Genomic DNA, 57,671 nt, shown 5'->3' on the forward strand with positions numbered 1-57,671 from the left:
CTTCGTCTCAAGACGCGGGAAAGTAGGACACTGCCAGGAAGTTTTTTATGATGGTCCCAGGCTTCGGCCTCCCCGGATTCACTCCGGGTGAGGCCAAAACCTGGGACCGATTTTTACCGAAGGACTCCCATGTCGCGGGATGGAGCAGTCAGGTAGCTCGTCGGGCTCATAACCCGAAGGCCGGAGGTTCAAATCCTTCTCCCGCAACCAAGAAAACCCGGCTCTTCACGAGTGCGGGTTTTTTTTTGGTCTGATTTTCCGAATGGATGCGGAAAAATCCGACCGCCTGCCACGCGCTTGGAGTCGAGCATGCTTGAACCAACGCCCCATTTCGTCCTCCATACCCCCTTGTTGCCCCCGTTCCCGGAAGCGTGTGAACTGGCCCTGTTCGGTCTGGGCTGTTTCTGGGGCGCGGAGCGTCTGTTCTGGAAACAGCCCGGCGTTCATGTCACGGCTGTCGGTTACGCGGGAGGCCATCTGCCCAACCCGGACTATCGGCAGGTCTGCACCGGCCTGACCGGGCACAACGAGGTGGTGCGGGTGGTGTTCGATCCGCAGCGCCTCGATTATGACCGGTTGCTGACGCTTTTTTGGCAAGGGCACGACCCCACCCAATGGATGCGCCAGGGCAACGATGTCGGTCCCCAGTATCGTTCCGGGATCTACACCCACTCCGAATCCCAGCTTCACAAGGCTCTGGCCTCCCGTGATCACTATCAATCCCGCCTGACCCAGGCCGGTTTGGGGCCGATCGTCACCGAAATTCTCCCGGCACCGGAATTTTTTTACGCCGAAGCCTACCATCAACAATATCTGGCCAAAAATCCCCGTGGCTATTGCGGATTGGGTGGCACGGGAGTGACCTGGGCATGAGCGCCACCGAGTCCATGGGTCGCCGGGTCTTGGCCTATCACGAACACAGCAAACATCACCCCCAACGTTTCGCCCCGGGTCCGGGCCATCTGGACTGGGCCAATCAGCCGGATCCTTTCCGCACCTACGCAGGAGCGCCCCAGGTCCGTTTGCCCCTGGTCGCCGACCGGTTGACCGTGGCCTTCGAGGATCTGTATCGACCACCGGCGGGGGAGGGTGACGCCGCAGTCCCCTTGAATCTGGAATCCGTGGCGGCGTTGTTGGAGTTGTCGTTGGGGTTGTCGGCCTGGAAGGTCCACGGGGATTCCCGCTGGGCGTTGCGCTGCAATCCTTCCAGCGGCAATCTGCATCCCACGGAAGGCTATCTGGTGGTGCCCGCGCTGCCGGCCAACGGAGCGGGTCCGGGGCTGGATGGGGGGGTGTATCACTATGTGAGCCGGGATCATCTCCTGGAGCAGCGGCGGGGAATGGATCCGGGAGAGGCGCCGGCGTGGAACCGGCTTTTTCCGGCGGGACAGTTTTTGATCGGCCTGACTTCGATCCATTGGCGGGAGGCGTGGAAATACGGGGATCGGGCCTATCGTTACTGCCAACTGGACATCGGCCATGGGGTGGCGGCGTTGCGGTACGCGGCGGCGGCGCTGGGGTGGCAGGCGCGGCTGTTGACCGCTCCGGCGACCCGGGATGTGGCCCGTCTGTTGGGTGTCGAGAGTGGGGGGGTGCGTTTCGGCGTGAACGACGCCGAGCCGGAGCATGCGGATCTGCTGCTTCAGATCGCGCCCATGGGGGAGCCTTGGGTGGCGATGAGTCCCAAGGTGGCCTCCCTGGTGGAACTGGCCGGGCAGGGACCGTGGATGGGTCGGGCCAATCGGTTGAGTCGGCGCCACGGCATGGAATGGCCCTTGGTGGATGAGATGGCGGAAACCACCCGTCAGCCCTGGCAGGTGGAGTCCCGGGCGTCGCTTGCGGCCCCCTTGCCCCGGTTGGCGGCGATTCGGGGCGACAGGGTGGGGGCGGCCACGTTGATCCGTCAGCGGCGCAGCGCCCAGCAGTTCGACCCCGGGGCCACACTGGATCGGGAGGATCTGTGGCGCCTGCTGGATGCCACCCTGCCCCGTTCGGATCAGGCCCCCTGGGATGCGCTCCCCTGGTCGCCCCGGGTGTTTCCGGTGGTGGTGATTCATCGGGTGCCGGGGGTGGAGGCGGGCTTGTATGTGTTGGTCCGGGATCCGGAGCGGGTCGAAGCGTTGCGGGCCGCCCTGGACGGCTCTTTTTTGTGGAGCCGGGTGGAGGGCGCTCCGGAGCATCTGCCGTTTTTCCGGTTGCGGGCCGGGGATTTTCAGGAAAGCGCCTATTGGATTTCCTGTCGGCAGGAGATCGCTTCGGACAGCGCCTTGACGATGGGGATGTTGACCACCTTTCCCCCGGAGCTTGCCAACGCTCCCTGGATCTATCGGCAGCTTTATTGGGAAGCGGGCATGGTGGGGCAGACCCTCTACCTGGAGGCGGAAGCCGTCGGTCAGCGGGGTACGGGGATCGGCTGTTTTCTGGATGACGGGTTTCACCAGTTGATCGGATTGCGTTCCGAGGGTTTTCAAAGCCTGTATCATTTCACCCTGGGCCGACCTGTGATCGATTCCCGATTGTCTACCGATCCCCCCTATCCGGCTCCAGGATTTTGATGATTGCGGATCCAGGGTGTCACCACTCTGGTGGGGTGTGGGTCGCCATGAAAGAACGCTCCATTGCATTATTAAATATCCGCTGTTATCCTTTTTCCGGGGCATTCACATGTTTTAATCACAGAGGATAACCCGCAATCATGAGCCAAGTCGGAGAGATCCTGATCATCGAGGACGAATCCGGGGTGCGTCAGGTGTTGGCCCGTCACCTCGGAGAGGCGGGCCATCGGGTGCAGACGGCCTCCAATCTCCCCCAGGGGTTGGAGTTGTTGGGGCGGCACCCTTTCGATCTGGTCTATTGCGACATCCGCCTGCCGGGTCATTCCGGTCTGGAACTCCTGCAACACACCGATTCCTTTGTATCTATACCTTTTATCATCATGATGACCGGTTATCCCTCTCTGGAAACCGCCCAGCAGGCGTTGCGTCAAGGAGCTTTCGACTATCTGGTCAAACCGGTGCTGTCCGAGGCGTTGTTGCGCAGCGCGACCCTTGCCCTCAACGCCAAGGGGATGCAGGACGAGAAAAAAAGAGTGCATCTGCATCTGGAAGCGGTGTTCGACAGTGTGGACAACGGTTTGATCACCGCGGATCCGGCGTTGAATCTGGTGGCGGCCAATCGGGCGGCCAGCGGGATTTGCGGGTTTGATGCCAGGGACGCGGGCCATCCCCTGAAGGAACTGGCCAGAGGGTGTGGTGGCCAGTGTTTGGCGGTTTTGCGTCAGGCCATGGAGCAGGGCCAGCGGGTGACGCTCAAGCGTCTGGTCTGCGGCCAGGAGCAGCGGATCGAACAGGTGGTGAGCGTGACCGCCACTCCGATGCGGACCCGTCAGGGGGAGTTGCTGGGCGGGGTGATGGCGGTACACGACGAAACCCCTCTGGTGACGCTGGAAAAACGTTTGGCCCGTCAGAGTCGGTTTCATCGGCTCATCGGGGGGAGCGTGGCCATGCGGGAGATTTATCAACTGGTGGATAATCTCGCCGACCTGGAAACCACGGTGTTGATCCTCGGGGAGTCGGGCACCGGCAAGGAGTTGGTGGCCGAGGCCATCCACACCCAGGGGCGACGCCGGGAGCGGCCTTTGGTCAAGGTCAACTGTGTGGCGCTGTCGGAAACGTTGCTGGAAAGTGAACTGTTCGGCCATGTGCGGGGTTCGTTCACCGGCGCGCTGAAGGATCGGGTGGGTCGTTTTCAGGAGGCGGATGGGGGGACCTTGTTTCTGGACGAAATCGGCGACATCTCCCAGGCCATGCAGTTGCGCCTGCTGCGGGTTTTGCAGCACAAGCAGATCGAACGGGTGGGGGACAACCGTACCATTCCCGTGGATGTGCGCATCGTGGCGGCCACCAATCAGGATCTGTGGGGCAAGGTGGCGGAGGGCACCTTTCGGGAGGATCTGTACTATCGGCTGAAGGTGGTGGAGATCGAGGTGCCTCCCCTGCGGGCCCGCACCGAAGACATTCCTTTGCTGGTCAACCATTTTGTGGCTCAGTTCAACACCCGTTTCGACCGGAAGATTTCGGGGGTCTCTCCCGAGGCCATGACCGCGTTGATGGATCATCTTTGGCCGGGCAACATACGGGAGTTGGAGCACGCGGTGGAGCATGCCTTTGTGGTGTGTCGGGGGGAGACCATCGCCCCGGAACATCTGCCCAGGGAGTTGCGATCTGTTTCCGGAGTGGGGAAATCCTTGCCGTCCAAGGTTTCCACCCGTCAGCTCCCGGAGTCGGAACAGACGGTGATCCGCGCTGCCCTGGTGGCGTGCAACTGGCGTCGGGAGGTGGCGGCGAAACGGTTGGGCATGAGTCGCAGCACCTTGTTTCGCAAGATGCGTCAATGGGGCATCGCGGACCAGCGGGGTTGATGCAAGCGCAAGCGTCCGTGAATGCGGCAATCCATGCTTGCGTCTGTTCCTGGCTCATGGGAAATCCGGGTTGATGTGTGGTTTGATGTGATTCGAGTCGAGGAGTTGTCCGATGACGTTGTTCACGACCCCCCGCGCCCGTTTCTGGCTGCTCATGATTCTCATGGTCACTCTGGCGGTGGCGGTGGCGGGGGTGAGCCTGAAAACCATGCAGGATGCCGCCACCATCAGCGAAAGCGAACGCCTGTCCGCTTTGGCCAAAAGCCAGGTGCGGCTGGTGGTGACTTTTCGCCAATGGGAGCGGGAAGACCACCGCCCGGAAACGGAAATTGGCGACCGGTTGAACCGTTTTCTCGCCGCCACCCACGAAGGGTGGTACGAGGGGTTGGGAAAAAGCGGCGAAATCGTTTTCGCCCAGCGTCGGGGGGAGGAGATCGTTTTTTTGTACCGTCAACGCCACGGGGATTCCCGACTGCCCCAGCCGGTCCCCTGGTCGAACCACGAGATCGCTCAACCCATGCGGTTGGCTTTGCAGGGGCAATCCGGCGTGGTGATCGGCACGGATTACCGGGGGGTGGAGGTGCATGCCGCCTACGAAGCGATTCCGGCGTTGAACATGGGACTGGTGGTGAAGGTGGACATGGCGGAGTTGCGTACGCCCATGTATCAGGCCATCGGGCATACCGCGTGGGTTTCCGGATTGCTGATTCTGTTGAGCAGCCTGTTTTTCACCCGTATCGGCGAAGGGGTGATCCGTCGGATCCAGGAGACCGAGGAGAATCTGTCCATCACCCTGGACGCCATCGGGGACGGGGTGATCGTGACCGATGGGGGCGGACGGATCGTGCGCATGAATCCGGTGGCCGTGGAGCTGACCGGATGGTCCACGGATGAGGCCCGGGGACAGCCTTTGGATACGGTGTTCCGGATCGTCAATCATCAGACCCGGCAGGCGGTTTCCAATCCGGCGCAAATCGTCATCGAGACCGGTCAGGTGGTGGGTCTGGCCAATCATACGGTGTTGATCGCCCGGGATGGCAGCCAACGTCACATCGCCGACAGCGGTTCTCCGGTCCGAGATGCCCAGGGCATGCTGTTCGGGGTGGTGCTGGTTTTCCGGGACGTGACCCAGGAGTACCGCATGCTCACCTCCTTGCGCAAAGGCGAGGAGCGCATCCGCCAATTGTTGGAACTCCAGCAGGAGGCCCATCTCCTGGAAGAGATGGAGCTGTGCGACCGGGCTTTGGGAATCGCGGTGCAACTCACCGACAGCCGGATGGGATATTTGTGCCGGGTCCACGAAGACCAGCAGCGGGTCACGTTGATGACCTGGAATCCGACCCCTCCGGAACCGGTGGGAACCGGGTATGATCCCCAGGTTTCCCTGGATGAGGCGGGGGTCTGGGCCGACAGCGTCCGACGCAAGGAACCGGTGGTTCACAATGCTTTTGTCGCGCCAGGGGAGTGGAAAGGGTTGCCGGTGGGACCGGAGGCGCTGAGGCGTCACGCGGGTGTGCCGGTGGTGGAAGGGGAGCTGGTGAGTCTGGTCATGGGGGTGGGGAACAAGAGCGCTCCTTATGATCAAGGGGATGTGCAACAACTGCAACTCATCGCCGAAGGGGTGCAGAAAATTTTTTCCCGTCATCGGACCCTGGCCCATCTGCGACAAAGCCGGCTCTCCCTGAACGAAGCTCAGGCCATCGCCCGTCTGGGAAGCTGGATGTGGCGCCTGACCGAAAGCGCCTGGGAGGTCTCGGAGGGTTTGTGTCGCATTCTGGGTCTACCCCCGGTTACCCCGAAGCTGGAGTTCGAGGATTGGATCGTCTATCTCCATCCCGAGGAGCGGGAACGGTTCCGGGGGTTCATCGACGGGGTGCTGAAGGGTCGGGACTCCGGGGTCGGCGAGTTTGGGATCCGGCGCGCAGACGGGGAGGAGTTGACGGTTCTGGCCCGGTGCGTGTACGGGGATTCCGGGTCGGAAGGGGCGACCGGGAGCGGAAACGAAACCTCCCCCCATCTGTTGGGAACCATCCAGGACATCACCGCCAGCAAACGGAAAGAAAAAGAGTTTCTGCGTATGAACCGCGCCCTCAAGGCGTTGAGCATCGCCAGTCAGGCCTTGCTGGAGGCGGTGGACGAAGAGCGGTTTGTCTCCCGGTTGTGTCAATTGGTGGTGGAACAGGCGGGATACCGGTTGGCCTGGGTGGGGATGGCTCTGGATGATCCGGAAAAAAGTGTTCAGCCAGTGGCCCAGTTCGGCTATGAACAGGGCTATCTGGAAACCCTCAAGCTCACCTGGAGCGATGATTCGGAACGGGGACGGGGACCGGTCGGAAACGCCATCCGCACCGGTCGTCCGGCTTTGGCGGGAAACATTCTCGCAGATCCCGCCTTTCGGCCCTGGCGGCGACAGGCTTTGGCCAGGGGGTTTGCCTCCTGTCTGTCGTTGCCACTGTTTTTGAACCAGAAGACCATCGGTTCCCTCAACATCTACGCCAGCGAGTCCGACGCCTTCGACGAAAATGAGATCGGTTTTTTGTTCGATCTGGCCAACAACGTCTCTTTGGGGATCGGCTCGTTGCGTCAGAGCATGAACGCCAAACGGCTGATGGCCGCCGTGGAGCAGGTCGAAGAGATGGTCCTGATCAGCGACAGGCAGGGAACCATCCAGTATGTGAACCGCGCCTTTCTCAAAGTCACCGGTTATGAGGAAGAAGAGGTCATCAACCGGAATGTCACCCTGCTGCGCTCCAACCAAACCCCCCAGACGGTCATCCATGACATGTGGGAGACTCTGGAACTCGGCAAAACCTGGCAGGGACACTTCGACAACCGCAAGAAGGATGGCAGCCTCTTCAGAGTGTTGGCGAGCATCTCCCCGGTGAAGGATCCGGATGGGGTCATTCAACATTATGTGGCCGTCTACCGGGATGTGACCCATCAGGCCCAGTTGGAGTCCCAATTGCGCCAGTCCCAGAAAATGGAGGCCATCGGCACCCTGGCGGGGGGAATCGCCCATGATTTCAACAATATTTTAGGGGTGATCATCGGTTATACGGAGCTGGTGCTGAAAAAACTCACCCTGGAGGATCAACGGTACCGGGATTTGCAGGAGGTGCTCACCGCCAGCCTGCGGGCCCGGGATCTGATCGCGCAACTGCTGGCTTTCAGCCGTCAGACCGACCTTCAGGAGGGCAGCATCGCTTTGGTTCCCCTGGTGAAAGAGGCGATGCGCTTCATGCGGGCGGTGATTCCCGCCAATGTCAAGCTGATCACCGTGTTGCCGGATGGGGATCTTGCCGTGGTGGGCAATCCCACCCAGATTCATCAGATCCTCATGAACCTGTGTACCAACGCTGTCCAGGCCATGCCCCGCCGTCAGGGGGGGGAGTTGACCGTCAGTCTCGAAGCGGTGCGCATCGAGGCGGATTGCGATCAGGGGTTGATGTTCCCTGTGGGGCAGTATGCCCTGATCCGGATTCGGGACAACGGTTCCGGCATTCCCCAGGAGATTCTGCCCCGCATTTTCGATCCGTTTTTCACCACCAAGGGGGTGGGGGAAGGGACCGGTCTGGGACTGTCGGTGGTGCATGGCCATGTCACGGCCATGCGGGGCCGGGTGCTGGTGGAAAGCAAAATCGGTTTGGGTACCACCTTCCGGATCTATCTGCCGCTGGAGCAACCCGCCGACGTTCACAATCCCGGAGACCGTGACGCGGATCATCCGGGCAGTGATGGCCTGCGGGTGCTGGTGGTGGACGATGAACCCCAATTGGTACGCATTCTCGCCGAACATTTGAAGAGTCTGGGTTGTCAAACCGCCATCGCCGGCAGCGCCACCGAGGCGGTGAAACTGGTACGCAAGGATCCGGGACGTTTCGATCTGGTGATCACCGACCAGACCATGCCCGATGCCACGGGCGAGCAGTTGTTGCGCGCCTTGAGAGGCTACGCGCCGGATCTGCCGGTGGTGCTGACCTCCGGTTATCAGATCCCGTGTTCCCCCCAGGAGTTGCTCGCCAGCGGATTTTTGGAGTTCCTGCCCAAACCGGTCCTGACCGAGGATCTCAAAAAATTGTTGAGCCGTCTGCCGCTCCCGTCCTGAAAAAAAACCTACCACCCATTGTCCCCGCTGTCCCCGCTGTCCCCGCTGTCCCCGTTGTCCCCGTTGTCCGACTTCTGCCATCGTGTCTCATGGCGTGTCGTGTTTGTTGCATCGGATGCAACACCGTGTGCCACGCCCAGGCCACATCAACCACCCTTCGATGCCATTGTTGGCCATTATGCTGATTTTGCAAGATTAAAAAAACCTTCCAATCCGCCCTTCCATGGCATGGGGATTGATTGATCTTCCTCATGGAAAGGCCTTCGAGAATCCGATGTTGGGTTGACCGGGGGACGATATTGCCTTGGGAGGAGCCGGACGATGAAAACGATTCTGTGCGTGGAAGACGATGCCCAACTGTTGGGGCTTTACAGCCGGATGTTGCAGGATCAAGGCTTTGCCGTGCTGACCGCTCACAGCGGCGAATCCGGACTGGAGGTGCTCCAGATCGCCCAGGTGGATTTGCTGATTACCGACATTCTCATGCCCGACATGGATGGGGTGGAGCTGATTTTTCATGTGCTCAGCCTGCATCCGGATTTGCCGATTGTGGCCATCAGCGGGGGAGGCCAGTATCTTTCCGGCAGCAGCCTGCTCAAAACCGTGAGCCTGATGGGGGTGCAAGGCACCCTGCTCAAGCCCTTTTCCCAGGAAACCTTGATCGCCACGGTGTTTGGTGTGCTGGGGGGGTGATTCGGCCAAACGGGTTGGCGGGTGGTGGCTGATCGCGATTGGCTGGGATTTGTGCGTGTGTCGACCATCTTTTTTGTACATCCAGCCTTTATTCCTGTTTCTTGGTTGTGGTTGAATGGCCCTGACTTTTGAGTCACCGGCGGCAATCCGGGGCCTGCGGACTTTGGCCCCATCGCTCCCGGATGGATACTCCATTCAGCCACGACGGGATCCCTCCTTTGATGAGACCTGACCTTTCTCACGCGACCTCCGAAGCATCCCCCCTGCCTTGTCTGGTCTGTCACGGGACAATCGGCGCGAGCAGATTGCCTGGCCTGCTGCACTGTCACCAATGTGGCTTCATCACCACGGATCTGACCCTCTCCCACGCGGAGCTGGCAGCCATGTATGGTCGTGACTACTTTGAAGGCCACATCTACTCCAGCTACCTGGGGGAAGAGGCCGGATTGAGAAAGAACTTCCAGAAGCGCTTGGCGGATCTGAAAACCCTCCTGCCCGATCCGACGCGTTGCTCACTTTTTGAGGTGGGATGTGCCTATGGCTTTTTTCTGGCCGATGCCCAATCCCTGTTTGCCAGGGTGGCGGGAATGGACATCTCCGCGCATGCGATTCAGATGGCCATTCAACGGTTTCATCTGGATGTCCGCTGCGGGGATTTTTTGCAGATGCCGGAAACCTCCCGCTACGACATCTTGTGCCTGTGGGACACCGTCGAACACCTGGCCAGACCAGACCTGTTCATCCAAAAAGCGGCCCAAGTGTTGCAGCCGAATGGATGGCTCGCTCTTACCACCGGCGACATCGGCAGCTTGAATGCCCGCCTGAGAGGAGCCAAATGGCGCCTGATTCATCCTCCGTACCACATCCACTATTTTTCCAAAAAGACCATGACCGCCTTGCTGGAACGGTGCGGATTTGAAGTCGTTCAGGTAAGCCATCCGGCAGTCTACCGCTCCTTGCGCATGATGCTGTATCTGAGCTGCAACCTGCGCAAGGAGCAGAACTCGCGTTTGCTGTCCCTGCTGGACCGCTGGTCCTTCCTCGACCGGGAGGTGCCATTCAACCTGTTTGATCTGATGTTCGTCGTGGCGCGCAAAAAAGAAAGGCCCACTCCGGATTCCGGGGCGTGATCAGTTCGGTTGAATTGTAAAATTTAAGTTATGCATTCTGCCAGCGGCTATCAAGGCTGCCTTTGACCTGCTTTGTTGATCTGAATGGCTTCAGCCTTATGATTCCCGCCGGACGGCGGTAGCGTCTGGGGGTGGGTTCGTGTTATGCTGGCGCATGCATGAACCAAGATCCGTGGACACAATCGATGACTGACCGGCCCGCATGATGCACGCGATGGAGATGATGGAAATCTGGCAAACGGCCCTGGCCGTGGTCAAGGAACAGGTCGCACCGCGGGTGTTCGACATGTGGATCAAGCCCCTGCGCCTCGGTCGGGAAAAGGAACGGGGACGGGTGGAAATCCTGGCCGGCAACGACTTTTCCGCCGATTACGTCCGGGATCACTATGGCGCCTTGCTGGAGTCGGCCCTGTCCGCCGCCGCCGGACGGGCCGTGTTGCCGCTGTTCGCGGTGGATCCCAATCCCCCGGAACCCACCCCCACCGCCGAACCCGCCCCCCGGCCCGTGGCCCCCTCCCGCGCCGGCGTGGATGGACGCTACACCTTCGAGAGCTTCGTGGTGGGCAGCTGCAATCAATTCGCCCACGCGGCTGCGGCAAGGGTGGCGGATGCCCCGGCAACCGCCTATAATCCCCTCTATATCCAAGGGGGTGTGGGACTCGGCAAGACCCATCTGCTCCACGCCATCGGCAATGCCCTGCTCCGTTCGCGTCCGGATGGTAAGACGCTTTATATCACCTCGGAAAAATTCATGACCCAGCTCGTGGATTCCTTGCGTTTCAGGCAGGTACACAATTTCAAGGAGAATTTCCGCTCCGTCGATGTCTTGTTGGTGGACGACATCCAGTTCATCGCCGGCAAAAAAGCCACCCAGGAGGAGTTTTTCCACACCTTCAACGCCCTCCAGGAGGCCAACAAACAGATCGTTATCTCTTCGGACAGCTTTCCCGGGGAGATCGAACACCTGGAAGAGCGTTTGCGTTCCCGTTTTTCCCAGGGGCTGGTGGTGGACATCCACCCTCCGGACCTGGAAACCCGCATGGCCATCCTGAAAAAAAAGGCCGCCCAGGAAGGCATGGATCTGCAAGACGATGTGGCTTTTTTCCTGGCCGAGGCGATCCAGACCAATGTCCGGGAGCTGGAAGGGGCGTTGATTCGGGTTTTCCTGCTCGCCTCCCTGGAAAAAGAACCCATCACCTTGTCTTTGGTCAAGGAGTCCCTGCGGGGCACGGTCCGGCGCAATGAGCCGAGACTGGTCTCCATGGAAAAAATCATCGAAACCGTGGCCGCCTACTACAAGATCCGCCCCCTGGATATCCGCTCCGAAAAGCGGGCCAGACGCTACAGCCATCCCCGTCAGGTGGCCATGTTCTTGTGCAAGCAGTTGACCAAATACTCCTATCCGGATATCGCCTTCGAGTTTGGCGGTCGCAATCATACCACGGTGCTGTATGCCGTGGACAAAGTCGCGTCCCAGCAGCAGGTGGATACCGATCTGGAGCAGACCATCAGCACGCTGGTGGCCATGCTGCGCAAGTGACAACCCCGTGACCGGGATGTTCCCATTCCCGAAAAAACGTCAACCAAGGCATCGAAAACATGGAATTCTTCATTGACCGTGACCCTTTTCTGAAAGTTCTGGCCCGCATTCAGACCGTGGTGGAACGGCGCAACACCATGCCGGTTCTGGGCAATGCCCTGTTGGAAGTCGTGGATGGCCTGCTTACGGTGTCGGCCACGGATCTGGAGGTGTCGGTGCGGACCGTCACCCCGGTGGAAGGGGTGGTGGATGGCGCCTTGACCGTCGGCGCCCGGGTGCTGTTCGACGTGGTCAAGGAGTTGCCGGCCCGGGCCATCCGTCTGCGCAAAGAGGGCGAACGACTGCTCCTGACCTGTGATCGGGCCCGCTTCGACCTGGCCACGCTGCCCGCCTCCCAGTTTCCGAACATTCCCGGAGCCGATGGGGAGTTCCATCTGGTCATTCCCCGGGAACAGCTCGCCATCATGCTGGAAAAGACCCAGTTCGCCATGTCCACGGACGAAACCCGTTACGTCCTCAACGGCATTTTCGTGCAGGTGACCGCCGCCGAGGATCCTCAAGCCCCGGGTCGCATCCGCATGGTGGCCACCGATACCCACCGCATGGCCATGATGGAACAGTCCCTGGAGTTCCCGGTTCCGGAAAGTCGGGAGGTGATCCTGCCGAAAAAAACCGTCTTCGAGATCCGCAAACTCCTGGAAGAAGATGACAACGATCCGGAACTGATTCTGGGTGCCGGTCATGTGCAGTTGATCAAGCCTGGAATCACCCTGGTTTCCAAGGTGGTGCAGGGCCGCTTTCCCGATTGGCGACGGGTGGTGCCCACAGGCAACACGGTCCTTCTGACCACCACCCGGGAGGCGTTCCATCAGGTGGTGAAACGCATCTCCACCCTTTCCCACGAAAAAACCCTCGGGGTGCGTCTGCTGATCGAGTCCAACCGCATGCGGATCGTCTCGGTCAATCCGGATCAAGAAGAGGCGGAAGAGGAAATGGCGGTCTCCTTCGAGGGTGCGGATCCCATGACCATCGGTTTCAATGCCCGTTATCTCCGGGAAATCCTGACCGCCCTGACCGGCGAAACCGCCCAGTTCGCCTTCAAGGACGATGAATCCCCGGTGCTGGTGTACGATCCGGAACACAGCAACGCTTTGTTCGTTCTGATGCCCATGCGGGTGTGACGCCTGCAACGGCGCGGTTCGGGGTGTTGGCCCATCATGCTGCTGGAATGGCTCCGATTGCAAAACTTTCGCAACATCTCCGAGGGATCGTTGCGGTTCGGACCCGGACTCAACCTGATCACCGGCGCCAACGGTCAAGGCAAGAGCAACCTCTTGGAAGCGGTGGGACTGCTGGCCACGGGGCGTTCGTTTCGACGGGTCCACTCCGGGATCCTGCGCCGCTGGGAGCAACCCTGGTTCCGGGTGAGCGGCGCCGCCCGGGTGGCGGGCATGACCCGTACCCTGGATGTGGTGGGAGAACCGGGACGCCAGGTGTTCAAGCTGGACGGCAAACCCATGGAGTCGGTCTCCCGCATGGAACGGGCCTTGGTGGCGGTGATCATCACCCCGGAAACCCCTCTGCTGGTACGGGGTGGACCCGGCGAGCGGCGGGCCTTTCTGGATTGGGTGATCTTTTGCGCGGACCGGCGTCACGGGGTGGAGTCCAGAGGGTATCAACTGGCCTTGCGGGCGCGGCAGAAACTGCTGCAAATCCCGGGTCGGGATCGGCGGGAACTCGATGCCTGGGAGGCCCAATTGGGACTTTTGGGAGCCCGCATCGGGGATCGGCGTCACCGGGCGGTCGGTCATCTGGGACGGGTGCTGCCTCCTTTTCTGGAACTGCTGGGATTGGCCCCGGAAACCTGCGACATGGCCCTTTCCGGAGACCTGGAGCCGCTGTTTTCCCAGGGCCTCGGCCTGGAGGCGGTCACCGCCTGGTTGCGGGAGGCGCTGATGCAAAAACGGGAACGGGATCGAACCTCCGGCACCACCGGTGTCGGTCCGCAACGGGATGATCTGGTTTTGCGGCTGTCGGGTCATCCGGTGGCCCGCTACGGCTCCCGCGGTCAACAAAAGCGGTTCGCCTTCGCCTTGAAACTGGCGGAGGCGGGTTGGCTGGAAGAGATTCTGGGGGAACCCCCGGTGATGGTGTTGGACGATCCGGTGGCGGAACTGGATCGGGAAGGAGCGCAAGGGTTGATGCAACTCATGTCCGGTCAGGGTCGGCAGGTGTTCGTGGCCGCCCGGGAAGCCGGAGAGATCCCATGGCCGGGTGGCGCGTCGGTGGAGCACACGGTGGTCGCGGGGGTATTTCAAGTCAGCACGGAGCCTAGGAATTCATGACCATATCGGAAGAAAACGCCCTGGCCGCCAACGCGGCTGGCGAGTACGGCGCAGACAGCATCAAGGTCCTCAAAGGGTTGGAGGCGGTTCGCAAACGTCCAGGCATGTACATCGGCGATACCGATGACGGCACCGGATTGCATCACATGGTGTTCGAGGTGGTGGACAACGCCATCGACGAAACCCTGGCCGGCTATTGCGACCGGATCGATGTGGTGTTGCGCAGCGATGGCGCCGTGACCGTGCGGGACAACGGACGGGGTATTCCCACCGAAATCCATCAGGAGGAGGGCCGGTCCGCAGCCGAGGTGATCATGACCGTGCTGCACGCGGGAGGCAAGTTCGATCAGAACTCCTACAAGGTGTCGGGAGGTCTGCACGGGGTGGGGGTGTCGGTGGTCAACGCCCTCTCCGCACACCTGGAACTCACCATCCGTCGCAACGGCGAAGTGTGGCATCAGGAGTATCGGGAAGGGGATCCGGTGGCCCCGATCCGGCGCATCGGCGAAACCAAGGGAACCGGTACCGAAGTGACCTTCCGGCCCAGTCTCCAGGTTTTCACCGATGTGACTTTTTCCTTCGACATCCTCTCCCAGCGTCTGCGGGAGCTGTCGTTTCTCAACTCCGGGGTGAACATCCGGATCCGGGAAGAGGCCACGGAAAAAGAGCATCATTTCCATTACGAAGGGGGCATCCGCTCCTTTGTCGAGCATCTCAACCGGGCCCGTACCCCGTTGATGACCCCGCCGATCTATTTTTCCGAATTGCGCGGTATCATTCAGGTCGATGCCGCATTGCAGTGGAACGACTCCTATCAGGAAAATGTCTACTGTTTCACCAACAACATTCCCCAGCGGGACGGAGGCACCCATCTGATCGGGTTTCGTTCCGCCCTGACGCGGATTCTCAATCAATACGCCTTGTCCATGGGCCTGCTCAAAAAGGACAAGGGGGCGACTTTGGCGGGTGAGGATTGTCGCGAAGGGTTGACGGCGGTGTTGTCGATCAAGGTGCCGGATCCCAAATTCTCGTCCCAGACCAAGGAAAAATTGGTCTCTTCCGAGGTGCGCACCGCGGTCGAAGGGGTGATGGCCGAGCATCTGGCCACCTATTTCGAGGAGCATCCCCAGGAGGCCAGACGGATTCTGGCCAAGACGGTGGAAGCGGCCACGGCCCGTGAGGCGGCCCGCAAGGCCCGGGAGTTGACCCGTCGCAAGAGCGCTTTGGAAATCTCCTCGCTGCCCGGCAAGCTGGCGGACTGTCAGGAGAAGGATCCGGCCTTGAGCGAACTGTATCTGGTGGAGGGGGACTCCGCAGGCGGTTCGGCCAAACAGGCCCGGGATCGGAAATTCCAGGCCATTTTGCCGCTGAAAGGCAAGATCCTCAACGTGGAGAAGGCCCGTTTCGACAAGATGCTTTCGTCGGCGGAGGTGGGTACCCTGATCACCGCCTTGGGAACCGGCATCGGCGCCGAGGAGTACAACCTCGCCAAATTGCGTTATCATCGCATCATCATCATGACCGACGCGGACGTGGACGGTTCTCACATCCGCACGTTGTTGTTGACCTTTTTCTTCCGGCAGTTCCCGGACATCATCGAGCATGGATATCTGTACATCGCCCAGCCGCCTTTGTATCGTCTGGCCCGGGGCAAGACGGTCCGTTATCTCAAGGACGAAGAGGCGCTGGTGGAAGTGTTGATGGAAGGGGGACTGGAGGGGTTGGAACTCCTCACCGATGAGGGAGTGATGCCCGCCGGGGAGTTGGAAGGGGTGATCCGGGAGGCGCGACGTTATCAGGTATTGCTGGATCGGCTCTCCCGTCGTTTCGACCGTCGGGTGGTGGCCGCGGCGGTGGAACGGGCCAAGGTGACTCCGGAGAATCTCACCGGTCTGGAGACCGCCCAGGAGACCGCCGGACGGTTGCGGGAGGCCTTGGAGAAGGAGGATGGGGCGGGTCGTCTGACGGTGCTGGTGGAACCGGATGCGGAACTGGAGAATGCCCACGTTCTGGTGATCCGACGGACTGTACACGGGGTATCGGTGGAGATGCGTCTGGATGGGGAACTGGTCCGTTCGCCGGAGTATCGGGAGATGTCCCAGTTGTCCGGGCGGATCGGATCGCGTTTGGGAGAACGGGCCCGGTTGCGCAAGGGGAGCCAGGAGACGCTTGTAACCGGGTTGGAATCCTTGTTGAGCCAGGTGATGGCCGAGGGGCGCAAGGGATTGTCGATCCAGCGTTACAAAGGCTTGGGTGAAATGAATCCCGAGCAGCTCTGGGAGACCACCATGGATCCCAAGATTCGTATTTTGTTGCAGGTGCGGGTGGAAGATGCCATCGAGGTGGATTCGGTCTTCACCACCCTGATGGGAGACGCGGTGGAGCCGCGGCGGGAGTTCATCCAGGCCAATGCGTTGAATGTCGTCAATCTGGATGTGTGATTTCGTCACCCCGATTGGAGAATTCTGGCTGCACACCCGTGATCACGGGATTGTCGCCCTGTCGGTCGATCCGCCGGATCAACCCGGATCCGAGGTTTTATGTCGTCTGGTGGGGGGGTGGTTGCAGGATTATTTTTCCGGCGCCGCTCCCTCCCTGGCGGCGCTGCCCCTGCGCCCTGAAGGGACCGCCTTTCAGCAACGGGTCTGGGAGGCGATGCGGACCATTCCCGCGGGCCGGGTCGAAAGTTACGGTTCCCTGGCCCGGCGTCTCGGTTCGGCTCCCCGGGCCGTGGGTCGCGCTTTGGCCCTCAATCCCATTCCGATTCTGCTGCCGTGTCATCGGGTGGTGGCGGCGGATGGGGATCTGACGGGCTACAGTGGGCCAGGGGGCGTGGCCTCCAAACGGTTTCTCCTTACCCTGGAAGGCCTCCCCATCCTCGAAAAAAAAGCAGGCTTTCGGGTGGCGCCGCCACTTGACGTGTGAGCTTTCCCACCGCTTCCGCCGATGGGGCGCCTCTTTGGGTCGGGTGTTCAGGAAAAAAAGGTCTGGCATCCGCTCACTTTGAAATCTCTAGAGAAAGCTCTTCAAATTTTTTCTGCATCTCCACATTTTCAAACGGGGCAATTTCTGGAATTTGCAGATTGATCAACGCATCAAAGATGGTATTGCTTTCCTTGAGCAGACCAAGAACCTCGGAACTGATGCGAACGGTTGCGTAGGTGTTGATGGCAAGGTGCAAATCTTTCATGGCGTTGTTTCTGGCCTTGACCACCTTTTCCTTCTGCGTGTTCAGCATCTTCAGATAGAGTTTGGCCGTCTTGATGAGCAATCCTTGCGCTTTGATGTTGCTTTGATAAAAGGATTTCTTGCTTTCGCCGTCAGCGGTCATGCCGCTTTGTGTGGACTGCATCAATTGTTCAGTCTTGGATATCAAATCATCCAGTTTCGGGGCATATCTGGTCTCGATCTGCGCAATGTATTTGTTTTGCATGTAGACGATCAATTCCAGCAACACCATATGCATCCCGTAATATTTCTTGGCGTGGGCAATGTTTTCTCCGCTGCTTGAGGTGAGTTCCATGAGTTGGCTGGTGACAACCTTCAAGACATCAAAAACCAGTACCATTTGAATGATGTCTTCGGAATCGACTCTCGACAGCAAGATGGCCACCTGCTCTTTGTTCAGCTTAAGGCCGGCGTCATGAAGCTGTAAAATGAGCGTGTTGTTGAGTTTTTCGATTTCTGCTTTCAACTCGGAGATTTCACTCTGGGCGTTCTTTATTTTTTTGTCATAACCTTCTTTGGTGGTCTTTACGGTATCTTCAATGGGTGCGGATATGCGCGCTTCTTTGTAGGACTGAATTTCGGCTTCTTTTTTGCTGATGGCTTCACGCAGGGAAACATTTTTGGTCCGGTGTTTTTCAATCGTTTCATCTTCCAGCAACAAGATGATTTGATCCAGAATCTTGTTGAAATCCGTATTCAGGGATTTCTTGTCCGCTTTGACCCATGAAGAATCCGGGGCTTCCGACCTTTTGTCGTGAATGTCGCGAGCGGCGTTCATCCTGTCGAGAAGCGGTTCCCATATCGCATTGAAGTGATCCTGTTTGGTTTTGGCGGGAGTTTTCGTGTCGTCCGTTTTGGCCAGTTGGTCGTGGATCAGATCCGTTGCTTTTTTGGTCAAATCAGAGGATTCAACCGCTGTTTTGGTTTCGTCATAGATTTTTTTCGTGCCATCCAGGGCGCCTTTCAGCGAATCCTGCCATTCGGCATGGGCGGTGGACGACAGGACCAACAGAAGAGGAAGTAACAATTTTTTCATGGAGACCCTCAAAAAAGCGGGATGTTTGGGTTCTGCACACGAACGACTCGCCTGATGGGAAGAGCATAAGGGCATGTTTGAGATATCACAATATTTTTTGATCGGAATCGGCCCGTTTGAAGCGGAACCTCTGTGGAGCGTGGGATGACGACGGGTCATTCATGATGGACACGGCTGCGATACCGAGAAGCGCGGCATGGCCCTGGATGTCTGAGGCAAGGGGGTGGAGAGAGAGCATGGTTACAGGCAAAGCGGAAAATAATGTGATCGCGTTACTTTTCGGACTGGAAAAGGCGGCATGATATGACTATGATGACAAAATTGACCGCTTGTTTTTCCCGAAAAAACATGGCTGGCCTGCCGTGGTTACCACAGGGTGGGCTTCCGAACGCGATGAATCCTGTCCTCTTGTTGATAATATGGATATCGCAATTCATATAATGCTTAATCATCTATTTGATTTTGATTAATTTTAAGTAATTCACGCATTCGGAAATGCATTGAACGGTTGAGAACTTTGGATTGCTTTGGGTCATAGATTGTTTGAATGGCAAAGGCCTGCATGATTATGACCAAGCTTCCCACTCTTGGTGTCTCCATCAAGCCGAATGGCGGGGCGCACACCTTTGCGTCGGATCCCGATTGGATGCCCGCCAAAAAGCTGGGGGATGCCCAGGCGGCCTATCGTTTTGCCCAGCGGCATTGGACCCCCAAGCTGACGGACGCGTTCAAGGAACAACTGGATCATTCGGCCAACCTGTTGTTCATTTCCCAGCCCAGCACCAGCGGGGTCAACGTGTTGCCGACCGGCTTGGCGGAAACGTTGGCCATGGTCCATGGAGGCCGGTTTCTGGACGGAGAGCGTCATTTCCGGGCGTACCATCTGACGGAGTCCAAGAACATTCCCCCGGAACGGCGTGTTTTGCATCGGAGGGATTATGAACTCCGCGATCCGGAGCGACTGCGCGTCCTGACCTGCGGAAAAATAGTGGTGGTTGTCGATGATATTTTTACATCCGGTGGCTCTGCCGGGCAACTCATCCGTACCTTGCAGGAGGCTGGAATTTCGGTTCAAGCGGTGGTGGGGTATGTCGGGGATACCCGTTTGAACCCGGATCCGCAAACCATCTCCGCATTGCAGAATGCCATCCGGCACACCCACATGAACATCAAAGGCAAAGACTTGGCTGCCCTCCTGACACGGGCCGAAGTGCGGGGTCTCACGAGGTTGATCCACGATGCGCGAACTTCTGAATCCATCCAAACCATTGCCCGCGACCTACAAGGGTTACTCTTCGGAGGCGTTGATCCAGGTGTGGGAACAGATCCGCAGCCCCCAGGGGGCACCCCTTGATACCCCGCGTGCGAAAATCGGGGCAATGCGGGATCTGTTTCTGGAATATCAGATGACGCCATTGTTCAAGCGGCCACCGGGAGAACGGGAGGTGGGGCGGGAAGAGGGGTAGCGATTGCCAGGAACGGCCAACACACCCTCCATTGCCAAGTCATTCTGCTAGAAGTGTCCGATCAAATCTTGATAAGCACATGATCTGATGGTGGAAAAATCACCAATCAAGCTTGGCTTGAGATGGAGTCAACTCGCTTGTGAGCGGTGCTTTGGGCGGTGTTGTTTTGTATTGACAATCACCACACACTGGCAGTACGATCCGTATATCTGTCATATATACACCCAAGGAGAAAGCCATGCGTGATGCCGCCATCAATCTGCGGGTACTGGCCGAGCAACGGGATCTCATTGACTACGCCGCGCAGTTGCTCGGTAAAACCCGCTCAGACTTCATGCTCGAAGCTGCGTGCGACCGGGCGCAGGCGGTAGTCCTCGACCAGGTTTTCTTCAGTCTGGATGCCGAAAAGTATCGGCAGTTTATCCAACTCCTGGACGCACCACCTGCCCACAATCCGGGGCTGGAACGACTCATGGCGGTCCAGACTCCCTGGGAATCGGCCGCCCAGTCATGACGGTGAAGCTGGGGGCACCGGAACCGCTCTCCCCAATACACCGCCTGGACGGTTTCGACTGCGGCGAGAGTGTCCTGGATGAGTGGCTGAAGCGGCGGGCGATGGCCAACCAGTTAAGCGGTGCCAGTCGGACGTTTGTGGTGGTCAATCAGGATGGCCGGATTTGCGGCTATTATGCCCTGGCGGCTGGTGCCGTCTCGCACCAGATGGCCACAGGTGCAGTGAGGCGCAACATGCCGGATCCTATCCCGGTGCTGGTGTTGGCCCGCCTCGCGGTGGACCGCCGTGAGCAAGGCAGACACCTGGGGGCCGCTTTGTTGCAGGATGCTGTCAATCGGGCGGTGGCCGTGTCGCATAACGCCGGGGTCAGATCACTGCTGGTGCATGCCCTCCATGACCGGGCCAAAGAATTTTACCAGCACTATGGTTTTCAGGAGTCTCCGGTGCATCCGATGACCCTCATGTTGCTCCTGCATAAACCCTTGAGGGGCATGACCGAGAACAAACAGTGCGTGGGCAGTTGAGACCGAGACTGTGTTGTGAGCAGTATTTTGCCCGTTCTGGAAGATCGGTTACAGGTCGGCACCACCGAGCAAACTGGCCAGCCCTGCGTTGACCACTTCAGCGTCCGAAGATGCAAGCTGTCCAAGCATGCCCCGCACCAGTCGATGGTCCAGGGTGAAGAGCTTGAAGCGCACCTTGGAGGGGGAGGGCAAACCTGCGGTAGCCAGATCAGTGATCGGGCAATCGAGGGGCCAGGGCGCATTGTCTGACGAAGTGATCATGGCCATGACCGCATGGCCGGCCACCGTATTGAAGCGCCCCGGATCGGAGAGAACCAGGGCAGGACGGTTCTTGGTGGCGTTGCGGTCAGTGACGAGGAGATGCATGTGGCAAGAGATTGATAAAACCATCACTTAGCATCATCCAGCATCCTCACAAATCCCTGCTGAAGGTAGCAAGTGGGTAGCAATTCCGGAAGCAATACACCTTCAAAACTTCTGTAACTCGTTGATTTATTTGGTGTCCCCGGCGCGATTTGAACGCACGGCCTACGGATTAGGAATCCGTTGCTCTATCCGGCTGAGCTACGGGGACCAAGCAGCGAAGCATGTTAGTTCATTTCCGTCCCATGGGCAACGGCTTTGTCGGCAGACTTGACGCGGGGGTTTGGATAGTCGATAATATTGCCGTCCATTTCATAATGAAATGAAAATTCACAAACGCTTACCATGGGGGAGGGGTCGGGGACGGCCCTTGAGATGAACATGACCGCATCAGAAACGCTCGTGGCCTTGAAAAAAGAGAAAAAACAGCTTAAAGTCAAAATCAAGCAAACCCGCAAGTCGATCAAACAGGAAAAAAAGGCGCTGCAATCCAAATCCAAATCCAAACCAAAAACCACCAAGAAAAAAATCGAGCGCCCCGAAGAACCCAAAACCGTCACGCCTCCGGAACAACCACCGGTCGTTTGATTTCCGGCAGCCACAAACCAGCATCCAGGGACCATGGACAATCTCAAGAAAGTTCTGGCGTGCAAACAGGTCTTCGAGGCCGAGGGACGGCAGGCCATGGGGGTGCGCCTGCCGGAGGAGTTGGCCAAGGCGTTGCGCTGGGAACTCCATCAATACTATGGAGCCGATCCCGGCGAGACCCTGACCACCCTGTATGGCATGGAGGTTCTCTCCCTGGATGCTCCGGAGGTGAGCTTCGAGGTGTGATGCCCCGCCCGCCGGAGGTGAGCTTCGCGGTGTGATGCTTCGCCCGATTGTGATCCCCCGATCGTGACGGATCGGGGGATCGGCTTCGGTGGGTCAGCCCTGGGCATACCGGTCGATGGCCGCCAGCAGACGGGGCTTGGTGATTGGCTTGGTCAGATGCTCCGAGCATCCGGCCTCCAGGGTTTGACGTTCGTTTTCCGCAAAAGCGTGGGCGGTCAGGGCGATCACCGGTATCGGAGCGTGTCCATTGGCTCTCTCCCAGGCCCGGATCGCCCGCGTGGCGGCATATCCATCCATCACCGGCATTTGCACATCCATCAATACCAGATCGAAACGCTCTCCCGAAGTGACCCGGGTCACCGCCTCTTCCCCGTTTTGGGCCACGCTCAACCGGTGGGGGGTCTTTTTCAAAAAAGCTTTCACCAACAAAATGTTGTCTTCGGAGTCGTCCACCACCAGAATCGTCAGTGCCCGCTCCCTGGCCGGATCGTCCTGGGTGGAATGGCTGGAAGCGTCGTTGGATTCGGCGGTCAGCACGGCCCGGAGCGCCTCCCAGAGCGCTTCACGTTTCACCGGATGGGTCAGGATGCGCAGGCCCGGATCCTGGGATGTCTCTTCTTCGGGCGGTTGGGCGGTGATGGCGATTATGGGCAGGGTGGACTGTTCCAGTTCTCCGCGCAGTCGCTGAACGGTTTCGATCCCCGCTTTTTCATGCTCCCCGAATGACAGTACCACCACCCGGCACGACCGCCCGGAATAGCGGGCTGCCCGCCAGGCGCTGGCCGCCAGGGACAGATTCGGCACCGGTTCCACCTCGCATCCCAACTCCGCCACCATGCGCATGAGGGCCAGACGGCTTTCCGTGCGGCTGTCCACCAGCAAAACACGTACCCGGTTCCAGTGCATCCCCTCGGGACAGGGGGGATGCGGGGAGTCCTCCCGGGGTTCGGTCACTTCAAAGACGGCGCTGAACCGGAAGGTGCTGCCTTCACCCGGTGCGCTTTCCAGGGTCATCCGTCCCCCCATCAGATCCACCAGACGCCGGGAAATGGCCAAGCCCAATCCGGTTCCGCCGAACTGGCGGGTGGTCGAGGCGTCCGCCTGGGTGAAGGCCTCGAAGACTGACGTCTGTTTTTCTTTCGGAATGCCGATGCCCGTGTCTTGCACCGCAAACCCCAATCCTCCCACTCCCAGGGACTCCTCCCGGATCACATGAATGGAGATCCGTCCCGCAGGCGTGAACTTGACCGCGTTGCCGATGAGATTGATCAGAATCTGACGCAGCCGCTTGGCGTCTCCCTGGAGCAGATCCGGCACATCGGGCGCGATATCCAGGGTCATGTCCAATCCTTTTTCCCGGGCCCGCATCCCCATGATGTCCATAATGCGTTGCAGGCTTTCCCGCAAGGGGAACGGAGCCAGTTCCAACTCCATGCGTCCCGCTTCCACCTTGGACAGATCCAGGATGTCGTTGATCAGTTCCAGCAGGTTGTCGCCGGCCTTGCGGAAAATGCCCACGTAGCGTCGTTGTTCCGGGGTGAGATCGGTCTCTTCCAGCACCTCCGCCATGCCCACGATCACATTCATCGGGGTGCGGATTTCGTGGCTCATGGTGGCCAGGAATTCGCTTTTGGCCCGGTTGGCTTCTTCGGCTTCCAGTTTGGCCTCCAGCAGGGTGGCTTCGGCCTTTTTGCGTTCGGTGATGTCCATGGCCATGGTGATGATCAAGCCATCCGGATCGTCCATGGCGCCCATGGGCCGGGAACGCACGATCCAGACCCGCTGTTCCCCGGAGGTGGCCACGATGGTCAACTCCCCCTCCTTGAAGGGGGCGTCCACCGGAAAGCTCGCGTCCAGCAACGTCAGGGCCGACTCCCGGTCTGCGGGCAGCAAGGCCCGTTCCAGCCAGGCGTTCAGGGTGGAAATTTCCCCCAGGGCCTGACCCGACCAGTCGCTCCAGCGTCGGTTGACCAGAATCACCGTGCCATCCGCCGCGTGGATCATGATGGGAATCGGTGCGTGCAGCACTGTGCGACGCAAACGCTCTTCGCTTTCCCGGTGGGCCCGGGTCATGGCCACCGCCTGAGCCAGCGCCCGTTCCCGGCTGGAACTCAACGACCATCCGGCAAATCCCAAAGCCAGACTGATCAGACCCCCGGCGATCAGTACGATATCCGATCCCCGTTTCGGGTGATACTGGGCGAAGAGTGGACCCGGCGTGAAGCGATAGGTCCAGCCGATTCCCTCTTCGCTGCCCCGGACCACCACGGTCCAATCCGGATCGTCCGGGGGGGTGGGGAGGTCGGGATGGGAGTCGAAAATCAGTGCCGTGGGCCGCAGGGAGGGACCGTCGAACAGTTCCACGCGAATTTGATTCGGTTCGTGACGGAACAGATCCTGAAACAGAATTCCGGCGTCATACACCACCGCCACCCATCCCAGCAGGGCATGACGCCGTTCCGAGGTGTCGGTGAGGGGCATGCCCATGCGGTAGACCGGAGTGAGTCGCAACAGTTCGGTGCGGGCGGTGCTGTTGGGACCGTTGCGCAGAAACGGAGGAGAAAAAAGCGGCAGTCCGGAATCCGCCGCCTGTCGGGCGGTCTGACGGCGTCTTTTTTCCGTGCCGATGTCGTGACCGGGGGTGAACGGCGTGTGATCGGTTTCCAGGGAGTGGTGATAGGTCACGGCGAAGTAGGTGTCCCGGGGTTCGTCGCTGGCGATCCGGTAGGCGGGATTGGCGAGCAGTTGACCGGTTTCCCGTTCAAAGTCTTCCCGTTCGGTTTCGTTCACCGGTTCCACGAAGGCCAGTTCCAGCCATCCGGGATGGCGTCCACGGGGGGTGAGGGCCGAGGCGAAGGTATGCCATTGTCGGCCTGTGACCTCTTTTTCCGACACGAACCAAGCGGCCATCACCCGGGAGAGGTCCGCGTGAACTTCCAGGCGGTCACGGGCGGTTTCCAGCAGCGCGGCGGAGAGCTTGTGAAACTGGTCCCGGGTCAGATCCGAGTCCCGGGTGGTTTCGTGATGCCAATACCAAAAGGTGCAGGCCAGACCCAGGGCCAGCAGCAGCCAGGGAATCAGGCGGGGATTGGAGACGGATTTGGGTAGACTTTCCATGGGGAAGCCCAAAAGAGGGGTGATGACCATCTCATACAACTGTGGCTGCTTTCCTGGTTTGCAAGGATAACGGAAAAAAGGGGTTTCGCCACCGGGAAAAAGCGCATCCGAACCCCTTCATCTTGGAAAGCGTTCCATGCCCCTTCTAAAGTGCCCCATCGGTGGACAACAGCTTGAATGAACGAAAGGAAATCCCCTCGGCAATGATGGAGCATGGCACTCTGGTCAACAGGCGCTTCCGGCAGGGTTTGGCGGAACTCGGTTCCCGTTTGCAAGGGGAGATCGCGGATCGGGTGGCGGGCGTGGAAGACGGTCCGGACGGGGTCACCCGGCGACGGGCGGAGGTGGAGCGGTCGCTGCGTTATTTCGCCAAGGTCTATTTCCCCCATTATGTCTCCGGGGAGGACAGTCTGCTGCACACCTGGCTGTACGAACGGTTGCCGCGTCTGGGCAAAGATCCGGGAAAAGGAACCAAATTGGCCTTGGCCGCTCCCCGCGGCGAGGCGAAATCCACCCTGATCACCCAGATTTTCACCCTGTGGCGGGTGATCACCGGTCGCAGTCGCTACATCATCATCATCATGGACGCCCACCATCAGGCCGCTTCCATGCTCGAAGCGGTCAAGGCGGAACTGGAGGCCAATCCCCGCCTGCGACGGGATTATCCGGATCATTGCGGCGTGGGTCGGGTGTGGCGGGAGGGTGTGGCGGTGACCCGGGTGGGGATCAAGTTGCAGGCGGCAGGCTCCGGGGCGCGGCTGCGGGGATTGCGTCACGGGGCGGCCCGGCCGGATCTGGTGGTGTGCGACGATCTGGAAAACGACGACAACGTGCGGGTTCGCGCCCAGCGGGACAAACTGGAAACCTGGCTGAAAAAGGCCGTCTTGAAACTCGGACCCCCGGACGACTCTTTGGATGTGATCTATGTGGGGACCATTTTGCATCACGATTCGGTGCTGGCGCGGATCATGGCCAATCCCTTGTGGGAGTCGCGCCGGTTTCAGGCGATCCTGCGTTGGCCCGACGACATGGCCTTGTGGGAACGGTGGCAGACGGTGTTGCACCACGAGGGAGAGGCGGCGGCGGATCGGTTTTACCGGGAGCGCCGGGAACGGATGGATGCCGGGGTCCAGCTCTCCTGGCCCGGGGTGCGGAGTCTGGAGACCTTGATGAAAATCCGCGCCCGGGATGGGGTCGATGCCTTCGACGCGGAAATGCAGAATCAGCCCATGCGGGAAAACGCGCCGTTCGGGGCGTTGGTGTATTGGAGCCGGGAGGGGGCGGATTGGCTGTATTTCGGGGCGGTGGACCCATCCATGGGCAAGTCGGGGGGGAGGGGAGATCCCTCGGCGATTCTGGTGGGGGGCTACGACCGCAATACCGGAGTCTTGCATGTGGTGGAGGCGGATATACGGCGTCGTTCTCCGGATCGGATCATCGAGGATGTCGTCGCCTGTCAGGCCCGTTACGCCTGTCGGTTGTGGGTGGTGGAGTCGGTGCAGTTTCAGGAGTTCTTCAAAGACGAACTGGTGAAACGGTCGGCGCGGGTGGGGATTCCGGTGCCGGCCCGGGGGGTCAAGCCCTCCCGGGACAAGGGATTGCGCATCGGCGCCTTGCAACCCCATGTGGCCAATGGTTTGATCCGTTTCCGTCAGGATCACAAGACCTTGCTGGATCAATTGCGTCACTGGGGGGAGTCGGATGCCCACGACGACGGACCCGACGCTTTGGAAATGCTGTGGCGGGTGGCCCGGGAGGGGGCGGGAAGCGTGGGGGAGTTCATCGCTTTGGGGGAGTCGCGGGCGGGTCTGGAGTCCCAGGTGCGTCGGGGTGGGGAGTGGGGTGGAGAGGGGTTCGGCAGCGTGGAGGGCGGCGTCTCCTGGCATGGATTCTAGGCGTGGAATGGACGTGTTGCGCGGGGCGTGGGATTGGTCGATAATTCCATGGTGCGGGGTTTGGTGTCGTTTTTTGTTTCATTCATCCGGAGGGTTTTTGTCCTTGAAACCGCTTGCGTCTTGCGTTCGTCCCACGGGTCCGGCGTTTTGGTTGGTGATGTTGCCGTTGTTGGGAGGGGTCTCCCCGCTGCACGCCGAAGAGTCGCCCCCGGAAGAGGCCCGGTTGCGTCGCGCCGTGGAAGAGGCGGAACGGAAATTCGGAGCGGACAGCAGCGTCACCGCGGCGGCCTGGACCCAGGTGGGAGAGATCCATCTGTCCACCGGCAAGGATGCCGAGGCCAAAAAAGCCTTTTCTCGGGCTTTGGAGATTCTGGAAAAACGTTTGGGCGCCGATCATCCCGAGGTGGCCGAGGCCCGAACCCGTCTGGCTCGGGCCAAGATGCGGCTGGGGGAGTTTCAGACCGCCCGGCTGATGCTGGAAGGGGTGGTCACCTCCCTGGACCGTTCCCTGGGGCCGAACCATCTGAACAGCGCCAGCGCCCGCATCAATCTGGCCCGGCTGCTGATGGCGGAACCGGAGCAGCGGGAGTCCGCCGCCAAACTGGTGGAAGGGGCCATGCCGGTATTGTCCAAGGGGTTGTGGCCGGATCATCCCCGTGTGGCGGAGGCGTGGCTGGTGTTGTCCCGGATCCGGTTCTCCCTGGGCCGCAACGAGGAGGCCATGGAGGCGGTGAAACAGGCGTTGCGCATCCGGGAAAAGACGTTGGGCGCCGATCATCCCCTGGTGGCCGAGGCGTTGCGGGAACAGGGACATCAATGGATCGCCCGGGGGGATCTGACCGGGGCTGAACCGGTGTTGCGTCGTTCCGTGGCGATTCTGGAAAAGTCCGGGGATGGGGCGTCGCTGGAGTTGGCCGAGAGTCTGGAGCGTCTCGGGGAGGGGTTGATCGCCATGGGGCGGCGCGTGGAGGCGGAATCCACCTTGAACCGGGTGTTGCAACTGCGGGAAAAGGTGTTGGACAAGGATCATCCCGGTCTGGTCAAGGTGTTGAACGATCTGGCCTTGTTGCGGCAGGGGGCGGGGGATCTGTCCGGGGCCGAGACTTTGTTCCGGCGCGCCCTGGCGGTGACCGAGAAGAGCATGGGGAGTGATCATCTGCAACGGGCGTTCATTCTGGGCAATCTGGCTCAGATCGAGGGCCGGCGGGGTCGGAGCGAGGAGTCGGATCGGTTGTTCGGGCAATCCATGGCCACGGCGGAGCGGTTTTTCAAGGGCAATCCGTTGGGTCTGTCCGACTGGTTGGCCAACCTGGGCATGGTGTTGCACAAGGAGGGAGCGACGGAGCGGGCCGGTCAACTGTTGCGACGGGCGGAGGAGTTGTTGATCGCCGCCTATGGGGCGGATCATCCCCAGGTGGCGCGGGTGAGTCGGGCCATTCGCGAACTGGGCAGCCTATCCCGGCCCGGGGTTTCATCCGGCTCTCTTGCCACCACCCGCAGCGAGCCGGTCTCCCCCCGCGCCGAATCCGTGGAGGGGAGAAAACCCGAAACGAAAACAACAGCGAAGCCCGAACCCGCGGAGGGAAAGAAACCGGAGCCGAAAGTGGCGAAGAAGCCCGAATCCGGGGAAGGGAAGAAACCGGAGCCTGGATTGGCGAAGAAATCGGAACCGGTGGAAGCGAGAAGGCCGGAGCCTGTGGTGGTGAAGAAGTCGGAGCCTGTGGTGGTGAAGAAGTCGGAACCGGTGGAGGTGAAAAAAACGGAGCCGGTGGAAGCGAGAAGGCCGGAGCCTGTGGTGGTGAAGAAGTCGGAACCGGTGGAGGTGAAAAAAACGGAACCGGTGGAGGTGAAAAAAACCGAGTCCTTGATGGCGCCGGCGGGACCGGCCTATGTGATCAGTCCTCCCACCATTGTGCCTTTGGACTCCCATGGGGCTTTGCCGTCGGTGGCCCCGGAGGCGGGGAGGGATCGGGGGATGGCTTTGGGGTCAGGTTCCATGGCCGCTGCCGTTCCGGTCAGAACCCAGAGCACCGAGCCGACCACCGGCATTCGGCAAGGTGCGGTGGTGCATCTTTCCTGTTTTGCCATGGGTTCTCCCCATTCCGCCTTGCTGGAGGAGAAGGTCCGCGCCCTGTCGTTGCCGGCCTATCGCAAGGCGGTCAAGAGTGGTGAAACCACCTTCGAGTGTGTGTTTTCCGGCCCCTTTGCCACGCGACCCGAGGCGTTGGCGGTGGCGGAACGGATCCGGGTGGAAGCCAGGGTGGAAAATCCCCTGGTGGGGCGTTATGCCCGGGGAGAGTAGGGCTGATGCGGAAGGCCTGGAAGGGGGATGACGCTCTTCCAGGTTTTCGGCCATCGAGGCTTTCGGGCGAGGGGTGGGGCTTTTGTGAAAGGGCGTTTTATCCGACTGCCCGTTACGCGGATTGGGTGGTCCCGGCTTTGGGGACTTTGGCGTTGGCGGTCCAGAGCAGATCACAGATTTCCGAGCTTGGCTGATACCCTTTGACCGCCGACAGCATGATGTTGCGCAACTCCGTGTAGTTGAACTCCTTGGAACAGATCGCCAGTTGATCCAGGTACTCCTTGACCACCGGCCAGGGGAGATACTCTTCCCGGGCGCGCATGATCATCGGGTGTTCGGTGGGTTGGGTTTCGTCTCCGATCAGCAGTTCTTCGTAGAGTTTCTCTCCGGGGCGCAGTCCGGTGAATTGAATGGGAATGTCTCCATCCGGATTGGTCTCGTCGCGTACCGTGAATCCCGACAGTTGAATCATCCTTTTGGCCATGTCCAGAATGTTGACCGGGCTGCCCATGTCCAGAATGAACACGTCTCCGCAACGGGCCATGGCTCCGGCCTGGATCACCAGTTGGGTGGCTTCGGGAATGGTCATGAAAAAGCGGGTCACGCTGGGATCCGTGACCGTGACCGGTCCACCTTTTTTGATCTGTTTGTAAAACAAGGGAATCACCGACCCCGACGAGGCCAGCACATTGCCGAAACGCACCATGGAAAAACAGACACCGCTTTGGGATTTGGCGTAGGCTTGCAGGATCAGTTCCGAGAAGCGTTTGGTGGCCCCCATGACATTGGTGGGCCGGACGGCTTTGTCCGTGGAGACCAGGATGAAGGTTTCCGCGCCGCCATCAATGGCGGCCTGGGCCATGTGCCAAGTGCCGAAGATGTTGTTCTGGATTCCTTCTATGGGATTGTATTCGATGATGGGCACATGCTTGTAGGCGGCGGCGTGATAGATGGTCTGCACGCCGAAGGTGGTGATCACCGACTGCATGCGCAAGCGATGCAACACGCTGCCCAGAATGGGAACCAGTTCGATGGCGCTGGTGGCGTTCTTCTTTTCCAGCAGGCGGCGCAACTCCCCTTCGATGCAATACAGGAAATATTCCGAGTGTTCCACCAGCACCAGGCGTCTGGGGTGGAGTTGGATGATCTGTCGGCACAGCTCCGAGCCGATGGAGCCCCCCGCGCCGGTGACCAGGACCACCTTGTCGGTGATGCACGCTTCCAGCAGGGATTGCTTGGGGGCGATGGGTTCTCTCCCCAAAAGATCCTCCACACACACTTCCTGGACATCATCCACCTGTTTGGCACCGCTGGCCAACTCCACCAGACTGGGAATCTCCTGGACGTGAATGGGCAGTCGTTCCAGGAATTTCAGGATTTCCCGGCGGCGGTGCCGGGAGACCGAGGGGATCGCCAGCAGCACACGCTGGATCGGAAAGTGTTCGGACAACTCCTTGATGCGTTGCGGAGAGTGGACCCGCAAACCATGAATCACGGTGTTTTGAATGTTCACATCGTCATCCAGGAAAATGATCGGTGTGAATTCCGTGCTTTGCTTGAGGGCCTGGGAGAGCTGGATGCCCGCGGCTCCGGCGCCGTAGATGGCGACGGGAATGCGGGTGTTCCGGATGTTGGACGAGTAGAGCAGATATTTGGCCAACAGACGGCTGCCGCCGATGGTCATCAGCAACAAGAAAAAGAACACAACCCAAAAAACAGGAAGAATTTTTCCATCACTTAAGGTAACAGTTATCAGCAGGGTGAGAAGGATGCTCAAACCGATGGATTTGAAGATCGTAAAAAAGAAGTGATCCCCGGTATGTTGCACCACAGCGCGGTACATGCCGGAATAGATGAAAACTGGAAACGAAATCAAGATGAAAATGATGGATTCGCGGAAAATGTCCGGGGAAATTTTGAGGGTGGGGGTTGGCGAGGTGATGAGATTGCTTAACCATTGGCAAGCCAAAATCATAACCAAGTCAACCATTAAAATGATTAATTGTTTCTGTCTGCGTGGGAGTTGGTGAATCCTGGAAATCAAACGGGGAGAAATGGGTATGTGAATACGCATGCTTTCCTGCTTTGTCAACGCGGGGACTGATGGAACACGGAGTCCTCCAGGGTTGGATAAAGAGAGGGTTCTGGATTTTCCCGATGGCCGTTTCGATTGTAAATATATCAGGATGATGGGGGGGTGGTCAATGATCTTGAATGTCAACCGGGGCGGAACTCTGCGAAACTTGGGTGTTGATACAAACTTTTATTTTTGATTGATTTAATTTTAATTATTAATCGACGATCGGATTCATGCCTTTTTTGTGTGCATGGGCGTGGGACGAGGATCCGATGTGCGATGATCAGGGGGAGGTGTGGGGTTTTTTGGGGGCGGTTTGTCTGTCCACGGCCACGGCCAGCCATACGAAGAGGAGACAACAAATCAACAGGCCGACCCATTGGATCAAGGCCTGGGGATGTCGGGCCAGATAAACCGCGCCACCTCCCATGGCGATCATCAACGCGTATTCGTGCAACACGGTTTTGCGATGGTTCCAGCCCACCAGGACAAGTCTTTGATAAAAGTGGGAACGGTGGGCTTGCCAGATTTTTTCGCGACGCAGGATGCGACGGATCAGGGTGACGGTGGCGTCGACCACGAAAGGCGAAAAGATCAGCACTCCCACCCAGGGGGCGAACAGGTGGTCCCGGTCGGCCCAGAAGGTGAGCGCTGCGGCCAGGAATCCCATGGGCACGGACCCCACATCCCCCATGAAGATCCGTGCCGGGGGAAAATTGTTGACCAGAAATCCGGCGTTGGCCGCGGAAAGCAGCAACGCGGTGGCAAAAAAGAACGGATGTCCCCCCAGCCAGCCCAGCAGGGCGAAAAATCCGAACCCGAACATTCCCATGCCTCCGGCAAAGCCATCCATGCCATCCATGAAATTGTACAGGTTCAAAAACCAGACGATGAACAGCAGCGAAAAGATCGGCCCGAACCATCCCAGCGGGATGGGATCCATGCCGGGGAACGAGAGAGAATCGAGGGAAAACCCTCCCAGGATGATCAGTGCGGCGGCGGACAGATGGCTCAGCAGGCGCACGCCCGGAGACAGGGAGCTTTTGTCATCCCACAACGAGGTGCCCATGATCACCAGCAGAGCCGTCAGCAGCAGCCATCCCCCCGGCAGATGGAAATGGTCGAGCCATCCGAAGAGCACCATCCAGGTGGGCAGGAATCCGGCCATGATGCCCAGTCCGCCGTTGCGGGGACGGGGTTGGACATGCAAGGAGCGTTCGTTGGGCAGATCCGCGATGTAGAGTCGGGAGGTCGGATTGGCCAGAGATCGGCTCAACCGGAACGCGATCAGAAAGGCCATCAGGGCGGTCAGGGCGTAGAGCATGATGTCAACTTTTGAAAAAGAAGCGGGGGTCTGGGGGATTCTTCCCCCAGGGTTTTGACTTTAAAATATTAAAATTTTATATTTTTAAAGTCCCAAGGACTTTGCCCTTGGATCCCACCAGGGGCCAATGGCCCCTGGACCTCGTTAGTGAAGGCACGCATCCCGAAAGGGGACCGGTTCAGACCGTGCGACGATTTTTTTCGACCACCTGTGCCATCCAGCCATTCAGGCGTTCGATCAGAGTTTTTTTATTGAACTCCTGCTGGGCGTAGGCGCGGCCATTGGCTCCCATCTCCTTGCGGCTTGCGGCGTCCAGGGCGGACAGTTTCAGGATGGCTTCCACCAGACCGGCCCCATCCCCGGATGGGCAGGTCAGACCGGCTTTGGCGGCGTGAATCACCGCGGCCCCTTCCCCGTCCAGCATGCCCAGGAGCGGAATCCCCGACATCAGATAGGATTGCACCTTGTTGGGAATGGTCAGGGCGAAAACCGGATCCCGTTTCAAGGCGACCAGCAAGGCGTCCGCGTGGACATAAAACGAGGGCATCCGTTCCAGGGGAAACCGCCCCAGCAACAAAAAGGATGATTCCAGTCCCCGTTTCACCGTTTCGCGGCGCACCCACTCCAGCATGCGCCCATCGCCGACGATCAGCCAGCGGATTTCCGGATGGCCTTTCAGACGTTCCGCCGCATCCAGGATCGCGGGAAAATCCTGCGCTTCTCCCACGTTGCCGGCGAACAGGATATTGAACGTTCCTGCCGGGGTGGTGATCTCCGGAGCGGGCGTGACGGCGCTTTGGGTGAAGACATCCTCGGTCCAGTTGGGGAAATAACGGATTTTTCCCGGATCGTCGCAGTACTTGACGATATTGCTTTCAAAGCCGGGTGACTGTTCCAGGATCAATTCGCAACGGTTGTAGATGAAGCTCACCAGCCGGCCCACCAGCCCCAGCAGCGCCGGGGAACGCACCACACCCAGGGCGGAGAGGGTTTCGGGCCACAGATCCTGAACCCAGAAAAGAATCGGAGCCCGTTTGAGTTTGGCCAGCAGGATGGCGGGCAGTCCCACGGTGACGGGTGAGAGCTGAAACACAAACACCACATCGAATGCCCGCCCCCGCAACAGCCAGGGGGCCATCAGACAGCCGGTCAGGACAAAGCTGATATAATTGACAATCAGGCTGATTTTGTTCTGCCCCCGGGGAAACAGGGGAACCCGCAGTATCTCTGCGCCATGCAATCTGGAGAAGTCCTGCGGATTTTTCTTGAACGCCTCGAAAACCGTCCCTTCCGGATAGTTGGGCAGGCCGGTCAATACCGTCACCTGATGGCCGGATTGGACCAGTTCGTGGGTCAGATCGTTGATCTTGAAATTTTCCGGCCAGAAATATTGACTGACAATCAGGATCTTCACGGTTTGTCACCTTGGGACTTTCCACGACCTTATGGCCGTGCGCTTTAAGGTCTTGTCGGGTGCAAGCTACTATCAAGGAGACCTGGCCGTCAAGGCCATTTCACGGGTCGTGGAAGGGTCGGAAAGATTTGGCCCTTTTATGTTTTGTAACCGTTCATACAGTCCGCCCATCGATACGCCTTGACAACGGGTTGAGCAACAATCAGATTGTCAAAACAGTCGCAGACGAACGGCTCCATGGCTGTACTGGCTGTTTTGTTTTGGGTTGTGGACCGGGATCCCTCGAATCGAAAACATGGACGGAAATTGAGCCGCCATTGGACATGATCACCTACGAATCCTTGAAAAATACGCTCGTCACCCGACCGGCAACCTGGCTGGTGACCGGTGTGGCTGGATTCATCGGCAGCAATCTGCTACAGACGCTGCTGCAACTGAATCAGTCCGTGGTCGGCCTGGACAATTTTTCCACCGGTTATCAAAAAAATCTGGATGATGTCCAATCCCTGCTGACAGCCGAACAGTGGAGCCGGTTTCGACTGGTGCGGGGGGATCTGCGCGATGAGGAAGCCTGTCAGCAGGTGTGCGTCGGGGTGGATTATGTGTTGCATCATGCGGCGCTGGGATCGGTTCCCCGCAGCATCGCGGATCCCATTGCCACCAATCAAAGCAACATCGACGGCTTTTTGAACATTCTGGTGGCCGCCCGGGATGCCCGGGTCAAACGTTTTGTCTATGCCGCCAGCAGTTCCACCTACGGGGATCATCCCCAGTTGCCCAAGGTGGAAGATCAGATCGGCAAACCCCTCTCCCCTTATGCGGTCACCAAGCTGGTCAACGAGATCTACGCCGAGCTTTTCTCCCGGATGTATGGTGTTCAGACCATCGGACTGCGTTATTTCAATATTTTCGGTCGTCGGCAGGATCCTTCCGGGGCCTATGCCGCGGTGATCCCCCAATGGATCGCCGCCATGATCCAGGACAAGGCGGTCCACATCAACGGCGACGGGGAGACCAGTCGGGATTTCTGTTACATCGACAATGTGATTCAGGTCAATCTGTTGGCCGCCACCACGGAAAATCCGGAGGCGGTCAATCAGGTCTACAACGTCGCCGTGGGGGATCGCACCACCCTCAACGCCCTGTATCATCACCTCTTGGACTGTCTCGCGCCCCGTTTTCCCCATCTGCGAGGGGCGGCGCCGATCTACCGTGATTTTCGTTCCGGGGATGTGCGTCATTCCCTGGCCGACATCTCCAAGGCCGAGCAGCGGTTGGGCTATCGACCCACCCACCGGATCGCCGCCGGACTGGCGGAAGCCATGGAGTGGTACATCTCCCACCTGTGACTTTGTCGATCCCGCGCCTTGCCAGTTCGGATTGAGGCGTGTTAATTTGCTGGATCCTTCTTCGTATTGTCGATTCACCCATCGGTGTTTTTGAGCTTACAAGTCCCATGTCCATCACCGAAGAGACCATCCGTCATGTGGCCACCCTGGCCCGCCTGGAGATTACTCCCGGAGAGCTTCAGACCTATGCCGGTCAGCTTTCCCGCATTCTGGGATTGATGGAGCAGTTGCGCGCCATTCCCACCGAGGGGATCGCTCCCATGTCCCACGCCGTGGAGATGACCATTCCGGAGCGTGAGGATCGGGTGGTCTGTCAGGACCGGCGGGATGCGCTGCTCGCCAATGCTCCGGATTCCGCCGAAGGGTGTTTCCGCGTGCCCAAGATCATCGAATAATCCATCCCTCATCCAAGGATACCCCTCAACGTGGACGCCCCCATCCCGACCCTGGCTCAAGCCGCCCGAGCATTGGCCGTGCGGGAGGTCTCCAGCGTGGAGTTGACCCGCGCCTGTCTGACCCGCATCGAGCAGCTTGATTCCACCTTGAACGCCTTCATCACCGTGGACGCCGACCGGGCCTTGCAGACCGCCGCCGCTTCGGATCAGGCCCGCGCTCGTGGCGAGGTCGGACCTTTGGCCGGCATTCCCATGGCCATCAAGGATCTGTTTTGCACCGAGGGGTTGCGTACCACCTGCGCCTCCCGCATGCTGGAAAACTTCATCCCCCCTTACGAATCCACCGTCACCGCCCGTTTGCGCGCCGCCGGAGCCGTGATCCTGGGCAAGACCAACATGGACGAGTTCGCCATGGGATCGTCCAACGAGACCTCTTATTTTGGTCCGGTGCGCAATCCCTGGGACACTTCCCGTACCCCCGGAGGCTCTTCCGGCGGGTCGGCGGCGGCGGTGGCGGCGGGATTGTGTGTGGCGGCCATCGGCACCGATACCGGGGGATCCATCCGTCAGCCCGCGGCCATGACCGGCATCACCGGTCTCAAGCCCACCTATGGACGGGTTTCGCGTTTCGGCATGATCGCGTTCGCCTCCTCGTTGGATCAGGCGGGCCCCATGACCCGGGATATCCGGGACGCGGCCATGCTGTTGCAGGTGATGGCGGGTCATGATCCTTTGGATTCCACCTCCATCGATACCCCGGTGCCCGATTATGTCGCCGCTTTGGATCGCCCGGTCCGGGAGTGGCGCATCGGCGTGCCGGAGGAGTATTTCAGCACCGGCTTGCATCCCGAGGCCCGTGCCGCCATCGAGACGGCTTTGGAGGTCTATCGGGGATTGGGGGCGGTGATCGTTCCCGTTTCGTTGCCGTACACCCAGCACGCCATTCCCACCTATTACATCATCGCCCCGGCGGAGGCCTCTTCCAATCTGGCCCGTTATGATGGCATCCGTTTCGGGCATCGTTGTGATCAGCCGAAGGATCTCAAGGATCTTTATGCCCGCACCCGTGCCGAGGGTTTCGGTCCCGAGGTCAAGCGGCGCATCATGTTGGGGACTTATGTGCTTTCGTCCGGCTATTACGACGCCTATTACCGCAAGGCCCAGCGGGTGCGTCGCTTGATTGCCGATGATTTCTCCCGGGCTTTTCGGGATCACGATCTGTCGGTCATTCTCACCCCGACCGCTCCGGAGAGCGCGTTTCAGTTGGGAGAGAAAAATCAGGATCCGGTCAGCATGTATCTGTCGGACATTTTCACCATCAACGTCAATCTGGCTGGATTGCCGGCTCTTTCCTTGCCCTGCGGTTTCGACGCCGCAGGGTTGCCCATCGGTTTTCAGTTGATCGGTCGTCCGTTGGACGAGTCCGCCATTCTGACCATGGGGCATGCCTATCAACAGGCCAGCGACTGGCACACCGTCACACCCGGAATATCGCCATGAGCACCGACTCCCGTTATGAAACCGTCATCGGGCTGGAGATTCACACCCAGCTTGCCACCCGTTCCAAGATCTTTTGCGGCTGTGCCAACCGGTTCGGTTCCGCGCCCAACACCCAGATCTGTCCGGTTTGCGCGGCGTTTCCCGGGGTGTTGCCGGTGCTTAACAAACGGGTGCTGGACATGGCCATCATGACCGGTTTGGCTTTGAAAGGGGAGATTCGGGTGCGTAACGAATTTTCCCGCAAGAATTATTTTTATCCCGATCTTCCGGCGGGTTATCAGATTTCCCAGTTCGAGTTGCCCATTGTCGAGCATGGGGAGTTGATGATCGAGCCGGAGGGGGCTTCCCGCAAGCGGATTGGCATCACCCGGGCGCACATGGAGGTGGACGCGGGCAAGAGTCTGCATGAGGGGATTCAGGGGGCTTCGTGGGTGGATCTGAACCGTACCGGCACGCCGCTTTTGGAGATCGTCACCGAGCCGGATTTGCGTTCCGCTGCGGAGACCGGGGCTTTCCTCAAGAAATTGCGCAGTCTGGTGCGTTATCTGGGGGTGTGTGACGGCAACATGGAGGAGGGATCTTTCCGTTGTGACGCCAATGTGTCGGTGCGGCGTTTGGGGGAGAGTCGTTTGGGTACCCGTGCCGAGATCAAGAATTTGAATTCGATTCGCAATGTGATGCGTGCCATTGATTATGAGGTGGAGCGTCAGATTGATCTGGTGGAGGCGGGGGAGAAGGTGATTCAGGAGACCCGTCTTTGGGATGCCAATCAGAATCATACCCGATCCATGCGGGGCAAGGAGGAGGCTCACGATTATCGTTATTTCCCGGAGCCGGATCTGCCTCCGGTGGTGATCACGGCGGAGCGGATCGAGGCGATTCGGGGCAGCATGCCGGAGTTGCCGGATGCGAAGCTGGTACGGTTTCAAAGTGAATATGGTTTGGGTGAGTACGATGCCGGGGTGTTGACCGCGGATCGGGAGATGGCGGAATATTTCGAGTTGGCGGTGGGGGCGGCCCGTCCGGCGGATCCCAAGGCTGTGGCCAATTGGGTGACGGTGGAGTTGTTGGGTCGGTTGAACCGGGAGGGGATGGAGATTGGTCAATCCCCGGTGGCGGGTGAGGCGTTGGGGCGCTTGACCCGCATGATTCACGAGGGGGTGATTTCCGGAAAGATTGCCAAGACGGTTTTTGGGCACATGTGGGAAGGCGGGGGGGATCCTCAGAAGATTGTTGAAGAGAAGGGATTGGTACAGGTTTCCGATTCGGGAGCGATTGAGGCGGAGGTGGATCGGATTCTGGCGGCTCATGGGGACAAGGTGGAGCAGTATCGAGCCGGAAAGGTGCAGTTGCTTGGATTTTTTGTGGGAGAGGTCATGAAGGCCACCCGTGGCAAGGCCAATCCGGGGGTGGTGAATGGATTGTTGAAGGGAAAGTTGGAAGCCTGAAGTCTGGGAACTATTGAAAAAAAAGAAGGGGTCTGGGGGATTCTTCCCCCAGGATTTTGATTTTGTTTTTTGTTTTTTGTTTTGATTCAAGGATAACGTCAAAAGAACAAGTCAAAACCCTGGGGGAGGAATCCCCCAGACCCCCGCTTTTTTTTCAATGGTTTTGTTGGATTCGGCGCTACTGGGCCGATAATTGATCAATCGTCGCCACCACCGTGTCGTTGTTTTGACCCGAAGGCAAAACGATCCCGGTGTTGATGGTCGATCCCCCGTTCAACCGCCGCAAAATCAATACCCCGTCCGTCGCATCCGTCTTTCCGCTCTTGTCCACATCCAACGTTCCGCTCAACCCGTCAATCGTCGTCACCACCGTGTCGTTGCTTTGACCGGAAGGCAAAACGATCCCGGTGTTGATGGTCGATCCCCCGTTCAACCGCCGCAAAATCAATACCCCGTCCGTCGCATCCACCTTTCCGCTTTTGTCCACATCCAATGGCAACGCAGTCGCAGACGCACTCGTCACCGTAATCACCTGACGCAACACCAATCGCGGCCCATCCCCCGCCTGACTTGCCGGACTGTTCTGCCCACTGCCGGTATATCGGGAACTGTTGTCGTTCACCGCCACATACATCACATACTCACCCGGCGTGCTGAACGTCATGGAACGGGTGGCGGATCCCGAAAAATTGGTCACCGGAACGGATCCCACACCAGGAATGTGCCACGTCATCGATACCGTGTCACTCTCGGGATCCGTGGCCGTCACCGTCGCGCTGACCGTCAACGGCGCCTGCCCGGAAGTGGCACTCATCACAAGCGACGCGCTCGGTGGACGGTTCCAGACCGGATTCGTACTCACCGTGAAGGTCTGATGCGCGACCTGCTGCGCGTCGGCAACCACATAAACATGATAGACTCCGGTCACCTTTTTCAAGATATCCGTGTACCCGATACTTTGATAGCTGCTGCAAATGAAAGAAGCCGCACAACTGAGCGAAGCCGTGGTCTCCTGAATCGAATAACCGGATGGATCCGTGACAATGATCTCCACCGTTTTGGAAAAACTCCCGTTGAACGAGAGACTGATATACAAAACGTCACTGTCCGCAGTGGAATCCGTCAATGTGGTGACCGACTTGGAGGCTCCCGAAGAGTTCAAAAACAGTGAACTGGAATTGAAAATCGTCTTGGAACTCGTGGGCGGCGTGTAAACCGCAGCGGTGACGGGATTGGCCGAAGCACCATAATGCGCCAGGGCTGCCGCGATATCATCCGCCATCAGATGGCCGATGTTGTTGTAAGGATTGGCGTACATGATCGAAACCGGATTGTCCGAATGCCCCAGTCCGATCAGATGACCCACTTCGTGCAGCAGAATTTTTTTGAAGAGCGCCTCGGATTGGGCCGTGGAAAGCTGACTGCCTTCGGTCCAGTCGAAACTGTCGGAAATCACCACGCTGCCATCGGTGTAAGGATCATATCCCAAGGTGGTATCGCTTCCCGTGGAGTAGGAACGGGATGGACCCGCCATGGCCGCCGCCCCATTGGCATTGCCCCAGATGACCGCCACCACATTATCCGTGCTGACATCCTTCAAGGCCGTGTTGACCCCCTGATGGGAGAACTTCACCCCGCTCACCCCTTCCCATTCGGCCATCACCTCTTGCATCAACGAGACGACCTTGCTGTTGTCTTTGAACAGAGTCGGCGCGCCAGTCGGGTTGTAACTCCAGTTGATGGTGCCGTTCCAACGCCCGAACGTGTCGCTGATGCCCAGATAAGGCTGTTGATAGGTTTCGGTGATGGCATGAACCGGGGCGGAGAACCATAACCCCATCAGAAAAACCGCCAGATGAATTCGGCCAACGGAACGCATGAATGGTCTCCAGGATTCAAACCAGCAAAAACTATTGAAAAAGAAGAGGTGGTCTGGAGGCTTCATCCTCCAGGGTTTTGATTTTTCAAACCAAAAGACCAAAAAAACCAAAACCCTGGGGAATGAATTCCCCAGGCCCCTTCTTTGTTTTCAATGGTGAGGAATTATTTGTTGAACCAATCGCTCAGCCATTGGAACATGCCATTGGGCTCGTCCGGCGGGCGGGGGGCGATGAAATACAAAGAGGAACCCCGTTGTTTCATGATTCCGGCGGTGCGTAACGCTTTTTCTCCGAAACCCATGAAATAATCTACCCGACCCGGTCCGCGAATGGCTCCGCCGGTGTCCTGATTGACCGTGAAACGCAACGTGGGTTTCCAGTTGGTGACCGCCCCATCCTCGCCGAACTCCGGCATGGTGACATAAAGCAATCCCGGAGCGCCTTTGGGGAAGAGATTGGCGTCCGTGGCCATGGAGCGTTCCCCGGTGAGGGGCACGCCGATGTTGCCGAAAGGACCGCCTTCGAGCTTGCGGAAGAAAACATAGGAAGGATTGGAGAACAAAACCCGGTCACGCTGCTTGGGGTTGTCCTTGAGCCATTGACGCAAGGCGGGCAGGCTCATGTTTTCTTTGGAGATCTGGTTTTCTTCGATCAGCAAGGCGCCGATGGAACGGTAGGGCTGACCGTTGGTGGCGGCATAACCGACCCGTATGGTGGATCCATCCTGGAGTTGCACCCGACCCGATCCCTGGATGTGGAGGAAAAAGAGATCCACATAATCTTCCACCCAGGCCAGTTCCAGATTCTTGCCTTTGAGAATTTTGTCCTGGTCGATGCGCGCCCGATCATAATAGGGCAGTAGTCTGCCTTTTTCGATGCGTCCCACGATCCTCTTGTCCTTGAATTCGGAAGACCACTGGGACAAATCGGCTTCGACCATGGTGTGGGGACGGCGATAGATGGGATGGGCAAAGGTTTTGGTCTGGGTGAGGGAACCCTTGAGCAACGGCTCGAAATAGGCGGTGACCAGCACCTCTCCTTGTTGATCGCTGCCCACGGAGTGAAACAGGAGGTAGTTCTTTTTGAGATGCTCCTGGAACGCGACGGGATCCATGGAGCGGGCCGACTGGGCCAGACTTTTGCAGGCCTCGGACAGGGTCGCGGCGCGGAAGGTCCGTGGTCCGAAGCGGATCGGGCTTTCCGGATCCAGACCGGCGTAATAGCCGACGCTGGCCTCCAGGGCATCGGCCCAGGAGGCCAGTTCCTTGTCGTGGTTGAGCACTTTGGCCACCTGATTCCAGGAGATCTGGGTCAGGCTGTTCTCCTCGGTGACCTTGTTTTCCGGCGTCGTGCTGGAGCAGCCCGCCATCCAGAACAGCAGGAACACCAGAAAAAGACGCGGCATCAGCCGAGAGTCTGAAAAGGGTGCAATCGGGTTCACTGAACGCTTCTGGCCACTTCACCGGGTTGTTGGATGGCCGAGAGGTACCAGTTGGGATTTCTGGAGCCCACAGGGCGGCAGAAGGTCCAATACTCTTCGGCCATGATGGGGCGGCTGGAGTCGCCTTTCAGCACGTTACCCGCCACATCGGTTTCGTATTCCAGCATTTGCACCTGAAAGTGGACCGTGATCCAATCCTCTCCTGCCTCTTGCCAGGCTTCGGAGACCTCGGCGACGTGAAACTGGATTTTCTCCAGGATGTCCCGGCGACCGGCAGCCTGACGTTCCTGGGCGTGGCGTTCGATCATGGACCACATCCGGTCCGTGAGCAAAGGACGCAGACGATCCACACTCCAGTCGCTCCAGGCGCTTTGAATCATCTGATAGGCCCCTTTGGCCCCGGTCAGGAAACGCTCCTCATCGAATTGCGGATCCATGCGGGCGATCTGGGCCAGTCCCCGGCTCACTTCGTCGATTTCGCCGTCTGCGGAGAAGGTGCGAGGCAATGGATTGCCCTGAAAACCGGTGTTGCCCAGATCCTGGAAGGAGGAGTCCAAAGGCGTTTTTTCCAGGGAGACCCGTCCCTGAGTTGGTCCTTGAGCCGGGAAAGGGGTGGCGGTCATGGGGGTCGGAGCCGGGGTGCGGGATCCGCCGAACCGTTTGACGAGAAACCAGATCACGCCACCGATCAGCAGGATTTCCAGAAAGCCGATGCCGCCGCCCGCGCCGCCGAACAGCATGGAGCCGAGCATTCCCCCGAGCATGAATCCGGCGACTCCCCCCAGGAGACCGGCTCCGAAGCCGGAGGGTCGGGAGGGCGCGGGGGTGGCCATGGAGGGGCTGGGGTTGGATGGGGAGAGGTTGGAGCGTTGGGTGGCTTCACGGGGGGTGGAGAAGCTGCGGGAGCCCCGGGAACCCATGGAATTGCCGCCGCCGAAACGACCCGCTTCCGCCTCGATGGGGGGCAGGGCGATGGCTAGGCCGACAATCAGCAGCAGAATCGGCAGCAGGTAGGGATATCTGGTTTTCATGGCATCTCTCTCGGGTTGATGGGACGGTTGAGATAAGCGCTCCAGAGTGTTTCGGACAGATGGCGCACTTTGGTCCGGGAGCCGGCTTCCCGCAGACCCGCCTCCAGATGGAGGATGCAGCCGGCATTGCTGGCCACCACCAGATCCACATCGCTGGCGGCGATGGTTTCCAGTTTGGCGGCGCGGACGTTTTGGGCCTGTTGCGGGTGACGCAGCATGTACTCTCCTCCGGCACCGCAGCAGGCGCCGATGGAACCCGGTGGGACGAGTTCGTGGCGTTCGCCGGGCAGCGCATCGAGCAACTTTCTGGGTTCCGCTATTATACCCAACCCGAATCGGGTTTGGCAATGGTCATGATAGGCCACGGTTTGTCCTTCGGGGTTCCCGAAAACGATGCCCTGTTGGGCCAGACGGGGAGTCAGGAAGGTGGCCAGATCGATCACCTTGGCGGCCAGTTCTTTGGCGGCCTGGCCCAGTTGGGGATGATGACCCAGATTGCGGGCGTATCCTTTCACCGTGACCGTGCAGATGGCGCTGTCGCACAGCACAAAATCCACGTCCGCCGCCTGTCGGGCGAAGGCTTCCAGAGTGGCTGCGGCTTGTTTCTGAAAGGCTTTGCGATCTCCGGATTCCCGGTAGGGGGCGCCGCAACAGCCGAAGCCTTCCGGCACGATCACCGTACAGCCCGCCAAAGCCAGAAGATTGGCCGTGGTCGGGCCGGTGCGGGGATGAAACAGTCGGGCCATGCAGCCGCACAGCAGGGCCACCCGGGTCGGGGGCGGGTCTCGGGCCGGGGGGAGGGGGGCGGGAAAGGTCGGAATGGGGTCGGAGCGGTGTTCCGGGAGCAAAGCCTCCAGTCGTCGCAACGGGCCGATCCTGTGCAACAGTCGGAATCGACGCACCAGCTTTTGCAGTCCCCAGGCCTGATAGCGGGCCAGCCAGCCCGCCGCCCGGGCGGTGCGGGCGTGATGGTTGGTGATGCGGTGGAACCATCGGGCCAGGGGCAGCGGAGCCAGACCGGTTCGTCCTCTCAGATGTCCCACCAGTTTGGCCGGTTTGACTCCGGCGGGGCAGGCCACATGGCAGGCGCGGCACAGCAGACAGCGGGAGAGGGTTTCCGAGGCCTCTTCGGCGGTGAGTGCCCCGGCCCGCAGAGCCAGAATGATGGAAACCCGTCCCCGTGGGGAGTGGGTTTCATCGTTGTCGCTCTGGTAGGTCGGGCAGACCGGCAGACAGTAGCCGCAATGGGTACACAGGGTCGCGTTGACAAAGGGATCCGTGTTGGCCGTCTCTCTGTCCGCCCGGGAATGGCCGCGGGATTCCGTCACGCCACCACGTCGAGCCGTTGCGAAGCGGAAGAGTCGGCGGCCCGGGGTGCCGGTTGGCTTTTGGGGGGGAGTTTGGCCGACTCTTTGGCGGTGTTGGCGGCGTGGGCGGTCTCCCTGGCGGTTCTGGCCGACTCCCTGGAAGCGTTGGATGACTCTTTGGCGGTTCTGGCCGACTCTTTGGCCGCGGTTTTGATCGACTCTTTGGCTGACTCTTTGGTCGCGGTTTTGGAGGACTTGTTGGGATCGACCTTATCCGCGGCATGGTTGCCGCTGCGGTGATCCGGACGGTTGACCGGTTCCGAGGATTTGTAAAGCCGCATCGAGCTGGCCGGGGGAATGGAAATGGCGGTGGCGGACATGGGGGCTACTCCCTGGTTGAGGGTAAGGGGGTGTTGATGGATTCCCCTCCAGAGGAGGCCGGGAGATCCTGGGATGGTGTTTCGGGTTCGGCTTCTTGCAGTCCGGTCTCTTCCTGATTGCCGTGGCCGACGCGCCCCGGATCCGGAGCGCCGTTTTGCGCGGGCAGGTCCAGGGGCACGATTTTTCTCTCCTGGACGCGGTAGAGGTGATAAAATCGTTCGCTGCTGCCGTCGGGCAGAAAACGGACCGGTCCGGCGCTGCCGTGGAAGTTGTTGTCACGGGTCAGGCCCTGGTGCCACTCCGGGCCGCCGAGGCGTTGATCCCGCAGCAGTTGCGCCAGAATGGCGATGCCGTCGTAGGTGAGCATGGAAAGGGCTGGAACCGGGGCCACGCCGAGAATTTTCTTGTGGGCGGCGCCGAACTGCTCCCGGGCATCCATGTTGATGTCGCAGAAGGTGGCTCCCGCCAGGGTATCGGCCTCTTCCAGGAGTTCGGGACGGTTCCAAAGAGAGGTGCCCAGCAAGGCAATCTGGGGGGTGCGGATCTGGAAAAGCGCTGCCTGGGGCGCGATCATGCGGGCCTGTTTGGCGGTGGCCGGCAGAAAAAGCGCGTCGAAATCGATCAAGGGTTCCAGTTCTTTTTCGGAGCGGGGCGCGGGACGGTCCAGGGGATCCAGCAGCATGGCGGATCGGGCCGAGGTCAGACGCCCCTTGACCGCTTCCGGATCCAGACTGACCAGCATTTTGAGGGCGTTGGAAAAATCGGTCTCTTTTTCGGGAAAGAGGATCGAACGGTTGACGATTCCCCCCAGGGCCACCACCTCGTTGGCGAAGGTCTGGGCCTGGAGCTGTCCATAGTCGGAGTCCGCCGCCAAAATGGCGAACCGCTTCAATCCCGCCTGCTGGACCGCGTAACGGGCCATGACCCGGGCCTGGGCATCCGGGTGAAAGGCGTTGAGATGGGTCGACCCCCCGACGGCGAGGATTTCGGTTCTGGGGTTCAGGGTGATGATGGGTATGTTGGCCGCCTTGGCCGCCTTGGCCGCGGCGACGGCTTCGGGATGAAAGACCGGTCCGATGATGACCTGACTGCCTCGGGAGACCAGATTTTCCACGGCGGCTTTGGCGGATTCGGCGCTGCCGCCGCTGTCGGCCACCTCCAGATGGAGGTTGACATCCCGATGATCGGCCAAGGCCTTGCGGGCCGCCATCACCAGGGTGTTGCCCATGGAGGCCGAAGCGCCGCTCATGGGGATCATCAGACCCGCCGTGATGCCGGACTGCTCCTGGTTTTCCTGGGAGAGACGCCGCATGGCTTCCGGGTTGAGGCTCGGGTTGAGGGCGGCTTTTTTCCACAGGGATTGGGCTTCCGCCTCGTCTCCCGCCGCCGCCGCCCGGTCCCCGAGGAGCAGGTTCACAAAAGGCAGCAGGGGCGAAGAGGCGGGTTGTCGGGACAACAGGGTCTGGAGTTGTTTGCGTTCCAGGGGTTCCAGGGCCAGGAGCGCCTCGCGGATCTGTTCGGGAGTGGTGGGCGCGGGTGGAATTCTGACAATCGTGGCTTTGTCCCGGGAGGGTTGCGGGGCATTCAGCGTTTCCTGGATCAGGCGTTGCCAGGGGGATTCCACCGGGCCGGCGTGGGCGGGAAACGTACCGGCCATCAGCAGGGCTGTCAGCCACGCAAGGTGCCATGGGCAACGAGGGGTGTGGCCATGGGTTTTGATCGGAGCAATCATTGGGATAATGGTCCATGAAAGAGCGCACGGCTTTGGTTGGAAAATTGTACATCGTTCCCACGCCAATCGGCAACCTGGAAGATATCACCCTGCGCGCCTTGCGCATTCTGGGGGGGGAGGTGGGGCGCATTCTGGCCGAAGACACCCGGCGCACGCGCATCTTGTGTGATCATCATGGCATCCGCACGCCGGTCTTTCATTTCGACGACCACAACGCGGCCCGACTGATTCCCGGTCTGGTGGAGGAGTTGCGTGGCGGTGCCCGTTTCGCTTTGGTCTCCGACGCCGGAACCCCGGGCATCAGCGATCCCGGCAGCTCTTTGGTGCGGGGGGCCATGGCATGGGTGCCGGTGGAGGCTTTGCCCGGGGCGTCGGCGGTGACCACGGCCTTGTCCGCCAGTGGTTTTGCCGGGGAGCGATTTGTTTTCGAGGGTTTTCTGCCCCGCAAGGGCATGGATCGGCGACGACGGCTGGAGTCTTTGGTTCGGGAAGAGCGCACGGTGATTTTTTTCGAGTCCCCCCAGCGTCTGGAGGCCACCCTGGCGGATCTGGCCGCCATCGGGGCCGGGGAGCGGGTCGCGGTGGTGGCCCGGGAGCTGACCAAACTGTACGAGACCTATCATCGCGGCACCATCGCCGAACTGGTCACCCGGTTTGGCGCCGAACCGCCCCGGGGGGAGATCGTGGTATTGCTGGAAGGTGCCGCCTTCGTGCCTCCATCCCCCGAGGAGGTGGCGGTTTTGCTGGATCAGGCTTTGGAAAGCGGTCTGGGACTCCGGGACGCCACCCGACTGGTGGCGGAACGCACCGGGCGTTCGGCCTCGGAGCTGTATGCCTTGGGACTGGCGCGGCGGCGGGAGTAGGATATGTTCTGAACCCTTAGGATCCCCGGTAAATCACTCCGCCTGGGTTCTCTCCCCGTCAGTCATTGGCCCGTTCGGCCAGATCGTTGGCCATGGTCAGGGTTTGGGAGATCAGGGCGCGGGCTTGATCGATCAGCGCCAGAGCGTAGTCGTGGGCCTGGGCGTGGAGGGTGGCGTTGATGGGGATCTCTTCCTTGGTTTCCTGGGCGTGGGTGTCCGCCGCTTCGATCAGGGCCTGGGCCAGGGCGTGGAGCATGCCGGGAAGCAGGGCGTCCACCTGGGCCGGATCCGGGGTGTGACGGGTCGCTGCCGGTGCGGGCAGGGGAATGATGGCTGGCACCGTGACTGCGGACCGTTCCAGCGGCGCGGGCAAGTTCGGAATCGGGGCCGGCAGGCGGGCAGACTCCCGGGCTGGCGCGGGGGTGTCGCCGCCGTGGCCGAAGACCCGATTCACCAGATCCGAATAGATCCATTGCCGGGCCGGAAACAAGGGCGCGAGGGCTTCCGGAACCGCAGGGGTGTTTTCCGGGAGGACCGGTTGGGTTTCGAGCGGTGTTGCGAGCGGTTTGTCGGTTTCGTTCCGGTTCGCCTCTTCCACGGCGGTCAGCATCTCTTCCAAAGAGGGGGAGGGGCGGACCGGGGCAAGGCTTTTCCAGGGCTTGGGAGTGGTGTTGCCGGATCCGGGTCGGGTCAGGGGCTGGAATCGGCTCTCGTCACGCAGGTTTTCCACCCAACTCGACGGCGCGGGCCGCATGGGGGCCACGCTGCGTTCGGTGCCGGGAGCCTCGGGGGCAGGGGTGTCGAGCCACGGGGAGAAAACATTTTGTCCGGCGGGTGATTTTGCTATTCTCCAACGGTCGGCAGCCTTGAGCATGGTGTTGTCCTCTATCTTTTATCTTTAGATCATTTGCGGACCGGATCTTTCATCAAGAGAACCATCATAACCAAGCAGTGAAATTAATCCACAAAAAAAATTCCATGCCAGGGGAAAGCGCAAGCGTAAAATATGGATACCAAGGCGTTTGGTCTGTTGGCTGAAGGGGTGGCGGCCCGCAACCTGAATCGATTGGGTTATCGGATTCTTGAACGCAATGTGCGTTTTTCGCGGGGTGAACTGGATCTGGTGGCCAAACATGGGGAGATTCTGGTATTCTGTGAAGTCAAGGCCCGTCGTGGCCCGCTGTGCGGAGAACCGGGAGAGGCCATCGACGCCCGCAAACAGGCCCGCCTCGCCCGATTGGCTGTCGAGTATCTGCGGATTCATCCCGAACTGTCCGGTTGTCCGTGCCGGTTCGACGCGGTGTTGCTGTGGCGCGAAGGGTGGCGCTGGCGCACCGAGGTGATCGCCGACGCCTTTCGACCCGGTTGGGAGTGATGGTTTTTGATAGATGGATGTCCATGCACGTTGACCATTGAGGAGTGTTGATCGATGAACCGTTCGCGCGTTATGTGGGGGGTCATGCCGTTGGTGGCCATGCTGGGTCTTGCGGCGTGCGTGCCCACGGATTCGTCCAATGGGGCGGCCAGCTCCGGAATCCTGGGGGAGCGGCGCAGTCCGGAGGCCGCCATCGAGGACAACATGCTCGCCATGAAATTGCGCAGCTACTACATGCGCAGTGACAAGGTGAGCGCGGCCAACATCAATGTATCGGTTTATCAGGGGGCGGTGCTGCTCACCGGAACCGCCGCTTCCCAGGCGGAAATCGACAGTGCGATTTCCATTGCCAAGGCGACCCGTGGCGTGGTCAAGGTTCACTCGGAACTCAAGGTGCAACACGCCACCTTCGGAGAACTCACCAAGGATGCCTGGTACACCAACGAAGTCAAGATTCGCATCCTGGCCGACGAGCAGGTGCGAGGTCTGGATATCCATGTGGAAACCACCAAGGCGGTGGTCTATCTGACCGGTACCGCCCAGTCGGCGGCGGAACGCAACCGGGCGGTGGAGATTGCCCGTCAGGTGAGCGGAGTCAGGGAGGTGGTTTCTTACATCGAGATCGATCCCAGATCCCAGCCCCTCGCCCCCGGAACCGAACCCAGACCGGACAAGAAAGCCGGTTCCCCTCCGCCGGCCCGCATGGGGGGAGCCGGGGATGCCACCAAACCGCCGCAAACCACCACCCGACCTGCCGCGTCTTCGTCTTCCGGGGTGCCGACTCCGGTGGTGGCGCCGCCTTCCGGCTCCCTGACTCCGAAAAAACCGGGTGCCCCCGTTGAATCCGGTTTCTGAGCTGGATTCAACAGTCCGGGCCGCTTTGCTCGCAGCGGTGGGGGAGGAACGGCTGCTCACCGGAGCGGCCCAGCGGGAAGCCTATGCCTGGGACAACACCGGTCGTCGTTTTGTCCCCTGGGCTGTGGCCCTGCCGGAAACGCGGCAACAGGTGGCCGAGGTGTTGCGGGTGTGTCATCGGGCCGGAATTCCGGTGGTCCCCAGAGGGGCCGGAACCGGCTGTGTGGGGGGCGGACTGGCGGTACAGGGGGGAGTGATCCTCTCCACCCAGCGGATGAACCGTATTGTATCCATCCGGCCCGGAGACCGGTTGGCCGTGGTGGAACCGGGGGTGGTCAACGGGAACCTGCGGGCACAACTCGCGGTTCATGGCCTGTTTTGGCCACCGGATCCCTCTTCGGCCCGATCCTGCACCATCGGTGGCAATCTGGCCATGTGTTCCGCCGGTCCCAACGCGGTGCGCTACGGGGTGACCCGTCACTGGGTGTTGGGCATGACGGTGCTGCTCGCCGATGGTTCCACCCTGCGGGTCGGGGGGTATACCACCAAAGGCGTGGTGGGCTATGACCTGACCCAACTGCTCATCGGCTCCGAGGGGACTTTGGCAGTGGTGGTTGAAGCCATTCTCAAATTGGCCCCCCTCCCGGAAGCCCGTCGTACCCTGCGGGCCTCCTTCCGCGACATGGAGCAGGCTGCCCGGGCGGTCGCCGGGGTGATGAGCCGGGGGGAACCCCCTTCGGCTTTGGAGTTTCTCGATCCGGCGGCTTTGAAATTATTGCAAGACAGTGATGCCGCCATCGTCTGCCATCCCGAAGGGCGGGCTTTGCTGCTCGCGGAGGTGGAGGGGGAGGCAGACGAGGTGGATCGCAAGGCGCGGGCGCTTCAGCAGCGGTTGTTGGCCTTCGAGCCTCTGGAGGCGGTGGTGGCGGCCAACGAGGCGGAATCCAAAAGTCTCTGGTCCGCCCGTTACGCCCTTTCTCCCGCCCTGACCCGCATCGCCCCCCGGCGCGTCAACGAGGATGTGGTGGTGCCCGTCACCCGACTGGCTCCCCTGGTGGCGGGTCTGGCCCGCATCGCGACGGAAACCGCGGTGCCCATCGTCAGTTTCGGACATGCGGGCAATGGCAACATTCATGTCAATCTGCTCACCGATCCCGCTGACCCTGCCCAGGCCCCCCGCGTCGCCTTGGCCTTGGATCGGGTTTTCGAGCTGGTTTTGCAACTGGAAGGCACCCTCTCCGGCGAACACGGGGTGGGCATCATGAAACGGGATCATATCGACCGGGAACTGGATCCCGCTTCCCTGGTCATACAAAGAAAAATCAAGCAGCTTTTCGATCCCTCCGGCCTGTTGAATCCGGGCAAGATCTTTCCTTGAGGATCGGAAAAATCCATGGGTAATGGATTGACTTTTGTCTGCAATGCATATATTTTATCCGGGTCTTTATCTGCTTGGAGATTGAGAACATGAAAATTGCTGATATTCAACTACCTGAAGGATACAGACCCTCCGAAGACGAGGAGTTCATGTGTCCCAACCAAAGAGCCTTCTTTCGCAAGCTTCTGCTGGAATGGGAAGAACAGTTGCTGGAAGAGGCGGAAAAAACGGTCAACATCATGACCGAGGAAAAGGCTATCTTCGCCGATCCCACGGATCGGGCATCCCTGGAGACCGATCGCAATTTCGAGCTGCGCACCCGAGATCGGGAACGTAAGCTCATCTCCAAGATCAAGCGCACCATCGACGCCATCGAAGAGAACGAGTACGGCTATTGCGAAGAGTGTGGCGTTGAAATCGGGTTGCGTCGTCTGGAGGCCAGGCCGGTGACGGATTTGTGCATCAGCTGCAAGACCGCTGCCGAACGGCAGGAGAAAGTGACCCGCATTCCCGAAGAGATCAATTTCGATTCTTGAGCCCGAACACAGCGGATATGTTGTTGTTTCCCCATTGGGGTCCAGGGGCCAATGGCCCCTGGTGGGATCCAAGGGCGAAGCCCTTGGGATTTTCAAGCATTTAAATCCTTATCAAATAAATCTTTTAAAAATATAAAATCTTGTATTTTAAAATCAAAACTCTGGGGGAAGAATCCCCCAGACCCCCGCTTTTTTTCAAAAGTGGATTTCAGATGCGGGCGGAGCCGGACCAGATACGACACCCCTCGCGCAATCGCCACGCCCAATCCTCTTGCCACAAGGCGCTGATCATGGCGGCGGAAGCCGCGCCGGATGGGATCACCTCCGGCAGTCGTTCCAGGGTGATGCCGCCGATGGCCACCACCGGCAGACGGGTCTGGGCGGTGATGGCGGTCAGGGTGGAGAGTCCTTGCACCCCATGGGTATCGCTTTTGGTGGCGGTGGCGAAAACCGGTCCGAAGCCCACATAATCGACTCCGAATCCTTCCGCCTGACGGATCTCTTCTGCCGTATGGGTGGAAAGTCCGAGGATCCGACCGCTTTTCAGTTGTTTCCGGCACTCCGGGATGGGGGTATCCTCCTGTCCCACATGGACCCCATCCGCTCCCAGGGATTCCACCCACTCCACCCGATCGTTGAGAATCACCCGGATTGCGGGGGCGTGACGCCGCAACGCCATCAGCCAGCGGGTCATGAAGGCCAAAGCCCGATCCGGATCCCCCTTGGCCCGCAGTTGGATCAAAGAAATGGGCAATGTCGCCAGTTGGCGGGCCACCGCTTCGGGTTGGCAGACGGCGCGGATGGCGGGGGAGGCGTTTTCGAGCCAGTCGGCGTCGAGGATGGGATGCAATCCGGCGATCCGGGGCGGGGTGGTCATAGTCCGGCGAGGATTTCGTCGTCGATGGTGTCCGAATCCCCCAGATTCAACGAGACCAGACGCCGCAAATGGCTGAAATTTTCCACATCCATTTCCTGGAAACGCACCGCCGCCCCCCGATCCGCCTGGGAGTAGACCACCACCCCCTTGATGGGAATGGAGATGGTACCCAAAACCAGTGTCCCCTGCACGGTGGCCCCTTTGGCGGGCAGATCCGCGCCGTGAAACAGCATGCCCCGGAGACTCAGATCACCGAAGGCCCCGCGATAGGAGCCACCCATGTCGTCTTTGAGGATCAATTCTTGCTCGAAATCCACGCGAGAATTGGCCCGACGGTCACGGGGCGCCCCCGAGGTTTTGGGTTTCAAGGCCATGATTCAATCCAGGTTGTTCAAGACATTCAAGGTTTGATCCCGTGACAGTCGTGCGCCGTGGCGGGTGACCAGCAGGGCCGAGGCCCGGCAGGCCAGCAGGCCGGCCCGTTCCGGGGAGAAACCATGGGTCAGTCCATACAACAGGGCACCGGCGAACAGGTCTCCGGCGCCATTGGCGTCGATGGCCTGCACCGGAGTTCCCGGAATGACATACTCCTTTTGGTCGATGCCCAGGATGGCGCCCTGGGGTCCGAGGGTGAGACCAAAGGCGTGACATTTTTCCGCCAGTACGGAGCGGGCGGTTTCCAGGTTGTCGGTGCGGGCGTATTTCAACGCTTCCACGTGGTTGCAAAAGAGCAGATCCACTCCGGATCCCATGATCTCTTCCAGTCCGTCGCGGAAGAATTCTACCATGTTGGCATCGGAAAAGGTCAAGGCGATTTTGGTGCCGTGTTTGCGGGCCAGTCGCACCGCTTCGACGGCGGCCTGACGGGCTCCCGGAGAGGTGACCAGATAGCCTTCCACATACAGCCATTGGGCGGAGGCGAGTCGTTCCGGGGCCAGATCCTGACTGGAAAATCCTTCGGAAATCCCCAGATGGGTACACATGGTCCGTTCCGCGTCCGGGGTGATCAACACCAGACATTGACCCGTGGTGCCGTTGATGGAGCGGTGATCCAGGTCGTTGTCCACGCCGTTGGTTTTCATGTCCCGGGCGAAGAAGGCGCCGTTTTCGTCGTTGGCCACCCGGCTGGAGTGGAACGCCCGTCCCCCCAGTTGTGCCAGTCCGATGAGGGTGTTGGCCGAGGAACCGCCACAGGAGCGGTGTCGGGCCGCGGGTCCGAGCTGTTCGAGCAGTTGGAGACGGCGGTTTTCATCGATCAGGGTCATGGTTCCCTTGGTCAGGCCCGCCTTGACGAGAAAGTCGTCCGTGACCTTGACCTCCGTATCCACCAGGGCATGACCGATGCCGTAAACGTCGTAGCGATTCATGGCTGGAAATCCTCGATGCTGACAATGGGAATAAAAGCAAACCTGGAATTTAACGGAGGTTCGGGGCAAAGGGGATGTGGGTCAGACGGGCCAACAGGGGCGCGTGCAGCGGACCATTGGTGGCCAGCACCGAACGCACCGTGGGATTGGCCTGGTTGAATCGGAAGGGTTCCCCGTTTTTGTGGGTCACCCGGCCTCCGGCCTCCTGGACCAGCAAGGCTCCGGCGCAAAAGTCCCATTCGTTTTTGGGAGAGAGGGTGAACGTCATGTCCCAGCGTCCGCAGGCCACCAAAGCCAGCTTGTAGGCGATGGAACCCATGGTTTGGATGCTCCATTCGCTCAAGAACGGTTCCCAGTCTCCCCGCGCCGTCTCCGAGCGGCTCGCCAGACAGGTGGCGCCTGCCAGCGCGTCGCGGGAGGTGGTGCGAACCGGTTGATCTCCGAGCCGGGTGCCTTGTCCCTCCATGGCGGTGAAGGTCTCGCCGGTGGCCGGATTGTGAATGCAGGCCACCACCGGTCGGCCCTCTTCCACCAAAGCCAAAGAGAGGGCGAACTGGGGCAGTCCGGCGATGAACTCCTTGGTGCCGTCGATGGGATCCACCACGAAAATCCGGGAGTTGCCCAGACGCTCCGGGTTGTCGGCGGTCTCTTCGGAGAGCCAACCACACTCCGGATGGGTACTTAACAACCGGTCGCGCAACAGGGCGTCGGCTTCCAGATCGGCTTTGGTCAAGGGGTTGTTCATCCCCTTGTCACGCACCTCGGCACTGGCCAGCACGGTTTGACCGGGTCGAAAATAGGTCATGATCGCCACTCCGGCCTCATGAGCAGCACGGGTCATGATGGCGAGGGAGTCCGAAAGTGCGGGTTGAACAGGCATGATGGGTGGTCTAGTCGGCATGTGGGTTTTCGTCGTTGAATGGGGAAATGGTACTCCATGCCACCCCGATTGTCCATGACCGCCACGCTGCCTTCCTTACGCCTTGAAGAATCCGATCACCTCTTCCAGCCGCTCCGCGTACTCCTTCAACCGCTCCGAGTCTCCGGCCATGCTTTGGGAGGCCGCAGAGTTGCGGCGACTGATCTCCACCAGCTCTTTCAGGGATTCGAGAATGCGGTCCGCGTGGCCCGACTGCTCGGAACCGGAAGAGACGATCTCCTGAACCAGTTCCGCTGTCTTGTGAATGTTGGGCAGCAGATTGTGCAGCATGACTCCCGCCTGTTCGGCCACCTGGGTGCTACTGGAGGAGAGTTCCATGATTTCGCCGGCGGCGCTTTGACTGCGTTCCGCCAGTTTTCTCACTTCCGAGGCCACCACGGCGAAACTTTTGCCATGTTCCCCGGCCCGGGCCGCCTCGATGGCGGCGTTCAAGGCCAGCAGATTGGTCTGGCGGGCAATCTCTTCGATGATGGAAATTTTGCTGGCGATCTCCCGCATCGCCTCCACGGAACGGGCCACGGCGGCTCCGGTTTGTTCCGCCTCCTGGGCCACCCGGGCGGCGATGCGACCGGTTTCCGAGGCGTTGTGGGTGTTGCGGCGGGTGGTTTCGGCGATGTCTCCCATGGCCTGGAAGGTGTTCGACAGCCCGGTATCCTGGGCCTGTCCCCCCTCGGAGATGAAGCCCGCATGGGTGGCGAACTCCTGACCTTTCTGGATCAACTCCTCGGAGATGATGCGCACCTCCGAAATGGTGGATTGGAGCTGTCGGGCCATGCCTTGCAGGGAAGAAAGGGCGCCGGTGCGGCAATCCTTGTGTTTTTCGTCGTTGATGTCCAGATGCCCATTGGCAATGCGGGATGCGGTCTCGTGGATGATCATGGGATCGCACCCGAGTTGGGCCTTGATCAGTCGGGTGACGGCCAGGGTGATCAATCCCAGAAACAGCATCAGGGAGGCGGTGATGGTGGCAATCTCCTTGACCCGTTTTCGGATGGCCAAATCCACGTCATCCACATAGATGCCCGAACCCACGATCCAACCCCAGGGCTCGAACCCCTTGACATAAGAAATTTTGGGTACCGGTTTTTCCTGACCCGGTCGGGGCCACAGATAGGGGACAAAGCCCGCACCCTGGGCGCGGGTCACTTTCACCATCTCTACAAACAGGTAGGTGCCCGCTGGATCCTTGAAACCCGACAGATCCTTGCCATCCAGATCCGGCTTGAAGGGATGCATCACCATGGCCGGCTTGTAGTCGTTGATCCAGAAGTAGTCCTTGTCTCCGAAGCGCAATCCCTTGATGGCTTCCCGGGCGGTGGTCCGGGCGGCGTCGGGGGTGAGGAGGCCTTTGGTTTCTTGTTCGTGGTGGTAGACCAGCAGAGAGTGGGCGGTTTCCACCAGATTGCGGGTTTTGGTGCGTCGGTCTTCCATCATGGCTTCCCGTTCGTCCAGGATGGTGATGCCACTGATGATGATTAGGCTGGCCACAGCCATGAATACCAACGACCAGATCTGGGTTTGAAGCTTAATTTTCTTAAGAATATTCATGTTGTTATCCTCTCGTGCGAGCCTTGTGGAAATGGATAACCAGTAGATCAACCCGTGTTGGTGCGGATGAGGGGATAGGATAGGGGTGTTTGATGGGGTCGTCAATGTCCCTGTATGATGGCATATATAATTTGTATTTGTACATATCAATTTGCTGATGCTCCCATAAAAAACCCCCGCCCTTGCGGGCGGGGGTTGGGTGCAAACCAAAACCGGAAAGCGCGAATCAGGCCACGTAGGAACAGGCGCTGGCGGCTGTGCGGGTATCCATGTCGCGACCCCGGTTGGTGTGGTCGTCCACCTCGGCGGCGGTGCCGATCATGCGACCAAACAAGAAGGTGATGAAGGCGGCGCTCTCCATGGAATCGGCGGAGATTTCGCCCCGGGCATAGGGTTTCCAGAGCATCTTCAACAAGATCACCGCGATCACCGCATCCACGTTGACACAGTAGATGTCACGGCTGATGCCGGTCTTGAACATGGCGTGAACCAGCTTGTGATAGAAATCCTGGAAGATGTTGTAGGATCCTCTTTGTTTGAAGAGATTGTCCACGAACACTTCCCGGGGATCGAAGTTTTCCGGTTTGCCCTTGAACACCGGATGGTTGACGCAGGGGATCTTGGCGTAATCCATGCTGCCGGAGAATTTGGCCTTGGCCTTGTAGGCTTTGTATTCGTTGGTGAATTTCAGGGCCATTTCCATGAGATCCAGGCCGTGGTTCTGGTCGCCCGGATCCACCAGACCCGAATCCTTGAACCGTTCCATCAAGAAGGCGATGGCCTCGTAGCCGTTGCCGCCATGGGCGAAACCGGTGTGGGAGAGGAACCCCAGATAGGCCTTGTTGATCTGGATGCGTTCCGGGGCCATGGGACCATCGGCGCTGACGGCGCCTTTGGGGCCTTGGGCGGAGATGGTGCCGGGTCCGTTGGTGACCAGCAGTCCCACCAGCACCGAAAAGCTGAACAGTTCTTCTTCCGTGGGACGACGCCCGAACAACGACAGGAAGGCGGTTTCGGTGAAGCTCCAGGATTCGAGCATTTCGCCGGTGTCCACGCCGTAGAAATTTTTCTTGTCTTGTTTGTCCGAGGGGACCACACACCCCACCAAGGTGCTGAAAATGCGGAAATGCCACGGCATGGC

At 59.7% G+C, this 57,671-nt stretch carries 46 protein-coding genes and 2 tRNA genes (1 of these 48 running past the window's edge); 27 read left to right on the forward strand and 21 right to left on the reverse strand.

Annotation, left to right across the window (positions count from 1 at the left end):
* Window positions 1–133 precede the first annotated feature (133 nt).
* The 12 genes from HQL98_12935 to HQL98_12990 all read left to right on the forward strand — a co-directional run bounded on the left by HQL98_12935 (window position 134) and on the right by HQL98_12990 (window position 17,158).
* A tRNA-Met gene (locus HQL98_12935) sits at window positions 134–210 on the forward strand.
* A gap of 99 nt (window positions 211–309) precedes the next feature.
* Window positions 310–873 carry a peptide-methionine (S)-S-oxide reductase MsrA gene (gene msrA / locus HQL98_12940; protein ID MBF0272951.1) on the forward strand — a complete coding sequence of 188 codons (564 nt, stop codon included), beginning with the start codon at window positions 310–312 and terminating at the stop codon, window positions 871–873.
* Window positions 870–2,555 (forward strand): nitroreductase family protein, encoded by a 1,686-nt coding sequence (locus tag HQL98_12945; GenBank protein ID MBF0272952.1) that lies wholly within the window; start codon window positions 870–872, stop codon window positions 2,553–2,555. The genes msrA and HQL98_12945 overlap by 4 nt, the downstream gene beginning before the upstream one ends.
* A gap of 140 nt (window positions 2,556–2,695) precedes the next feature.
* The gene (locus tag HQL98_12950; protein MBF0272953.1) at window positions 2,696–4,420 is read left to right on the forward strand and encodes a sigma 54-interacting transcriptional regulator; all 1,725 of its coding nucleotides are present in this window, start codon (window positions 2,696–2,698) and stop codon (window positions 4,418–4,420) included.
* A 112-nt stretch (window positions 4,421–4,532) separates the two neighbouring features.
* On the forward strand, window positions 4,533–8,525 hold the full coding sequence (locus HQL98_12955; GenBank protein ID MBF0272954.1) for a PAS domain S-box protein: 3,993 nt from the start codon (window positions 4,533–4,535) through the stop codon (window positions 8,523–8,525).
* A gap of 321 nt (window positions 8,526–8,846) precedes the next feature.
* A complete protein-coding gene (locus tag HQL98_12960) occupies window positions 8,847–9,218 on the forward strand; it encodes a response regulator (protein ID MBF0272955.1) in 372 nt (123 codons plus the stop codon).
* 221 nt (window positions 9,219–9,439) lie between these two features.
* A complete protein-coding gene (locus tag HQL98_12965; GenBank protein ID MBF0272956.1) occupies window positions 9,440–10,348 on the forward strand; it encodes a class I SAM-dependent methyltransferase in 909 nt (302 codons plus the stop codon).
* A gap of 220 nt (window positions 10,349–10,568) precedes the next feature.
* Complete coding sequence (dnaA, locus tag HQL98_12970) at window positions 10,569–11,888, forward strand: chromosomal replication initiator protein DnaA (GenBank protein ID MBF0272957.1); 1,320 nt, start codon at window positions 10,569–10,571, stop codon at window positions 11,886–11,888.
* Window positions 11,889–11,947: 59 nt separating this feature from the next.
* The gene (gene dnaN / locus HQL98_12975) at window positions 11,948–13,069 is read left to right on the forward strand and encodes a DNA polymerase III subunit beta (protein ID MBF0272958.1); all 1,122 of its coding nucleotides are present in this window, start codon (window positions 11,948–11,950) and stop codon (window positions 13,067–13,069) included.
* A 36-nt stretch (window positions 13,070–13,105) separates the two neighbouring features.
* The gene (gene recF / locus HQL98_12980) at window positions 13,106–14,233 is read left to right on the forward strand and encodes a DNA replication and repair protein RecF (protein ID MBF0272959.1); all 1,128 of its coding nucleotides are present in this window, start codon (window positions 13,106–13,108) and stop codon (window positions 14,231–14,233) included.
* A complete protein-coding gene (gyrB, locus tag HQL98_12985; protein MBF0272960.1) occupies window positions 14,230–16,674 on the forward strand; it encodes a DNA topoisomerase (ATP-hydrolyzing) subunit B in 2,445 nt (814 codons plus the stop codon). The genes recF and gyrB overlap by 4 nt, the downstream gene beginning before the upstream one ends.
* On the forward strand, window positions 16,667–17,158 hold the full coding sequence (locus HQL98_12990) for a methylated-DNA--[protein]-cysteine S-methyltransferase (protein MBF0272961.1): 492 nt from the start codon (window positions 16,667–16,669) through the stop codon (window positions 17,156–17,158). Before gyrB ends, HQL98_12990 begins: the two co-directional genes overlap by 8 nt.
* A gap of 73 nt (window positions 17,159–17,231) precedes the next feature.
* Here the strand turns inward: HQL98_12990 and HQL98_12995 are convergent, their stop codons facing one another.
* Window positions 17,232–18,497, reverse strand: coding sequence for a hypothetical protein (locus HQL98_12995; protein MBF0272962.1), 1,266 nt, complete (start codon window positions 18,495–18,497; stop codon window positions 17,232–17,234).
* Window positions 18,498–19,059: 562 nt separating this feature from the next.
* On the opposite strand from HQL98_12995, the gene HQL98_13000 reads away from it, so the two are divergent.
* From HQL98_13000 to HQL98_13010, 3 genes are all read left to right on the forward strand, one after another.
* Window positions 19,060–19,851, forward strand: a complete 792-nt coding sequence (locus tag HQL98_13000) for a phosphoribosyltransferase (protein MBF0272963.1) — start codon at window positions 19,060–19,062, stop codon at window positions 19,849–19,851.
* Between the two features lie 350 nt (window positions 19,852–20,201).
* Entirely contained in the window at window positions 20,202–20,477 is a 276-nt protein-coding gene (locus tag HQL98_13005; protein ID MBF0272964.1) for a DUF1778 domain-containing protein, read from the forward strand.
* Window positions 20,474–21,001 (forward strand): GNAT family N-acetyltransferase, encoded by a 528-nt coding sequence (locus tag HQL98_13010; protein ID MBF0272965.1) that lies wholly within the window; start codon window positions 20,474–20,476, stop codon window positions 20,999–21,001. The genes HQL98_13005 and HQL98_13010 overlap by 4 nt, the downstream gene beginning before the upstream one ends.
* A 48-nt stretch (window positions 21,002–21,049) precedes the next feature.
* Here the strand turns inward: HQL98_13010 and HQL98_13015 are convergent, their stop codons facing one another.
* From HQL98_13015 to HQL98_13025, 3 genes are all read right to left on the reverse strand, one after another.
* Entirely contained in the window at window positions 21,050–21,391 is a 342-nt protein-coding gene (locus tag HQL98_13015) for a type II toxin-antitoxin system PemK/MazF family toxin (GenBank protein MBF0272966.1), read from the reverse strand.
* Window positions 21,392–21,498: 107 nt separating this feature from the next.
* Window positions 21,499–21,575 (reverse strand) — tRNA-Arg (locus HQL98_13020).
* A gap of 16 nt (window positions 21,576–21,591) precedes the next feature.
* On the reverse strand, window positions 21,592–21,966 hold the full coding sequence (locus HQL98_13025) for a hypothetical protein (GenBank protein ID MBF0272967.1): 375 nt from the start codon (window positions 21,964–21,966) through the stop codon (window positions 21,592–21,594).
* 19 nt (window positions 21,967–21,985) lie between these two features.
* Between HQL98_13025 and HQL98_13030 the strand changes: the two genes are divergently transcribed.
* Window positions 21,986–22,198, forward strand: coding sequence for a hypothetical protein (locus tag HQL98_13030; protein MBF0272968.1), 213 nt, complete (start codon window positions 21,986–21,988; stop codon window positions 22,196–22,198).
* A 93-nt stretch (window positions 22,199–22,291) separates the two neighbouring features.
* Here HQL98_13030 and HQL98_13035 read toward each other — a convergent pair whose 3' ends face one another.
* Complete coding sequence (locus tag HQL98_13035; GenBank protein MBF0272969.1) at window positions 22,292–25,315, reverse strand: CHASE domain-containing protein; 3,024 nt, start codon at window positions 25,313–25,315, stop codon at window positions 22,292–22,294.
* 173 nt (window positions 25,316–25,488) lie between these two features.
* Between HQL98_13035 and terL the strand changes: the two genes are divergently transcribed.
* Together terL and HQL98_13045 are read left to right on the forward strand one after the other, a co-directional pair.
* The gene (gene terL, locus HQL98_13040) at window positions 25,489–27,210 is read left to right on the forward strand and encodes a phage terminase large subunit (protein ID MBF0272970.1); all 1,722 of its coding nucleotides are present in this window, start codon (window positions 25,489–25,491) and stop codon (window positions 27,208–27,210) included.
* A 103-nt stretch (window positions 27,211–27,313) separates the two neighbouring features.
* On the forward strand, window positions 27,314–29,512 hold the full coding sequence (locus HQL98_13045; GenBank protein ID MBF0272971.1) for a tetratricopeptide repeat protein: 2,199 nt from the start codon (window positions 27,314–27,316) through the stop codon (window positions 29,510–29,512).
* Between the two features lie 112 nt (window positions 29,513–29,624).
* Here the strand turns inward: HQL98_13045 and HQL98_13050 are convergent, their stop codons facing one another.
* The 3 genes from HQL98_13050 to HQL98_13060 all read right to left on the reverse strand — a co-directional run bounded on the left by HQL98_13050 (window position 29,625) and on the right by HQL98_13060 (window position 34,327).
* Window positions 29,625–31,586: a polysaccharide biosynthesis protein gene (locus HQL98_13050; protein MBF0272972.1), complete on the reverse strand. Its 1,962-nt coding sequence runs from the start codon at window positions 31,584–31,586 to the stop codon at window positions 29,625–29,627.
* 286 nt (window positions 31,587–31,872) lie between these two features.
* Window positions 31,873–32,913: a glycosyltransferase family 4 protein gene (locus HQL98_13055; GenBank protein ID MBF0272973.1), complete on the reverse strand. Its 1,041-nt coding sequence runs from the start codon at window positions 32,911–32,913 to the stop codon at window positions 31,873–31,875.
* Between the two features lie 178 nt (window positions 32,914–33,091).
* The gene (locus HQL98_13060; GenBank protein MBF0272974.1) at window positions 33,092–34,327 is read right to left on the reverse strand and encodes a glycosyltransferase family 4 protein; all 1,236 of its coding nucleotides are present in this window, start codon (window positions 34,325–34,327) and stop codon (window positions 33,092–33,094) included.
* 323 nt (window positions 34,328–34,650) lie between these two features.
* On the opposite strand from HQL98_13060, the gene tviC reads away from it, so the two are divergent.
* The 4 genes from tviC (at window position 34,651) to gatB (ending at window position 39,019) form a co-directional block, all read left to right on the forward strand.
* A complete protein-coding gene (tviC, locus tag HQL98_13065; GenBank protein MBF0272975.1) occupies window positions 34,651–35,676 on the forward strand; it encodes a Vi polysaccharide biosynthesis UDP-N-acetylglucosaminuronic acid C-4 epimerase TviC in 1,026 nt (341 codons plus the stop codon).
* Window positions 35,677–35,783: 107 nt separating this feature from the next.
* Entirely contained in the window at window positions 35,784–36,071 is a 288-nt protein-coding gene (gatC, locus tag HQL98_13070) for an Asp-tRNA(Asn)/Glu-tRNA(Gln) amidotransferase subunit GatC (protein MBF0272976.1), read from the forward strand.
* Between the two features lie 42 nt (window positions 36,072–36,113).
* On the forward strand, window positions 36,114–37,571 hold the full coding sequence (gene gatA / locus HQL98_13075; GenBank protein ID MBF0272977.1) for an Asp-tRNA(Asn)/Glu-tRNA(Gln) amidotransferase subunit GatA: 1,458 nt from the start codon (window positions 36,114–36,116) through the stop codon (window positions 37,569–37,571).
* Window positions 37,568–39,019 (forward strand): Asp-tRNA(Asn)/Glu-tRNA(Gln) amidotransferase subunit GatB, encoded by a 1,452-nt coding sequence (gatB, locus tag HQL98_13080; GenBank protein MBF0272978.1) that lies wholly within the window; start codon window positions 37,568–37,570, stop codon window positions 39,017–39,019. Before gatA ends, gatB begins: the two co-directional genes overlap by 4 nt.
* Before the next feature lie 178 nt (window positions 39,020–39,197).
* On the opposite strand, the gene HQL98_13085 is transcribed toward gatB, so the two are convergent.
* The 6 genes from HQL98_13085 to HQL98_13110 form a co-directional block, all read right to left on the reverse strand.
* Window positions 39,198–40,898 carry a matrixin family metalloprotease gene (locus HQL98_13085; GenBank protein ID MBF0272979.1) on the reverse strand — a complete coding sequence of 567 codons (1,701 nt, stop codon included), beginning with the start codon at window positions 40,896–40,898 and terminating at the stop codon, window positions 39,198–39,200.
* Between the two features lie 164 nt (window positions 40,899–41,062).
* The gene (locus tag HQL98_13090; GenBank protein MBF0272980.1) at window positions 41,063–42,304 is read right to left on the reverse strand and encodes an MltA domain-containing protein; all 1,242 of its coding nucleotides are present in this window, start codon (window positions 42,302–42,304) and stop codon (window positions 41,063–41,065) included.
* Window positions 42,305–42,336: 32 nt separating this feature from the next.
* Window positions 42,337–43,371: a Tim44 domain-containing protein gene (locus tag HQL98_13095; GenBank protein ID MBF0272981.1), complete on the reverse strand. Its 1,035-nt coding sequence runs from the start codon at window positions 43,369–43,371 to the stop codon at window positions 42,337–42,339.
* A complete protein-coding gene (locus HQL98_13100) occupies window positions 43,368–44,699 on the reverse strand; it encodes a (Fe-S)-binding protein (GenBank protein MBF0272982.1) in 1,332 nt (443 codons plus the stop codon). The genes HQL98_13095 and HQL98_13100 overlap by 4 nt, the downstream gene beginning before the upstream one ends.
* Window positions 44,696–45,058: a hypothetical protein gene (locus HQL98_13105; GenBank protein MBF0272983.1), complete on the reverse strand. Its 363-nt coding sequence runs from the start codon at window positions 45,056–45,058 to the stop codon at window positions 44,696–44,698. The genes HQL98_13100 and HQL98_13105 overlap by 4 nt, the downstream gene beginning before the upstream one ends.
* A 5-nt stretch (window positions 45,059–45,063) precedes the next feature.
* Window positions 45,064–46,791 carry a penicillin-binding protein activator gene (locus tag HQL98_13110; GenBank protein ID MBF0272984.1) on the reverse strand — a complete coding sequence of 576 codons (1,728 nt, stop codon included), beginning with the start codon at window positions 46,789–46,791 and terminating at the stop codon, window positions 45,064–45,066.
* Between the two features lie 32 nt (window positions 46,792–46,823).
* Between HQL98_13110 and rsmI the strand changes: the two genes are divergently transcribed.
* Entirely contained in the window at window positions 46,824–47,654 is an 831-nt protein-coding gene (gene rsmI / locus HQL98_13115; GenBank protein ID MBF0272985.1) for a 16S rRNA (cytidine(1402)-2'-O)-methyltransferase, read from the forward strand.
* Window positions 47,655–47,712: 58 nt separating this feature from the next.
* Here rsmI and HQL98_13120 read toward each other — a convergent pair whose 3' ends face one another.
* Window positions 47,713–48,528, reverse strand: a complete 816-nt coding sequence (locus tag HQL98_13120) for a hypothetical protein (GenBank protein MBF0272986.1) — start codon at window positions 48,526–48,528, stop codon at window positions 47,713–47,715.
* A 132-nt stretch (window positions 48,529–48,660) separates the two neighbouring features.
* Here HQL98_13120 and HQL98_13125 point away from each other — a divergent pair, with 132 nt between their 5' ends.
* The 4 genes from HQL98_13125 (at window position 48,661) to dksA (ending at window position 51,798) form a co-directional block, all read left to right on the forward strand.
* Window positions 48,661–49,029 carry a YraN family protein gene (locus HQL98_13125; protein ID MBF0272987.1) on the forward strand — a complete coding sequence of 123 codons (369 nt, stop codon included), beginning with the start codon at window positions 48,661–48,663 and terminating at the stop codon, window positions 49,027–49,029.
* 54 nt (window positions 49,030–49,083) lie between these two features.
* Window positions 49,084–49,884 (forward strand): BON domain-containing protein, encoded by an 801-nt coding sequence (locus HQL98_13130; GenBank protein ID MBF0272988.1) that lies wholly within the window; start codon window positions 49,084–49,086, stop codon window positions 49,882–49,884.
* Window positions 49,868–51,262, forward strand: a complete 1,395-nt coding sequence (locus HQL98_13135; protein ID MBF0272989.1) for an FAD-binding protein — start codon at window positions 49,868–49,870, stop codon at window positions 51,260–51,262. The genes HQL98_13130 and HQL98_13135 overlap by 17 nt, the downstream gene beginning before the upstream one ends.
* Before the next feature lie 89 nt (window positions 51,263–51,351).
* A complete protein-coding gene (gene dksA / locus HQL98_13140) occupies window positions 51,352–51,798 on the forward strand; it encodes an RNA polymerase-binding protein DksA (GenBank protein MBF0272990.1) in 447 nt (148 codons plus the stop codon).
* A gap of 208 nt (window positions 51,799–52,006) precedes the next feature.
* Here dksA and HQL98_13145 read toward each other — a convergent pair whose 3' ends face one another.
* The 6 genes from HQL98_13145 to HQL98_13170 all read right to left on the reverse strand — a co-directional run.
* The gene (locus HQL98_13145) at window positions 52,007–52,675 is read right to left on the reverse strand and encodes a thiamine phosphate synthase (GenBank protein ID MBF0272991.1); all 669 of its coding nucleotides are present in this window, start codon (window positions 52,673–52,675) and stop codon (window positions 52,007–52,009) included.
* A complete protein-coding gene (locus HQL98_13150; protein MBF0272992.1) occupies window positions 52,672–53,049 on the reverse strand; it encodes a PilZ domain-containing protein in 378 nt (125 codons plus the stop codon). The genes HQL98_13145 and HQL98_13150 overlap by 4 nt, the downstream gene beginning before the upstream one ends.
* Window positions 53,050–53,052: 3 nt before the next feature.
* Window positions 53,053–54,042, reverse strand: coding sequence for an adenosine kinase (locus HQL98_13155; GenBank protein ID MBF0272993.1), 990 nt, complete (start codon window positions 54,040–54,042; stop codon window positions 53,053–53,055).
* A 49-nt stretch (window positions 54,043–54,091) separates the two neighbouring features.
* Window positions 54,092–54,922, reverse strand: a complete 831-nt coding sequence (locus HQL98_13160; GenBank protein ID MBF0272994.1) for a 3'(2'),5'-bisphosphate nucleotidase CysQ — start codon at window positions 54,920–54,922, stop codon at window positions 54,092–54,094.
* A gap of 96 nt (window positions 54,923–55,018) precedes the next feature.
* On the reverse strand, window positions 55,019–56,530 hold the full coding sequence (locus tag HQL98_13165; protein MBF0272995.1) for a cache domain-containing protein: 1,512 nt from the start codon (window positions 56,528–56,530) through the stop codon (window positions 55,019–55,021).
* 226 nt (window positions 56,531–56,756) lie between these two features.
* Window positions 56,757–57,671: the end of a CoA-binding protein gene (locus HQL98_13170; GenBank protein ID MBF0272996.1), read on the reverse strand. Its footprint extends 1,851 nt past the window's final position; the window shows 915 of its 2,766 coding nt (coding positions 1,852–2,766); the start codon falls outside the window, past its right edge; it ends in the stop codon at window positions 56,757–56,759.

The sequence above is a fragment of the Magnetococcales bacterium genome, assembly GCA_015231755.1.
GTDB lineage: Bacteria > Pseudomonadota > Magnetococcia > Magnetococcales > Magnetaquicoccaceae > Magnetaquiglobus.

What these genes read in the sequence shown, in the direction of transcription:
- msrA (MBF0272951.1), top strand. Translation starts at nt 310, where the DNA reads ATGCTTGAACCAACGCCCCATTTCGTCCTCCATACCCCCTTGTTGCCC.
- HQL98_12950 (MBF0272953.1), top strand. Translation starts at nt 2,696, where the DNA reads ATGAGCCAAGTCGGAGAGATCCTGATCATCGAGGACGAATCCGGGGTG.
- HQL98_13150 (MBF0272992.1), bottom strand. Translation starts at nt 53,049, where the DNA reads ATGGCCTTGAAACCCAAAACCTCGGGGGCGCCCCGTGACCGTCGGGCC.
- HQL98_13035 (MBF0272969.1), bottom strand. Translation starts at nt 25,315, where the DNA reads ATGGAAAGTCTACCCAAATCCGTCTCCAATCCCCGCCTGATTCCCTGG.
- HQL98_13015 (MBF0272966.1), bottom strand. Translation starts at nt 21,391, where the DNA reads ATGGTTTTATCAATCTCTTGCCACATGCATCTCCTCGTCACTGACCGC.
- HQL98_12995 (MBF0272962.1), bottom strand. Translation starts at nt 18,497, where the DNA reads ATGAAAAAATTGTTACTTCCTCTTCTGTTGGTCCTGTCGTCCACCGCC.
- gatB (MBF0272978.1), top strand. Translation starts at nt 37,568, where the DNA reads ATGAGCACCGACTCCCGTTATGAAACCGTCATCGGGCTGGAGATTCAC.
- HQL98_13005 (MBF0272964.1), top strand. Translation starts at nt 20,202, where the DNA reads ATGCGTGATGCCGCCATCAATCTGCGGGTACTGGCCGAGCAACGGGAT.
- HQL98_13105 (MBF0272983.1), bottom strand. Translation starts at nt 45,058, where the DNA reads ATGTCCGCCACCGCCATTTCCATTCCCCCGGCCAGCTCGATGCGGCTT.
- gatC (MBF0272976.1), top strand. Translation starts at nt 35,784, where the DNA reads ATGTCCATCACCGAAGAGACCATCCGTCATGTGGCCACCCTGGCCCGC.
- HQL98_13055 (MBF0272973.1), bottom strand. Translation starts at nt 32,913, where the DNA reads ATGCTCTACGCCCTGACCGCCCTGATGGCCTTTCTGATCGCGTTCCGG.
- HQL98_13155 (MBF0272993.1), bottom strand. Translation starts at nt 54,042, where the DNA reads ATGAATCGCTACGACGTTTACGGCATCGGTCATGCCCTGGTGGATACG.
- tviC (MBF0272975.1), top strand. Translation starts at nt 34,651, where the DNA reads ATGATCACCTACGAATCCTTGAAAAATACGCTCGTCACCCGACCGGCA.
- dnaA (MBF0272957.1), top strand. Translation starts at nt 10,569, where the DNA reads ATGATGGAAATCTGGCAAACGGCCCTGGCCGTGGTCAAGGAACAGGTC.
- HQL98_12990 (MBF0272961.1), top strand. Translation starts at nt 16,667, where the DNA reads ATGTGTGATTTCGTCACCCCGATTGGAGAATTCTGGCTGCACACCCGT.
- HQL98_12955 (MBF0272954.1), top strand. Translation starts at nt 4,533, where the DNA reads ATGACGTTGTTCACGACCCCCCGCGCCCGTTTCTGGCTGCTCATGATT.
- recF (MBF0272959.1), top strand. Translation starts at nt 13,106, where the DNA reads ATGCTGCTGGAATGGCTCCGATTGCAAAACTTTCGCAACATCTCCGAG.
- HQL98_12960 (MBF0272955.1), top strand. Translation starts at nt 8,847, where the DNA reads ATGAAAACGATTCTGTGCGTGGAAGACGATGCCCAACTGTTGGGGCTT.
- HQL98_13000 (MBF0272963.1), top strand. Translation starts at nt 19,060, where the DNA reads ATGATTATGACCAAGCTTCCCACTCTTGGTGTCTCCATCAAGCCGAAT.
- HQL98_13165 (MBF0272995.1), bottom strand. Translation starts at nt 56,530, where the DNA reads ATGAATATTCTTAAGAAAATTAAGCTTCAAACCCAGATCTGGTCGTTG.
- HQL98_13125 (MBF0272987.1), top strand. Translation starts at nt 48,661, where the DNA reads ATGGATACCAAGGCGTTTGGTCTGTTGGCTGAAGGGGTGGCGGCCCGC.
- HQL98_13160 (MBF0272994.1), bottom strand. Translation starts at nt 54,922, where the DNA reads ATGCCTGTTCAACCCGCACTTTCGGACTCCCTCGCCATCATGACCCGT.
- gyrB (MBF0272960.1), top strand. Translation starts at nt 14,230, where the DNA reads ATGACCATATCGGAAGAAAACGCCCTGGCCGCCAACGCGGCTGGCGAG.
- HQL98_13130 (MBF0272988.1), top strand. Translation starts at nt 49,084, where the DNA reads ATGAACCGTTCGCGCGTTATGTGGGGGGTCATGCCGTTGGTGGCCATG.
- HQL98_13085 (MBF0272979.1), bottom strand. Translation starts at nt 40,898, where the DNA reads ATGCGTTCCGTTGGCCGAATTCATCTGGCGGTTTTTCTGATGGGGTTA.
- HQL98_13010 (MBF0272965.1), top strand. Translation starts at nt 20,474, where the DNA reads ATGACGGTGAAGCTGGGGGCACCGGAACCGCTCTCCCCAATACACCGC.
- HQL98_12965 (MBF0272956.1), top strand. Translation starts at nt 9,440, where the DNA reads ATGAGACCTGACCTTTCTCACGCGACCTCCGAAGCATCCCCCCTGCCT.
- HQL98_13120 (MBF0272986.1), bottom strand. Translation starts at nt 48,528, where the DNA reads ATGCTCAAGGCTGCCGACCGTTGGAGAATAGCAAAATCACCCGCCGGA.
- HQL98_13030 (MBF0272968.1), top strand. Translation starts at nt 21,986, where the DNA reads ATGGACAATCTCAAGAAAGTTCTGGCGTGCAAACAGGTCTTCGAGGCC.
- HQL98_13090 (MBF0272980.1), bottom strand. Translation starts at nt 42,304, where the DNA reads ATGCCGCGTCTTTTTCTGGTGTTCCTGCTGTTCTGGATGGCGGGCTGC.
- HQL98_13050 (MBF0272972.1), bottom strand. Translation starts at nt 31,586, where the DNA reads ATGCGTATTCACATACCCATTTCTCCCCGTTTGATTTCCAGGATTCAC.
- HQL98_12945 (MBF0272952.1), top strand. Translation starts at nt 870, where the DNA reads ATGAGCGCCACCGAGTCCATGGGTCGCCGGGTCTTGGCCTATCACGAA.
- HQL98_13145 (MBF0272991.1), bottom strand. Translation starts at nt 52,675, where the DNA reads ATGACCACCCCGCCCCGGATCGCCGGATTGCATCCCATCCTCGACGCC.
- dnaN (MBF0272958.1), top strand. Translation starts at nt 11,948, where the DNA reads ATGGAATTCTTCATTGACCGTGACCCTTTTCTGAAAGTTCTGGCCCGC.
- HQL98_13095 (MBF0272981.1), bottom strand. Translation starts at nt 43,371, where the DNA reads ATGAAAACCAGATATCCCTACCTGCTGCCGATTCTGCTGCTGATTGTC.
- dksA (MBF0272990.1), top strand. Translation starts at nt 51,352, where the DNA reads ATGAAAATTGCTGATATTCAACTACCTGAAGGATACAGACCCTCCGAA.
- HQL98_13110 (MBF0272984.1), bottom strand. Translation starts at nt 46,791, where the DNA reads ATGATTGCTCCGATCAAAACCCATGGCCACACCCCTCGTTGCCCATGG.